Genomic DNA, 57,671 nt, shown 5'->3' with positions numbered 1-57,671 from the left:
GCGCTGGCAGCAGTGGCTGATGGCGCTGCCGATGCTGGGCGGGACGATGGCCATGGCGATGATGATGGGCCAGGGGCGCGGGGGCGCGTACTCGTACGTCATCGGTGGTCTTTTCGGGGTGTCCTCGCTCGCCATGATGATGACCTCGTTCGGCGCCTCCGGGGCACCGCGCAAGGCGGAGATGATGGCCGCCCGCCGGGAGTATCTGCGGCATCTCGCCTCGCTGCGCAAACGGGTCCGGGAGACCGCGCGGATGCAGCGGCTCGGGCTGCTCTACCGGCATCCCGATCCGGACCGGCTGTGGTCGACCGCCGACAGCCACCGGGTGTGGGAGCGGCGTCCCGGTGATCCGGATTTCGGCGTGGTGCGGGTGGGTCTGGGGCCGCAGACGCTGGCGACGCCGCTGGTGCCGCCGGTGACGCGTCCGCTGGACGAGCTGGAGCCGATGACCGCGGGGGCGCTGCGCCGGTTCCTCGACGCGTATTCGGTGGTGCCCGATCTGCCGGTGGCGATGTCGCTGCGCGGGTTCGCCCGGGTGTTCGTGCGGGGTGACGCGCCGGGCGCGGAGGGGCCGCGGGCGCTGGTCCGGGCGGTGCTGACGCAACTGGCCGTCTTCCACGCCCCGGAGGATCTGGTGATCGCGGTGTGTGCGGGGCGGGAGGCCCGGCCGTACTGGGAGTGGGTGAAGTGGCTGCCGCACGCCCAGCATCCGGCGCTGACCGACGCCCTGGGCCCGGTCCGGCTGGTGGCCGGTGACGAGCCACGGCTGGCCGAGCTGCTGGAGCAGGTGATCGGGTCGCGGCCGCGGTTCCATCCCGGAGGCAGTGCCGGGAGCACACCGCACGTGCTGGTCGTGGTGGACGGCGCGGAGCCGGCGACCACCCGGCTGGACGACGCGCTCGACGGCCTGACCGTGCTCGACCTGGACACCATGCCGCCGCGCCTGCTGGATCGTTCGGCGCTGGTGCTGGAGGTCCGTACCGACGGTGTCCTCGGCACGTGGACGATGGATCACGAGAGTGAGGCGGGCCGCGCCGACGGCCTGACCGTGGAGGAGGCCGAGGCGGTGGCCCGGCGGCTGGCGCCGCTGCGGCTGGCGACCGCGCCGGACCCGGGCGGCGGCACTCCGGCCGCGATCGAGACCGGCCTGCCGGAGCTGCTGGGCATTCCCGATCCGGAGAACTTCTCGGTGGCGCGGGGCTGGCCGGCCCGGCCGCATCGGGATCGGCTGCGGGTGCCGATCGGCGTGAGCGACGACGGCATGCCGGTCGAGCTGGACCTGAAGGAGTCGGCGCAGGACGGCATGGGCCCGCACGGCCTGCTCGTCGGCGCGACCGGCTCGGGTAAGTCGGAGCTGCTGCGTACGCTCGTGCTGGCGCTCGCCGCCACGCACTCGTCGGAGATCCTCAACTTCGTTCTGATCGACTTCAAGGGCGGCGCCGCGTTCGCCGCCTGTGACCGGCTGCCGCACACCGCCGCGCTGGTCACCAACCTGGAGGATGCTCTGCCCCTGGTCGACCGGATGGCCGACGCGCTGGAGGGCGAGCTGAGCCGGCGGCAGGAGCTGCTGCGCAAGGCCGGCAACTACGCGGGGCAGTTCGACTACGAGAAGGCGCGGCTCGGCGGCGCGCCGCTGGCTCCGCTGCCCACGCTCTTCGTGGTCTGTGACGAGTTCACCGAGATGCTGGAGAAACGGCCGCACTTCATCGACATCTTCCTGCAGATCGGGCGGCTCGGGCGGTCGCTCGGCGTGCACCTGCTGCTGGCCAGTCAGCGGCTGGAGGACGGGCGGCTGCGGGGTCTGGACACGCACCTGTCGTACCGGATCGGTCTGCGGACCTTCTCGGCTCTGGAGTCGCGGGCGGTCCTCGGTGTTCCGGACGCGTATGAGCTGCCCCGGTCCCCCGGCAACGGGTACATGAAGTTCGGCACCGAGCCGCTGATCCGGTTCAAGGCCGCCTATGTGGGCGGGCCGGTGCGCCGATCCGGCCGGTCCGGTGGGCGCGCCGACCACGGTGGTGTGCAGGTGCTGCCGTGGACCACCCAGCACGTGGCGGCGCCGGCGTCCGCGCCGAAACCGGTGCAGGCCGACGAGGACGGGCCGAAACTGGCGGACGTCCTGATCGAGCGGATCATCGGGCAGGGGCCGCCGGCGCATCAGGTGTGGTTGCCGCCGCTGGACGAGTCGGCACTGCTCGACGAGCTTCTCGGTCCGGTCGGCGTCACCCCGGGCCGCGGGCTGACCTTCACCAATCCGGCGCTGCACAACCGGCTCCAGGTGCCGATCGCGGTCATCGACAAGCCGCGGGAGCAGGTCCGCGACCTGATGTGGCTGCAGCTGGCCGGCGCGGCCGGGCACGTCGCCGTGGTCGGTGGCACGCAGAGCGGCAAGTCGACGGCGCTGCGGACCCTGGTGTGCGGGCTGGCGCTCACCCACACCCCGGCCGAGGTGCAGATCTACTGCATGGACTTCGGTGGCGGCGGTCTCGGGACGCTGCGTGACCTGCCGCATGTGGGCGGGGTGTTCGCGCGGCTCGACGCGGAGGGGGTACGCCGTACCGTCGGCGAGATGATCACCCTGCTCGCCGAGCGGGAGGCCCGGTTCGCCGAGCTGGGCGTCGAGTCGATGGCGGCCTACCGCAGCCGGCGTGCGGGCGGTGGCAACGACCCCTTCGGCGATGTGTTCATCGTGGTCGACGGCTGGAGCACGATCCGCAAGGAGTTCGAGGAGCTGGAGCCGGTCCTCACCGACCTGGCCACGCGTGGTCTGTCGTACGGCATCCACCTGGTGGCCGCGACCTCCCGCTGGATGGACTTCCGGCCGGCGGTGCGGGACCTCTTCGGCTCCCGGCTCGAGCTGCGGCTCGGTGACCCGTCGGACTCGATCATCGCCCGGCGCGCGGCCGAGTCGGTGCCGGACGAGGCGCCCGGCCGCGGCATGATCCCGCACCCGGCCGACCGGGCCAAAGGCCTGCACCTGCTCACGGTCCGGCCCGAGGTGAGCTCGATCGGCGACACCCCGGCGCTGGTCAAGTCGATCGCGTCGGCCTGGGAGGGGCCGCTCGCGCCGCGGGTGCGCCTGCTGCCGGCCTCGGTGCCGTACACGTCGCTGGACGCCGAGCGGGGCAGCGGCCTGCGGATCCCGATCGGCATCGCCGAGGCGGACCTGCGGCCGGTCGAGATCGACTTCGCGACCGATCCGCACTTCCTGCTGTTCGGTGACGCCGAGTCGGGCAAGACGTCGTTCCTGCGGTCGATCGCGACGACGCTGACCCACCGGTTCCGGCCGGAGGAGTGCCGGATCATCCTGGTCGACTACCGGCGCAGCCTGATCGACCTGCCCGAGTCCGAACACCGCATCGGGTACGGCATGCAGGCCCAGCAGACACACGACCTGATCCTGTCCGCCGCCGGATACATGCAGCGGCGGCTGCCCGGCCCCGAGGTCACCGCCCGCGAGCTGCAGGAGCGCTCATGGTGGACGGGTCCGGAGCTGTTCGTCCTGGTCGACGACTACGACCTGGTGGTGGCCGGGCCGACGAACCCGTTGACCCCGCTCGTGGAGTACCTGCCGCAGGCCCGCGACATCGGGCTGCACCTGGTGCTGACCCGGCGTTCCGGCGGGGCGGGGCGGGCGCTCTACGAGCCGGTGATCCAGCGGCTGCGGGAGCTGTCGGCGCCCGGCCTGGTGCTGTCGGGCTCGCCGGAGGAGGGCGCGCTCATCGGGAGCGTCAAGCCGTACCCTCTGCCACCGGGCCGGGGACGTCTCGTCACGCGACGTGAGGGGACCCGGTTGATCCAGGTCGCCCATGTGCCGCCGTTCCGTGATGCGGGTAGATGAACAGACACCCGGTGCGATTGAGCGGAACGGACCGCAGCGACACGCCGGTACGAGGGAGTAATCTCCCTCCATCGACCGACGATGCGGCCCTGTGACCCCGCAGCGATTGACCGAAGCCACGACCGACCCGTTCTGGAGAATGGCGACGCCGACCGTGACCAGTGAGCATCGAAACCCGGCTGGACCGGTGGCGTGGGGCGGCGCCCTTCGGCGGTTCACGACATCGAGGCGCGGCGGGCGGCGTCTCGGCGCGGCCGCGCTGGCCGGCCTCATCGCGTTCGGCGTCCCCGTCGGGGCGGGCGCGGCCCCGCCGGTGGCCGAGCCGGTCCTCACCGGTGACGCGGTCCGGGCCGATCAGTGGCAGCTGGACGCGCTCCACCTCACCGAGGCGTGGAACTACTCCGACGGCGCCGGGGTGACGGTCGCGGTCATCGACTCCGGTGTGGATGCTCATCACGTCGACCTGGAGGGGCAGGTGCTGCCCGGCCTCGATCTGGTCGACCGCAAGGGCGACGGGGAGAGCGACCCGGTCGGTCACGGGACCACGGTGTCGGCGATCATCGCGGGCCGCAACGACGACCAGGCCGGTGTCACCGGCATCGCGCCGAAGGCGAAGATCCTGCCGGTCCGGGTGCTCGATGAGGACAATCGGTATGACGATGCGCTGATCGTGGCAAAAGGGCTGCGCTGGGCCGTCGACAACGGCGCCAAGGTGGTCAATCTGTCGCTCGGCGGCAGCGGCTCCAGCGCGACCCTCGCCGCGGCCATCGACTACGCGTTCGCCAAAGATGTCGTGGTGGTCGCCTGCACCGGCAACGCCACCGGCACGAGCACGTCGAAATCGTCGAACTACGGGGTGTGGTATCCCGCTCGTGAACCGGGTGTCATCGCTGTCGGGGGCACCGAGCGTAACGGCGAGGGCCTGTGGAGCGGCTCCATCCGGGGCAAGGAGACAGTGGTGACGGCGCCGGCGACCGATCTGGTCGGGGCACGGCCGCGCGGCTACTGGCGGGTGCAGGGCACGAGTTTCGCCGCGCCGATGGTGGCCGCGACGGCGGCGCTGATCCGTTCCCGCTGGCCGGACATGTCGGCGCCCGAGGTGGTCAACCGGATCATCCGGACGGCCTCGGATCGGGGCGCGCCCGGCCGCGACCCGGAGTTCGGCTTCGGAGTGATCGATCCGGTCAAGGCCCTCACCGCTGACGTTCCGTTCGTCACCGGCAATCCGCTCGACAACACGCCGCCGCCGGGGGTGGCCCGGTTCGGCAGTGCTCCGGCTTCCGGGCAGGCGCAGTCGGCGCCGCAGCAGAGCACCGAGCCGGCAGGCGCCGTCACCCCCGTTCCGGGCGGTAACACCGGCGGGTGGGCGGCGCCGACGAAACCCGAGCCGGAGGACGACTCACCGATGGCTCGGTGGATCGCGCTCGGCCTCTTCCTGCTGTCGGCGATCGCCGCCGGGATCACCATCCGGCGCTTCGCCGCGACGACCGGCTGACCCCGGTCCGGTCCGCCGAGCGCGGCCCGGTCCCGGGATCCCGTGCGCGGCCCGGATCGGGAAGCCGTGCGCGACAGGTCCCGGGAAGCTGACGGCAAAGATACGGCTGCCGAAACCGCAGCATGACAGCACTGCGGGCCGGCCAGGGCGGTGACGGAAGGCATCAGCCCGGCGGGCGCGTCAGGGCCGTGCCGGGCCGCATCGGTCGCGCGGACCGGACGTGACGAATGGGTGCGGTTGGGGGGTCGGCGAGCGTACCCCGCACAGGAATTTTCAGGCGCACTCGCCGGTGCGGACCTCGCGGGTGTTGACGCGGCCGTTCTGAGCGACCGGCGCGGCCTCCTCCGCGGTGAGGGCGAAGCCGACGTTCTTGTCGTCCGCCGCCGCCGCGAAGATGACGCCGAGGACGTCGCCGTCGGGGTCGATCAGGGGGCCGCCCGAGTTGCCGCTGCGGACCAGCGACTTGATCGTGTAGATGTCCCGGGTGACGTCACCCGACCTGTAGATGTCCGGGCCGGTGATGTCGCCGACGTCGCGGATCCGGGCGGACTGCGCGTTGTACGGCCCGTCCTGCGGATAGCCGAGCACGATCGCGCTGGCGCCGGTCGCGGCCTCCTTGCCGACGAAGTTCATCACCGGGGCCTTGAGGCCGGGCACGTAGAGGACGGCCAGGTCACGTTTGGGGTCGTAGACGACGACCTTGCCCTCGATCTGGCGGCCGCCGCTCTCCACGACGACCTCACGAGTGCCGGCGACCACGTGCGCGTTGGTCATGACGCGCTCGGTGGCGTAGACGAACCCGGTGCCCTCGATGCGGCGCGAGCAGCTCGGCGCCGAGCCGAGGATCTTGAGCACCGAGTCCTTCGAGTCCTTGACGACCTTGGAGCCGGCCAGTGCCGGGTCGGGGGCGGCGACCTCGCGGGCCTGTGTACGGGTGAGACCACCGAAGACGTCGGGGAAGCCGTTGGTGTCGAGGGTGTCGCGCAGCCCGGAGGAGAGGGCCCGCACCTCGTCGGGAACCAGCTCGGTGACGCCGCCGAGGATGGCGCTGTCCCGGACCGCCGCGTTGATCGCCGGGAACGGCGTCGAGCCGAACGGGACGGCTACGAGCCAGGCCGCGAAGAGGACCGCGATCACCGAGACGAGGGCGCCGCCGGCGTCGTCGAGGTACTGGACCGGTTTGCTCTGGATGACCTGCCGCAGGTTGGTGCCGAGCCAGCCGGCCAGGGTCTGGCCGAGGACCGCGAGGATGAGGATGACGCCGAGCGCGACGACCAGCCGCACCGTGCCGTTCTCGAACTGGCGGGCGAGCAGCGGACCGAGCTGCAGACCGATGAGAACACCGCTGAAGAAGCCACCGAGCGACAGCGCGCCGATGACGAAGCCCTGGCGATATCCGCTGATCGCGAACAGCACCATGACCACGATCAGGAAAATATCGACCACGGGCACTCACTCAGCGTAGAAGTCGGGGGCCATCTCACGGCACCACCTCATCCGGCGCACCGCCACGGGCGGCCGGAACGGGAGCGGCGGCGTCCGGAAGTTCGATGATGCGGCCCGGTTCCCAGGGGCGCGCCCAACCGGCCATGTCCAGCAACGCAGCGATCACCCCAGCCGTGAAACCCCAGACGAGCAGCCCCCGGACCTGAAACGCGGGGCCGATCCAGCCGCTCGGATGTCGCACCCGGATACGGTTCGCGGGGTCGGCCAGTTCACTGATCGGCAACCTGTCGACGTGGGCGACCTCGGCCGGCTGCAACGGATGCACCGGGTGTGGCTTTCGCCACCAGGCGAGAACCGGGCTGACCACGAACCCGCTGACCGGGATCCACAGCTCGGGCAGAAGCGCCACCACCTCGGCCGAGGACGGGTCGAGACCGACCTCCTCGTTGGCCTCGCGCAGGGCGGTGGCGGCGGCGTCGGCATCGTCCGGATCGGTGGCGCCGCCGGGGAAGGCGGGCTGGCCGGCGTGGTTGCGCATGGTCGCGGCCCGCTGAAGAATCAGCAGGTCAGGATGGCCGGGACGCTCCTCGTCCTCGCCGAGCAGGACCAGGACCGCACTGGCCCGGCCACCGGCGCCGACCGGGCGGCGCAGCATGGTGAAGTCTTCGCTGCGGCACTCGGCGACCCTGGTGAGCAGGGGCTCGAACCAGTCGGGCAGACCGTCCGGCCGCCCCAGCACCTCACCCCGGCTCATCGGGCCACCGTAACGCCGAACTGTTTCCGCACCTGTTCGATCAACTGGTCGACGTCCATGGCGTTGCGATGCACGTACATCCCCCCGTCGGCCTTGATGAAGACGGTGGCGGGCAGCATGGTCACGCCCAGCCCTCCGATGAACCGCTGCTCCGGGTCGAAGAGAGTCGGAAAGGTGACACTCCGATCGGTGGCGAAGTCGGCGGCCCGGGACCGGTCGTCGCGGGTGTCGACGCCGATGACGGTGAACCGGCCGTCGGCCCGGTCGGCGAGGCCCTGCATGACCGGGAGCTCCTCGCGGCAGGGGCCGCACCAGGAACCCCAGACGTTGATCACCGTGGGTCCGCGCAGGTCACGCAGTCGCACATCGGCACCGCCGGTGAAACAGGGAAGCGAAATGTCGGGAATTTCGGTAGAAGTCCCGCCGGTCAGGCCGTCGCACGCCGCGAAGGGCGACGGTATCTCCGGCTCCCCCACCGTGGCCGCACAGCCGGAAAGCACCATCACGGCGGCCGAGGCGAGAAGAAGCCGTCTCACAGCCCCTCCGAGAGCCCCGACGCAAGACCCGAACCAGCGCCACCGGAAACGGGAGCGGAGACGCGGCCCGAAGCAGCGCCGCCAGAGACGGGCTCGGGGTCAAAACCCGAACCCGCGCCATCAGAAACGGGCTCGGGGTCAAAACCCGAACCAGCGCCACCGGAAACGGGCTCGGCGGCCAGGGCGGAGGCCGGCACCAGATCCGGATCGACGCCCGCCGCGATCGCCAGGTCGCGCGCCCGCGGCCCCTTCAGGAGCTTTGCCGCCGGCGCCGCCTCGGTCGGCCCGGTCCCGTACGAGGGGCACATGGCGGCCAACGTGCAGGCCCCGCAGGCCGGCGTCCGCGCATGGCAGACCCGCCGCCCGTGGAAGATCACCCGATGCGACAGCATGGTCCAGTCGCGTTTCTCGATCATCTCGGCGACCGCGAACTCGATCTTCACCTCGTCCTGCTCGTCGACCCAGCCGAACCGGTTGGTGAGCCGCTTGAAGTGGGTGTCGACGGTGATGCCCGGGACGTCGAACGCGTTGCCGAGCACCACGTTGGCCGTCTTGCGCCCGATGCCCGGCAGCTTGACCAGCTGATCGAGCTTGCGCGGGACCTCGCCCCGATGCCGGTCGAGCAGCGCCTGCCCGAGACCGATCAGCGAGTTGGTCTTGGCCCGGAAGAAGCCGGTCGGCCGGAGCAACGCCTCCATCTCGGCGCGGTCGGCGCCGGCGTAGTCGGCTGCCGACCGATACCGCCGGAACAGCTCGGGGGTGACCTGATTGACCCGGACGTCGGTGGTCTGCGCGGACAGGATCGTCGCGACGGCGAGCTCGAGCGGGTTGGTGAAGTCGAGCTCGCAGTGCGCGTCGGGATGGGTCTCGGCCAGCACCCGGGCCATCTTGCGGGCCCGCCGTTTGCGGCCCAGATCCGTCTCGCCCGCGAAGCGCTGGGGAGCGAGTTTCGCGGCGCGGGGTCGAGTCACCGGTAAAGAGTACGTCGGCCGCTCACGCGGACGGCTTGATGCTGCCGTCGGTCCCGATGACGGCGGCCGTGTCGCCGAAGTCGGCCTCGGACAGTTCGGCGACCATCTTGCGCCCGCGCTCGTTGGTCTTGTCCCGGGTGGGGACACCGGCGTCGTTGAGGTATGTGGAGACGAACTTCCCGTCCACGTACTCACCGGTGCCGGTCAGCGACACGTGCAGCACGCCGGCGTACTTGAGGTCGCCGTTGCGCGACAGGGTGCGGCCGCCACCGGCGAAGTTGCCGAGGCTGTACGCGATCAGCTTGCCCTTGTAGAACTCCATGCCCCGGAGCACGTGCGGCCCGTGCCCGACGACCAGGTCGGCCCCGGCGTCGATGACGGTGTGACTGAACTTGATCGGGTCGCCCCGGTTCTCCCCGAAGAACAGCTCGTTGCCGGGTTTCACGTGGGTCCTGTCGGAGCCCTCGGCGCCCATGTGCACCTGGACGACCACCAGGTCGGCCTTCTTCGCGGCCTCGGAGATCACCGAGGTGGCGGCGCCGAGATCGTTCAGGTTGTTGGCGCCGGCGTACGGCGAGAAGCCGACCACCGCGACCTTGACGCCCTTGACGTCGACGACGGTGATCTGGTCCTCGGCCCCGGTGTGCTCGAGCCCGGCCGCCTCCAGCGCCTCCACGGTGTTCCGGTATCCCTGGGCGCCGTAGTCCTTGGAGTGGTTGTTGGCCGTGTTGAGCAGCTGGAACCCGGCCTCCTTGAGGTGCTCGGCGTAGGCCGGCGGCGACCGGAAGGCGAAGCAGTTGGGACGTTTCGGCGAGCCGCACTTGGAGGTGCCGGTGTCGCCGGTGAGCGGCTGCTCCAGATTGCCCATGACGAGATCGGACTCGAGCGCCTCGGTGACCGAGTCGAAGAAGCCGGCGCCGTCGTTGGCCGGGAGCTTGCCGGGCGCGTCGCCCATGATGATGTCGCCGGTCGCGGAGAGCGAGATCGCGTCGACGGGCGCCGACTCCCGGACCGGTTTCCCGCTGACGCCGGCGGCCGGCGCGGAGGCCGCCGGTGGATTCCAGACCGGGTCGGAGCCACCACCGACCAGGCCACATCCCCCCAAAGCAGTTACAAGCAGGACGCTTGTGGCGATAATCCCGGCCGCCGGGGGCCGGTTTTTCTGTCGGGTTCGGGGGTGCGGATTCATCGACGCGGACGATACCGTCGTCCGGCAAGCGGGATCGACCGACGAAAGGCCTGTCCTGATATGCCCGGACCGCTGATTTATCACCAGCGTTCAGGGCATTTCTGGTTACCGTCCAGTATTTGGATCAAGGGGTGGCCGCCCGTTTCCCGCCCGCGTGCGCCTAGACTGATCGAGCGCAGACGTTGCGCGTTTTCGAAAGGTGCGGCGATGGATGAGGTACTGGCCCGGAGCGGAATCTTTCAGGGTGTAGACCCGGAAGCCGCTGAGGCGCTCGCCAAGGAGATGGACACGATCGAAGTCCGCAAGGGCGACGTGGTCTTCAACGAGGGCGAGGCCGGCGACAGCCTGTATATCGTTCTGTCCGGCAAGATCAAGCTCGGTCGCCGAGCCGCTGACGGCCGGCAGAGCCTCGTCTCCATCATGGGGCCCTCCGACATGCTCGGCGAGCTTTCCCTCTTCGACCCCGGCCCGCGGACGGCCACCGCCACCGCGGTGACCGACAGCCGGCTGGCCCGGTTGAAGAAGTCGTCGCTGCGCCCGTGGCTCAACAACCGGCCGGAGATCGCCGAGCAGCTGCTCCGTGTCCTGGCCCGGCGGCTGCGCCGTACCAACGACGCGCTCGCCGACCTGATCTTCACCGACGTGCCCGGCCGCGTCGCGAAGAACCTGCTGCAGATGGCGGGCCGCTTCGGCACCCGTGACGGCGGCGTCCTGCGGGTGACCCACGACCTCACCCAGGAGGAGCTGGCCCAGCTGGTCGGCGCCTCCCGCGAGACGGTCAACAAGGCGCTCGCCGACTTCGCCTCGCGCGCCTGGCTCCGCCTCGACGGCAAGAGCGTGATCATCCTGGACCCGGAGCGCCTCGCGCGCCGCGCCCGCGTCTGACCGTCGCCTTCCAAGGGGCTGTCCTCCGGGGACAGCCCCTTAGCCGTGCTGCTCCACCTGTCCGTGTCGCATCACCTCGGCCACTCGTTACGGAGGTGGCCGAGAGGCATCGGTACGGACAGGAGAGGGCGCGGCATTGAAGGCAGGCAGGGGTGTGGCGAGATGACCGTGCTCGACACCACGCTGGACCCGCGTGACCCCGCCTATCTGGAGGGGCGCGGGACCACCCTGGAACGCCTCGCCGCGCTGGAGTCCGCCCTCGACGAGGCCCGGGCCGGCGGCGGCGAGAAGTATGTGACCCGGCATCACGCGCGCGGCAAGCTGCTGCCCCGGGAACGCATCGAGATGCTGCTCGACCAGGACAGCCCGTTCCTGGAGCTGTGCCCGGTCGCGGCGTGGGGGTCGGAGTTCCCGGTCGGCGCGAGCGTGGTCACCGGCGTCGGGGTGATCGAGGGCGTCGAGTGCGTCGTGGTCGCGAACGATCCGACCGTGGAAGAGGGCGCGGTCAACCCGTACACCGCCGAGAAGATCCGGCGTGCCACCGCGATCGCCACGATGAACCGGCTGCCGCTGATCAACCTGGTCGAGTCGGCCGGGGACAGCGGCTCGGCGGGTGGGCTCTTCCCGCCGGATCTGGTGCCGTCGATCTGCGTGGTCTTCGGCGCCACCACCGGCGACGCCGCGTACCTGCCGGCCCTCTCCGACTACACGATCCGGGTTCGCGGGCATGCGAAGGTGCTGACCATCCACCCGCAGCCGATAAACGGTCACGCGGGTGTCGACGTGCGCGCCACCCCGGTGGTGCCGGCCGGGCCGACCGGGCCGGCCGACCAGCTCGCCGAGGACGAGCGGGACGGGCTGCGCCTGGCCCGGCAGTGCGTCCGGCGGCTCAACTGGCGCAAGCTCGGTCCGCCGCCGCGCAACCGCCGCCCGCTCCCGCCCCGGCACGACCCGGAGGGCCTGCTCACGCTCGCCGCCGCCGACCCCGCGTCGTTCGAGCCGCGCGAGGTGTTCGCCCGGATCCTCGACGACAGCGACTTCGACGAGTTCAAGCCGGGGCACGGCGCCGCGATGGTGGCCGGCTGGGGTGAGCTGCACGGTTATCCGCTGGGGGTGCTGGCCGGGCCGGTGCGGTCGTGTTCGGTGGCCGAGGCGCAGAAGGTCGTGCACTTCCTGCACCTGGCGAACACCACGGCCACGCCGGTGCTGTTCCTGCGGCATGTCGGCACACCGGCCGAGGACGAGCAGGACACCCGGCACGACGCTCCGATGGCGCACGCGATAGCGCGTTCGACAGTCCCCCATCTGGTCCTGAACGTGGGCGACGTCACCGGCGAACGCACCGACGAGCCGCGGTTCCGGTTCAGCTGGCCGTCCGCCGACCGGAGTGCCGACACGAGCAGAGCCGATGACGGCGTCATCGACCCACGCGACACCCGTACCGTCCTCGGCCTCTGTCTCTCCGCGGTGCACAGCGCGGCCGTGGTGGGCGCCGCGCACGTCGGCGTGTTCCGATCTTGAAAGGTAGACCAGTGATCCGACGACTTCTGGTGGCCGACCGTGGAGAGGTCGCCCGCCGGGTGTTCGCCACCTGCAGGCTGGTCGGCATCGAGACGGTGGCCGTCTACTCCGACGTCGACGCCGACGCGCCGCACGTCATCGAGGCGGACTACGCGGTTCATCTGCCGGGCAACACGCCGTCGGCGACATATCTGCAGCCCGAGGCCCTGATCGCGGCCGCCCAGCGGGCCGGCGCGAACGCCGTGCACCCGGGGATCGGCATGCTCGCCGAGGACCCGGCCTTCGCGGAGGCGGTGATCGACGCCGGGATGATCTGGGTCGGGCCGTCGCCGGCCACGCTGCGCACGCTGGCCGACAAGGTGGAGACGAAGAAGCTGGTCGCCGAGGCCCAGGTGCCGGTCCTGCCGAGCTTCACCGACCCGGAGCAGGTGCCCGCGTTCCCGGTGCTGATCAAACCGGCGGCCGGCACCGGCGGTCACGGCATCCGGGTGGTACGGGACGCGAACACCCTGGCCGAAGCTATCGCCTCCACTCGTCGCGAGGTCGGCGGCGAGGTGTTCTGCGAGCCGTACGTCGGCGGCGCCCGCCACATCGAGGTCCCGATCCTGGCCGACGCCCAGGGCGCCGTGGTGCCGTTCGGGGAGCGCGAGTGCTCGGTCCAGCGGCGCTACCAGAAGATCATCGAGGAGACCCCGTCCCCGGCCGTCGATCCGGCGATGCGCGAGGACCTGTGCCGGGCGGCGATCATCGCGGTCCGGGCGCTCGGCTACGTCGGGTCGGGCGCTGTCGAGTTCCTGCTGGACGCGCAGGGCGACTTCTGGTTCCTGGAGCTCACACCGACGCTGCAGGCCGACCACGCGGTCACCGAGTGCGTCTCCGGGTACGACCTGGTCCGCCTGCAACTGCTGGTGGCCGAGGGGGGCAGCGTGCCGATGCCGGGGCCGCCGCCGATCCGCGGTCACGCCATCGAGGTACGGATGTGCGCCGAGGATCCGGCCTACGCGTGGCTGCCGGCGGCCGGCACGCTGCACCGGTTCGCCGTGCCGGACATCGCCGGCTGGTTCCGGCCGCTGCCCCAGCCGGGCCTGCGCCTGGACGCCGGGGTGGCCGACGGGTCGGTGATCGGCATGCACCACGATCCGATGCTGGCGAAGCTGGTGGCGTGGGCGCCGAGCCGTCAGGAGGCCGCCCGGATGCTCGCGTCGGCTCTGGCTCGTACCCATCTGCATGGGGTCGTCTCCAACCGCGACCTGCTGGTGCGGGTGTTGCGGCACCACGCGTTCCGCGCCGGGGATCTGGACACCGGCTTCCTGGACCGCCATCCGGAGGTGTTCGCGCCGCTGCTCTCGTCGGTCGACGCCGTGCGTCTCTCCTGCCTGGCGGCCGCCCTCGCCGGCGCCGCGGCGCGGCGGGCGACGGCGCCGGTCCTCAACTCGCTGCCGTCCGGCTGGCGCAACGTTCCCTCGGGTTCACAGACGGCGGTGTACGACGGCCCGACCGGCCCGGTCGAGGTCGGCTACCGGATGAACCGCCGTGGTGACCTGGCCGGCTGGTGGGTGCGGGCGGTGGATCCGGAGGAGCTGGATCTGGCCGGGCTGGGGCAGGCCCCGGTGGCCGACGAGCACCCGGCGGTCGTGGTGGTGTCGGCCGACAGCGACCGGGTGGTCCTCAACGTGCAGGGCATCCGGATGGCCGTGCACGTTCACCGGGTCGGCGACGTCTCGTACGTGGACAGTCCCGAGGGTTCGGTCGCGCTCCGGGAGATCTCCCGTTTCCCGCTGCCCGCTCCGGAGGCCGCGGAGAGTTCGCTGATCGCGCCGCTGCCGGGTGCGGTCCGCCGGGTCCTGGTGGTGCCCGGGCAGCGGGTCCGGGCCGGTGAGCTGCTGCTCACGCTGGAGGCGATGAAGCTGGAGCATCCGGTGCACGCGCCGTCCGCCGGGGTGGTCTCGTCGCTGCCCGTCCAGCCGGGGGCCGAAGTGGACACCGGCGAGCTGCTGGCCGTCCTCGACCCGGAGTAGCGGCACGGGAAACTGAAGGTGCGCTGAAACCGGCATGCATCGATAGCGTCGCTCCGGTATCGTTCCACCGTCTTCGATGGTCGACGGGGGAGCTTTGAGGATGGTCGTGCGGCGTCGCCGTGCCGTGATCGCGTTCGCCGCCACGCTGGCTCTGACCGGCGGCTGCACGAGCGCCACGCGAGGTAACACCGTGGACCCGGTTGCCGCTCAGGCGCCGGCGCCCACATCGTCTGCGTCCGCGACGGCGTCCGCGCCCAAGCCACGGGTCACCCGCTCGGCGGCGGTCGACGCGGCCCGGAGCGGGCTCCGCCGCCACGAGACCGAGATCAAGTCGGCGCCGGGCGAGAAGTATCAGGCTGTCGGCGCCGTGGTCGACGACAGCGGTGAGCAGCACGTCCGCTTCCAGCGCAGCCACGACGGCCTGCCCGTGCTGGGCGGTGACTTCGTCGTGCACTCGGCGGCTGACGGCTCGTTCCGCGACGCGACGGTGGCCCAGGAGCAGCCGATCGACGTTCCCTCCTCGGCGCGGGTCAGCCGCGCCGACGCGATCGGCGCGGCCGGCCTCGAGGGCCGGGTCGAGGCGCGCAAGGTCGTCGACGCCCTCGCCGGCAAACCAGCGCTGGCCTGGGAGATCACGAGCCCGACCCGGGTCGTGCTGGTCGACGCCACCACGGGCCGGGTCCGGCTGGCCTACGACACCGTGGACGCCGCCGACAAGGGCACCGGCCACGGTCTCCAGGTCGGCGACGTCGAGATCGACACCACCCCGCTGCCCGGCGGCGGTTACACGCTCGTCGACCCGGAGCGCGGCGACACCACCGTCCGCGACGCGCTGAACACCTACTACTTCGGCTCGGACGTGAAGTTCGCCGAGTTCACCGACCCCGACAACGAGTGGGGTGACGGCGCCCGCGCCGACCGCGCGACCGGCGCCGTCGACGTGCATTACGGGCTGGCGAAATCCTGGGACTATCTGCGCGACACGTTCGGCCGGCGGGGCGTGGCCGACGACGGCAAGGGCCTGATCGCCTACGTCCACCACGACGTCGACGACAACAACGCGATGTATGTCCGGACCTGCAAGTGCCTGTATTTCGGGGACGGCTCGGCGGGCCGCGCGCCCTACACGTCGCTGGATGTCGTGGGGCACGAGATGGCCCACGGCCTCACCGCCGCCACCGCCGCGCTGGTCGGCACCGGCGAGTCCGCTGCGCTGAACGAGTCGACCAGCGACATCTTCGGCACGCTCGTCGAGTTCTCCGTTGACAACCCGGTCGACGCGCCGGATTACACGATCTCCGAGAAGACGCGTCTCGACGGCACGCCGTCACGCTGGATGGACGAGCCGAACCGGGACGGCAAATCGGTCTCCTGCTGGACGCCGGCCGCCAAGGATCTCGACGAGCACTACTCGTCCGGCATCGGCAACAAGTTCTTCTACAACCTGGCCGTGGGCAGCGCCGCGTCGCGGTGGGGCGAGAGCACCCCGTGCGGCGGGGCGGCCCCGGTGACCGGCATCGGCAACGAGAAGGCCGCGCAGATCTGGTATCGGGCGCTCACCGTCTACATGGTCTCCAACACCAACTTCGCCGGCGCGCGGGAGGCGACGCTGCGGGCCGCCGTCGATCTGTACGGGGCGGACAGCACCGAGCGCGGCACCGTCGACGCCGCGTGGCGGGCGGTCGGCGTGGACGCGGCGCAGGCGCCGAACGCCGCTCCGGTGATCGCCCCTCTGCCGTACTTCGTGACGGTGCCCAAGGCCGGCGACCCGGTGCGTCTCCAGGTGACCGCCCGTGAGCCGCAGGGCCAGCCGGTGACCTATCGTGCCACCGGCCTGCCGGAGGGCGTGTCGATCGACGCGGCCGGTCTGATCACCGGGGCACCGGCCACGCGCGGGCTCTTCAAGGCCGAGATCACCGCCACCGACCCGGACGGCAACAGCGACACCAAGTCGACAGAGTTCGTGGTCAAGGGCCCGGTGTTCGTCGAGTCGGCGTATCCGAGGGTGATCACCCGCCTGAGCCCGTACACCACTATCGACTTCAAGGCGACCTTCAACGACGGCAAGGACCAGTGGGTCGACAAGTACGACACGATGAAGGTGACGGCCACCGGCTTCCCCGAAACCATGCTCCTGTCGGTGCGCACCACGGACATCGGCGTCTGGCAGGCCACCATCACCGGGCGGCCGAAGTCCGTCGGCTCCGGGACGGCCCTGTTGACGGCCACCGACGCCGACGGCAACCAGGCGACGGCCTCGATCCCATGGGAGGTCCTCCCGGCGGACCGTCTGGCGGAGCCGAGCGGGGTGTCCGTGACCGGGGGCAACGGCACCGCGCAGGTCGGGTGGGACCAGCTGTACACCGATCCGTTCAAGTTCCCGGTCACCGGCTACGTGGTCCGGGTCTCGCCCGGCGCCGAGACGCGACTCGATGCCACGGCACGCTCGCTGACCCTGACCGGGCTGGACGTCCGCCGGGCGTACACCGTCGGCGTGCGCGCGGTCAGTGTGGCCGGCGACGGCGCCGAGAAGACCGTCACTCTCACGCCGACCGGCCTGCCGATGTCCGCGTCACCGGCGACGGTGGTCCACGGCAAGACCTCGGCGCTCAGCGGCCGGGTGCTGCGCAACAACAGCGCGACGGTCGCCGGCGCCACGGTGACGATCGAGCAGCGGCCCGCCGGGAAGACGTCGTGGAGCCGGTATGCCACGGTCAAGACCGACGGCAAGGGGGTGTGGCGCGCCACCGTCAAACCGGGCGTCACCACCGCCTACCGGGTCACCTACCCGGGCTCCTCCGGCATGTGGCCGGCGACCTCGGGTGCCACCGGGCTCTGGATCCGCTACGCGGTCACCGCCAAGGCGAGCACGGCCAAACCCAGGGCCAACAAGAAGATCAAGATTTCGGGTACGGCCAGACCGGCCCGTGCCGGAGCCAAGGTCACCCTGCAATACAAGAAGGGCTCCCGCTGGATCACCATCACCAGCACGAAGACCGGCAAGACCGGCGCGTACACCTTCTCCCGCGCCTTCAGACGCGGCGCCTGGACCCTGCGCGTCGTCGTCGCCCCCGACAGCTACAACGTCACCGGGACCAGCGGCACGGTCAAACTCAAGGTCACATGATCCGTCGGGTACGGGCCGGCGAGATAGCCGGCCCAAGGCCTTCTCAGCCGCCGAACCACTTCTGGAAGAAGCCCTTGCGGCCGGCGTCGTGCTGGACCGTCGGGGTCTCGTCGAGCGTCGGCGTGCTCGGTGGGATCGGTCGTGGTCGTGGTGGTGGCACGTGGTTGGTCGACGCCGAGCGGTAGACGGTCGGCGGCGGCTGCGGCGTGCTCGGGTCGAGGTGCAGGTTGTTGAGCAGGTCGCGCAGCTCCTCGGCGCTGGGCCGCGCGCCGGGGTCGTTGTTCATCCCATACCGCAGCACGTCGGTGAGCGCCCGCGGGGCCGTCGGCAGGTCGGGGATCGGCTGGTGGAAGAGGTCCATCAGGGTGAGCAGGCTGGGGCTGCGGTTGGTGGCCCAGCGCGGCGGGCGGCCGCTCATCACCGCGTAGAGGGTGGCGCAGAGCGCGTAGACGTCGGCGGCGCCGGACGGGGTGTCGTGGCGGAACATCTCCGGCGGCGCGTAGGCCGGGGTGAGCACCTCGAGGGTCACCGACGAGTCGCGCATCTCGCCGAGAACGGCCAGGCCGAAGTCGGCGAGGACGGCCGCGTTGAACTCGGAGTAGAGGATGTTCGCCGGCTTCACGTCACGGTGCAGCACCCCGTTGGCGTGGGAGTGCACCAGCGCATCGGCGATCTTGATGCCGACGTCGCGGGCCTCGACCGCGTTCAGCGGAGCGACCCGCATGCGATCCAGGTACGACCCGTCGCACAACTCCATGATCAGGTAGGGGTGCTGGTCGACCGTCACGCCGACGTCGAACAGGTCGACCACGTGCGGGTGCGACGACATGCGCCCGGCCGCGCGGGCCTCCCGGAGAAACCGGGCCTGATCGCGCGGGTTGTCGAGAGTCCGGTTTTCCATCTTGATGGCGACGTCACGCCCGACCGAATCCTGGGTCGCGCGATACACGGTGGCATAACCGCCCCGCGCCATGACCGACAAGCCGGACATGCCTGGCACGTACGGTACGGGCAGGGCACCAGGCGGAGTCTCCGTCACGGAATAGAAAATACGCCAGTCCCGCGGAAGATCATCCGGGCACGTCAGACGCGTAGGCGACAGTTTCCTCGACAACCGTCACCGCAAGGGTTTTCCGCAGCTCCTCGGCGGCCGCCCGCTCGCTGGCCTGCTCGGTCGAGTGGGCCAGTCGCACGGCTTCCTCGGCCGCGATCCTTGCCTCCTCGCAACGATCGGCGGCGGCCAGCACCCGAGCCCGGACCATGGCGGAGATCACACTGCTGCGCACGTCCTCGGCGGGGGCCACGGCGGCCCGCTCGATCCAGGTGAGCGCGGTGTCCACCCGGCCGTCGGCGAGCAGCGCGGAAGCGTACGACGCCAGCGCGTGCCGCCGGGAGAAGAGCAGCGACGGTGTCGAGTTATCGCTGGCGATCGGCGCGAGCAGCCCCGCCGCGGTCGCCGCGTCACCGGCCCTGATCCGCGCCTCGGCCAGCAGCACCCGCGGACCCACCTGGGCCGGCGCCAGCGGATTGTGCGGCTCGACCGCTGTCATCACCCGGCGCGCGTCGGCCTCGGCCGTCTCCAGGTCGCCCCGCTGCAGGGCGACGAACCCGCGCAGCGTCCCGGCCATGCCCAGCAGCAGCGGATGCCCGGTGCGGTCGGCGTAGCCCAGCGCGTCGGTGAGCAGGTCGGTGGCGTGATCCAGCTCGTTCAGCCCGCGGGCGATCGCCCCGCGCACCACGAGCGCCAGCCCGCAGCCCCAGTCGTCGGAGACCTCCAGGAACTCCCGGTACGCCCGGCGCGCCTGACCGTCGGCCGCCCCGAGGTCACCGAGCTCGGCCGCCGCATACGCCTCGACGACCCGCAGCGTGCCGACCGCCCAGCCCTCACCCACCCGGTCACCGAACGGCAGGAACAGCCGGGCCAGCCGGCGCGCCTCCTGCAACCGGCCGGCCAGCAGCCGGGCGAACGCCGTGGTGCCGCGCAGCCAGGCCCGCCCGACCGGGTCACCGAGCTCGGCGAAGAGGCGCGCGGCCCGGCCCAGCACCGCGTCGGTGCCGGCGAAGTCGCCACGGGTGGTGGTCACCCACGCCAGGCTCTGCAGCGCCCACGCCTGCCCGTGCCGGTCCCCGGCCGCGAGCGTCACCTGGTACGCCGCCGCGAACCGGCTGCTCGCCTGGCTGAGCCGCCCGTTCAGGAAGTCGGCCATGCCGAGCCGGCGCATCGCGTTCGCCCGCTCCGGCAGCAACTGGGCGCCGGTCGCCACGTCGAGGGCCTCCTGCCAGGAGACGATCGCCCGGCCGGTGTCGCCGAGCGCCTCGTAGGCCCGGCCCACCACGATCATCGCCTCGGCCTTGCAGACCGGCTCCTCGGCCGCGGCCACCGCGATCTTCTCGCCCAGCGCCAGGGCCAGCTCGGCACGGCCCAGCCGCAGCTGCGCGCGGGCCAGCACCAGCTGGTCGGGCAGCGGCAGGTCGCCCTTGGCCAGGGCGGTGGCACGATCCGCATACTCGATGGCGGCGGCCGGCTCGATGTCGGCCAGCGCCCGCCGGGCCAGCCGGCCCAGAGCCGCGACGCCGAGCGGGGCCACCTGGCGGGCCGGCGCGTCCGGCCGCAGCCGCACCGCGTCGGCCAGCTCGACAGCGTGCTCGGCGTGGGTGGCGATGAAGGCGTCCCGCTCGCCGCCGGTCAGGTTGAGCCGGACCGCCCCGTCGTTGCCGGGCTCCGTCACACTCTCCGGCGCCGCCCACGAGGCGAGGTAGGCGTGCCGCTCGGCCAGGTCGCCCTTGCCGATCCCGGCATACGCCGCCTCCCGCATCAGCGGGGTGCTGAACTGGTAGCCACCGGACCGGGACCGGTGCAGCATGCGGCGCTGCAGCAGCTCGTCGACGGCCCGCTCCAGCTCGACCGCGACGACCACGCCGGGCCGGGTGTCGGCGACCGCGCGCCGCTCCTGCAGCGCCTCCAGCACGCCGCTGGGCACCGTCGTACCGGCCACCGAGGCGTCCCGCAGCACCGACCGCGGCTCCGGGGAGAGCGCGTCGATCCGCGCGGCCAGCACGGCGGCCAGGTCGCGGGAGAGCAGGCGGCTGCCGAGCGAGCCGGCGGCCAGCTGCCACCGGCCGGCCGCGTTGGCGCCGACCGCCGGGGTCAGCGCGCCCCGCTCCATCAGCAGGGTGACCATCTCGGCCAGGTAGAACGGGTTGCCCTGGGCAGTGGCGAGCAGCCGGTCGCTGTCGGCCGGGGGCAGCTTGCCGCCGTGCAGATAGGACGTCAGCAGCCGGGACGCGTCGGCGCCGCGCAGCGGGGGCAGGCTGTGCACCTCGGCGTCGGCGAGCCGGGTCATCGCCCCGGCCGTCCGCACCAGCTCCGGGCGGCCCAGCAGGAGCGCCACGACCGGGCCGTCCAGCTGGTTGAGGGTGAGCCCGATCGCCTCCAGCGTGGTGTCGGTGGCGTCGTGCAGGTCGTCCACGATCACCACCAGCGGCTCCTCGGCGGCGAGAGCGTTGAGCAGCTCGGCGACGGCGATCGAGATGGCCTCGGCGTCGATACGGCGGGCGCTGGCCGGGCGGTCGGCGGGGGCGGTCGGCCCGACCGTACGGTCCGGGGCCTCGCCGTAACCGAGCAGCACCAGCAGCCGGTCGTTGTCGAGCGTGACGTTGAGCCGGCCGGCCAGTTTGCGCAGCCGCTCGTCGGCGACCGTGCGGGCGACCGTGGTGGCGACGTCCTTGGGCAGGCCGGCCGCCTTGCGGACCAGGTCGGCCAGCGGGGCGTACCGCCGGCGCTCGCCGTAGGCCCGGCACCGCACCCGCAGCACCCGCGCCGCATGCCCGGAGCCGGTGGCCAGGCGCTTGACCTCGCCGGCGAACCGGGACTTGCCGATCCCCGCCTCGGCGGTCATCACCAGGATCTTGGGGATGCCGGTGTCGATCGCCTCGGCCAGCCGGCCGGACAGCCGGCCCAGCTCCGCCTCACGGCCCACGAACGGCGCCTCGTCGCCGAGGCCGGAGCGGGTGCCCGGCGCGTCGTGCAGGCCGAGCAGCTCATACGTCGGGACCGGCTCCCGCTTGCCCTTGAGGCGCAGCGGCCGCAGCTGTCGCCAGGAGGCCACGTGCCGGGTGCCCGCGCTGGTCCGCTCACCGGCGTAGACCGTGCCCACCGCGGCGGCGTCGGCCAGCCGGGCCGCCGTGTTGACCGTGTCGCCGATGACCGTGTACTCGATGCCGGCCTGCACCCCGGCGACCACCTCACCGGTGTTGAGCCCGATGCGCAGGCCGAGCGGGGCGCCGCCGCCACGCTCGTCGTCGAGCACCCGGCGGACCGCGCGCTGCATGCTCAGGGCCGCCCGGACCGCGCGCTCGGCGTCGTCCTCATGGGCCACCGGGGCGCCGAAGACCGCCATGATCCCGTCGCCGGTCAGCTTGTCGACATGCCCGCCGAACGTCTTCACCGCGCCGGCCAGCGAGGCCAGCACCCGGTCGGTCACCGCGCCGACCCGCTCCGGATCGAGGTCCTCGGAGAACGACGTGAAATCGGAGAGATCGCCGAAGAGCACCGTGACGATGCGCCGCTCGGCCGCCGGGAGCAGGGCAGCGGCCGGCAGCCCGGCGCCGCAGTGATGGCAGAAACGCGCACCGGGAACCGGAACGGTCCCGCAGACCGGGCAGGTCACGACTGCTCCCGGCGCAGATGGTCGAGCTGCGCCGCGGCCGACCACTCGGCGGCGAACCGCAGGGCCGGATCAAGATCTGGATAGACCAGGTCGACGACGGCGCCGGGCGTCTCGGCGCCGGCCGCCATGGCGGCCGCCACCTGCGCCAGCCGCTCCCGGCGATGATCCAGATAGAAGCCGGCACGCTCGGCGGTGTCGCTGCGGGCCGGTCCGTGGCCGGGCAACATCAACACCTCGGGGTACGCCCGGAGCAGCTCCAAGCTGCCCAGATAGGCCCCCAGATCGCCGTCGGGCGGGGCCACCACCGTGGTCCCGCGGCCGAGCATGGTGTCACCGGTGAACATCGCGCGATCGTTTCCACACTCGACGAGGAAGGACACCGAGTCGCTGGTGTGACCCGGAGTCTCCAGCACCCGTATTTCCAGCCCGTTCCCGTCCAGGGACTCCTGCGGGTCGAACGGCTCACCGCCCAGGCAGTGGACCGGTGAGCCGGCCCGGACCGGAGCGCCGCCGAGCAGCTCGGAGAGCCGGGCGGCACCCTCGACATGGTCGTGATGACCGTGCGTGATCAGGATGTGGTCGACCGGGCCGTGCTCGGCGATGCGGCGCAGGTGGCCCTCGTCGAGCGGACCGGGGTCGACGACGGTGGCCCGCTCGGCGCCGGGCGCCCGCAGGATCCAGGTGTTGGTCCCGTCCAGGGTCATCGGCCCCGGGTTGGGAGCCAACAGCAGCGTCACCCAACCCGGTAGCCGGTCGACCTCGGCCGACTCGGGCTCAGCAGCCCCCATGACCCGAATCGTACGTCGGCCCGGCGACCATGACCGAGACACGATGTCCGATCTGGTCACCATCGGTGAGCAAATGGGCCCGAATCACCGCAAGATCACGCCACCTCGGCGATGACCTCGACCTCGACCGGGGCGCCGAGCGGCAGCTCGGCGACGCCGACCGCGCTGCGGGCGTGCCGTCCCTGCTCGCCGAGGACCGCCCCGAACAGGTCGGATGCGCCGTTGACCACGGCCGGCTGGCCGGTGAAGCCGGGCGCCGACGCGACGAAGCCGACCACCTTGACGATCTTCACGATCCGCCCGAGACCGACCAGCGCGTCGATCGCGGCGAGCGCGTTGATGGCGCACAGCCGGGCCAGGCCGGCCGCCTCCTCGACACTGACCTCGGCGCCGACCTTGCCGGTCTGCGGCAGCTTGCCGTCGACGAACGGCAGCTGGCCGGAGGTGTAGACGTAGTTGCCGGACTGGACGGCCGGCACGTAGGAGCCGACCGGCGCCACCACGGTCGGCAGGGTCAGGCCCAGCTCGGTGAGCTTGGCGTAGGCGTCCACGGCGCCGTCCCCCGCGATCGGAGCCGGCGTGGTCACGACTTGGGCCGCTTCAGGTAGGCGACGAGTTGCTCCGGGTTGGGCCCCGGGACGACCTGGACGAGCTCCCAGCCGTCCTCGCCCCAGTTGTCGAGGATCTGCTTGGTCGCGTGGACCAGCAGGGGCACGGTCACGTACTCCCACTTCTGCATGGCTTGCGCTCTCCTGTTCGTCGGATACCGGCACAGCTTAGGACCCGGGTGACCGGCTGGTTGGTTAGGCTGAGCGGAGTCATGTACGCAGAGCGCACATGCCATTACCGAGCGCAAGGTGCGGAGGGTGACTTGACGCAGAACGCACCGCCTGAGCCGGGCGGCCACCCGGAGCCGCCGCCGGGACCCGAGCCGGAGCCGCCCACGCCGATCCCGCCGGACGACCCGGTCCCGCCGGAGCCACCGCACACCACGGCGATGGAGCACACCGCCGAGATGCCGGTCGCGGGCTCGGCGCCCCCGGACGTCGACACCGCCGAGCACCCGGTGGTGCCGGACGAGGTGATCCCGCCCACGGTCTGGCACCAGCCGCCGCCGACCGGGCCGTGGCACGCCCAGCACGAGAAACCGGGCGAGTGGCGGTATCCACCGCCGGAGCACCTGGCATACCAGCACTCGCCACCGGCCGAGATCCAGCCGCAGCCGGAGCCGATCTGGGCCGGCCCGGCGATCGCCCGGACCGGCATCGACCCGCGGCGGCGCTCCACGATCTTCCTCTCCATGGCGTTCGTGGCCACGCTGGCGCTCTGCGGCGGCGGCGCGGTCTCCGCCTTCTACCTGCTCCGGGACGCCGACAACCCGGGATCGGCGGACCCGGCGACCGCGGTCAACCGGTTCCTCACCGCGGTCTACACCCAGCAGGACGCCGCCGTCGCCCGTGACCTGGTCTGCAGCAAGGCCCGGGACGAGGCCCGGCTGGCCACCCGGGTGGAGCAGATCAGCTCGTACGCGGACGGGTATCAGGGCCCGGTCTTCCGCTGGGACGAGCCGGTGGTGAGCAACCGGGACGAGGAGCGGGCCCGGGTCGACGTCCGCGTGCTGATGTCGACCGAGGACGAGAAGAGCGCCGCCCAGGATCTGCGTTTCACCGTCGTCCGCAAGACCGGCTGGCTGGTGTGCGAGGTCGCAGGCTGACGGATGCCCGTACGGCTGACACGTGCCCGTAACGTGGGATGTATGGGCGAACACCGCAACTGGCCGGAGCGGCTCCACGTGGTGACCGGCAAGGGCGGCACCGGCAAGAGCACCGTGGCAGCGGCCCTGGCGCTGGGCCTGGCGGCCGGCGGCCGGCGCACGCTGCTGGTCGAGGTGGAGGGCAGGCAGGGCATCGCCCAGCTGTTCGGGCTGGAGCCGCTGCCCTACGCGGAGCGGCGGGTCGCCCAGACGACCGGCGGCGGTGAGGTCCGGGCGCTGGCCGTGGACCCCGAGGAGGCTCTCCTCGAGTATCTGGACATGTTCTACAAGCTCGGCGCGGCCGGGCGGGCGCTGCGCAAGGTCGGCGCCATCGACTTCGCCACCACCATCGCCCCGGGCCTGCGTGACGTTCTTCTCACCGGAAAGGTGAAGGAGGCCACCACGCGGTCGCGGGACGGCAACCGGTTCTACGACGCGGTGGTGCTCGACGCCCCGCCGACCGGGCGGGTGGGCCGCTTCCTGAACGTGACCGAGGAGACGGCCCGGTTGGTCAAGGTCGGTCCGATCAAGACGCAGAGCGAGGGCGTTGCGTCGCTGCTGCGCTCGCCGATGACCGCCGTGCACGTGGTCACGCTGCTCGAGGAGATGCCGGTCCAGGAGACGCTGGACGCGATCGCCGAGCTGTCCGCGCTGCACATCCCGGTGGGCCGGGTGGTGGTGAACGGCGCTCGCCCCCCGCTGCTGGCCGACGGGCGGGTGACGAAGGCCGAGATCAAGCGGGGGCTGACCGCGGCCGGGCTGCCGGCGGCCACCGCCACGGTGAGCCGGCTGGCGACCGAGGCCCAGGCCCACCTCACCCGGCGGGAGCTGGAGGAGTCGCTGCGGCTGGAGCTGGCCGAGCTGGGCCGGCCGATGGTCGAGCTGCCACTGCTGCCCGCGGGCGTCGACCGTGCCGCTCTCGGTGAGCTGGCGGCGCTCCTCATGCGAGCCTGATCGAGCCGGACGTCCGATCAAGACGAACTACCCTGAAATGGTGGCTGAATTGACGGCTCCACGGCTCGACGTCGACGGTCTGCTGGCTGACCCGTCCATCCGCATCGTGGTCTGTTGCGGGGCCGGCGGGGTGGGCAAGACGACCACGGCCGCCGCCCTCGGCCTGCGGGCCGCCGAGGTGCACGGCCGCCGCACGGTGGTGCTCACCATCGACCCGGCCCGGCGGCTCGCCCAGTCGATGGGCCTGACCGAGCTGGACAACACGCCCCGCCAGGTCAAGGGCATCGACGTGGAGCGGGCCGGCGGCGAGCTGCACGCCATGATGCTCGACATGAAGCGCACCTTCGACGAGGTGGTCGAGCAGCACACCACGCCGAAACGCGCCGCGGAGATCTTCGCCAACCCGTTCTACCAGGCCATGAGCTCCACCTTCGCCGGCACTCAGGAGTACATGGCGATGGAGAAGCTGGGGCAGCTGCGCGCCGGCGAGGAGTGGGACCTGATCGTGGTGGACACACCGCCGTCCCGGTCGGCGCTGGACTTCCTGGACGCGCCGGCTCGGCTGTCCCGTTTCCTCGACGGGCGGATGCTGCGGCTGCTGCTGGCGCCCGCCCGGACCGGTGGCCGGAGCGTGTTCAGCCTGGTCACCGCGTCGTTCGGGCTGTTCTCCAAGACCGTGCAGAAAGTTCTCGGCGCGCAGCTGCTGACCGACCTGTCCGGTTTCGTCGCGGCGCTGGACTCGATGTTCGGCGGCTTCCGGCAGCGGGCCGATCAGACGTACCGGATCCTGCAGGACCCACAGACCGCGTTCCTGCTGGTCGCCGCCCCGGAACGGGACGCGATCCGGGAGGCGGCCTATTTCGCGGAGCGCCTGGTGGCCGAGCGGATGCCGCTGGCCGGCCTGGTGCTGAACCGGATGCACCACACCGAGCTGGCCGGGCTGAGCGCCGCGGAGAGCGAGGCGGCGGCCGCCCGGCTGGACGAGACCGGCGACAACCAGGTCACCGCGGACGTGCTGCGGATCCACGCCTCGCTGTTGCGCCAGGCCGAGCGGGAGGCCGGTGTCGCGGCCGGGTTCACCGGGGCGTTCCCGGCGGTGCCGACGACGTCGGTCACGGCACAGCCCGCCGACGTCCATGACGTCGACGGGCTGCGAACGATCGGAGCACTGCTCGCCTGACCGGCGGACCTCGCCGGCCGGACGGGCCGCGCCTGATCAGCGGGTGGAGACGAGCACCTTGTCGGCGCCCTTCTCCCGCAGTGCGGCCTCGAACATCTTCCGCCAGCTCGCCACATGTGGGTGACGGCGAAGCAGGGCCCGCCGCTCCCGTTCCGTCATGCCTCCCCAGACGCCGAACTCGATGCGGTTGTCCAGGGCGTCGGCGAGGCACTCGTAGCGGACCGGGCAGCTGCGGCAGATCCTCTTCGCCACGTTCTGCTCGGCGCCCTGCACGAACAGCGCGTCAGGGTCGCCACTCTGACACGCCGCCATGCTGGGCCAGTCGCTGATCATCCCCACGGTAAACGTCCCCCCTTGTTTCACCCCCTGACGCCGCGCGGCCCCTGTTCCCCCGTGCCGCATCGGCGTCCGTGTCTCGCCGCCCCATCATGCTCTGTAGTTGGGTGATTACGCAACGTTGTCCCTCAAATACGTATAGGCCGGTAGTTCCGGGCATACCGGCAAAGCGAGGGGGGCCGAACGGGGGTATCTTTGGTGCAGAAGCGGGAAAACGGTCCGCCGAGAAGGGTGACAGGTCACACTCGTATCGGGCGGAGTGGTGCTTCCGGACAGGCGGTCGCGTGCATGCTTCGCGTACCCTGCTCGGGTGACCTCCTGGTTTCGCAGACGCGATCACAACATCTTCACGAACGCGACCTCGCTACTGGTCTGTGGCCTGCTAGCCGGTGTCGTCGTGGCCGCCGCGGCCTTCCCCGCCGCCGCGATGACCGGCTTGGCGGCAAAAGCCGGTGGGCAGACGTTCGCGGGTCTGCCGAGTGAGCTCAAAGAATTCAGCTCCCCGCAGATCAGCCGGGTCTACGCCTCGGACAACAAGACCCAGATCGCGGTGTTCTACGACGAGTTCCGCAGCGACGTCCCGCTGAAGGACATCTCGAAGAACATGCAGGCCGCCATCCTGGCCGCGGAGGACCGCAAGTTCTACGAGCACAACGGCGTCGACCTCAAGGGCGTCGCGCGCGCGTTCGTGAGCAACAACCAGGGCGGCGCCCAGCAGGGCGCCTCGACGCTCACCATGCAGTATGTGCGGATGTCGCTGGCCTACTCGGCCACCAATCCGCAGGAGGTGATCGAGGCCACCGAGGACAGCGCGAAGCGCAAGATCACCGAAATGAAGTATGCGCTGCAGATCTCGAAGCAACTCTCCAAGGACCAGATCCTGGAGCGTTACCTCAACATCGCGCCGTTCGGCAACCAGACCTACGGCATCTTCGCCGCGAGCAACGTCTACTTCAACAAGAAGCCGAAGGACCTGACCGTCGGCGAGGCGGCCATGCTCGCCGGCATGGTGAAGGCGCCGAGCAGCTTCAACCCCACCACGCCGAGCGGTCACGAGCAGATCACCGACCGCCGCAACAAATACATCATCCCGGCCATGGTCGACATGGGCGCGGTCACTCCGGCGGACGCCGAGAAGGCGAAGAAGGAGGCGATCCCGACCAAGGTCAAGCAGGTCGGCCGGGGCTGCGCCTGGGTGGCGAAGAACAACTGGGGCTTCTTCTGCGACTTCTTCTACCGCTGGTGGCTGGAGCAGGAGTCGTTCGGCGCGACCACCTACGACCGGGAGCGGCGCCTCAAGAGCGGCGGCTACCGGGTGGTCACCACCCTCGACCTCAACGGCCAGGCCGGCGCTCGTCGGGAGATCACCGAGCGCCAGTCCGACAAGAGTCAGAACGCGCTGCTCCTGGCCGGTGTCGAGCCGGGCAGCGGCAAGGTCCGCCTGCTCGCGACGAACCGTAAGTTCAAGCTCGACGACCCGGATCACCCGGAGAACAAGATCTCTTCCGACCCGGCGAAGGCCAAGCTGAAGATCCGCGGCACCGCGCCGAACACGACCAACCCGCTGATGACCGGCGGTGGCGACATCGCGGGCTACCAGTCCGGCTCAGTGTTCAAGATCTTCCCGATCATCGCGGCGCTGGAGAACGGCTATCCGCTCAGCTACACCATCAAGGCCGAGAAGAAGTACGTCTCCGGCTATATCGTGGGCCCCGGCCCGGCGACCTGTAACGGGCACTTCTACTGCCCGACGAACGCCGGTGGCGGCAGTGCGGGCGTCTACACGATGTGGTCGGCCTTCGCGAAATCGATCAACACGTACTTCATCCCGCTCCAGGAACGGGTCGGCGCCGACAAGGTGGTCGCGGTCGCCAAGCGCTTCGGCGTCCAGTTCCGCGTCGCGTACCCGGACGCGACGTTCGCGAACGACCCCGCGTCGGCCAAGCAGTGGGGTGCCTTCTCGCTCGGCGTGTCGGCCTCCACTCCGCTCGACATGGCGAACGCGTACGCGACCCTCGCCGGCGACGGCAAGTACTGCTCCCCCACGCCGATCGAGCAGATCACCATGGCCGACGGCCAGAAGATCGACGTCGGCAAGCCGTTCTGCAACCAGGCCACCAGCAAGGACGTGGCCCGGGCCGCCCTGGACGCGGCACGTTGCCCGGTCGGTGACTCGGCCCAGCTCGGCTCCTGCAACGGCGCCACCGCCCCAGGCACGCGTGACATCGTGGGCCACCCGGTGTTCGGCAAGACCGGCACCACCGACGCCGAGAAGACCGCGTCGATGATCGTCGGTACCACGAAGATCGTCGTGGCCGGTTACATGGCCAACCCGGACTGGCCGGACCACAACGACCAGATGGACCACCACGTGATCAACCCGGCTGTGCAGTACACGGTCCGGGACTACATGAAGGACAAGGAGAAGCAGCAGTTCAAGAAGCCGAGCAGCTCCAAGATCGTGTTCGGGGAGCAGCGCTCGATCCCGAACGTGGAGTGCGACTCGGTCTCGTCGGCCACCAACCGCCTCGAGGACCTCGGCTTCGCCGTGTCCCGCGGTGGCGAGGTCGACTCCGACTGCCCCAAGGGCACCGTGGCGGGTACCGACCCGTCCGGCCGGACGATCAAGAACGGCGCGGTGGTCCTGCAGATCAGCAACGGCAAACCGACCACCCAGGCGCCCACACCGGGCAACAGCGGGGGCCCGGCAGGACCGGGCGGACCGGGTAGGCCGAACTAGCCACAGCACGCGAAACGGGCGGGAGATCGAATCTCCCGCCCGTTTTCCGTACCCCGAAAGGGTTTTGTCAGACGAGCTGGCGCCGCACCTCGGCGGCGACCCGGCCGCCCTCCGCACGCCCCGCGACGGCCGCCTGAGCGGCCTTCATGGCCGGGCCCATCTGGGCCTTGCCGCTGAATCCGCCCGAGGCCAGCGCCTGCGTCACGATCTCGGCGATCTCCGCGTCGGTGAGCTGTTTCGGCAGGTAGCGGTCGAGGACCTCGCCCTCGGCCGTCTCCTTGGCCGCCTGGTCGGCCCGCCCGGCCCCGGAGAAGGCGGCAGCCGCCTCCCGGCGCTTCTTCGCCTCCTTGGTCAGGACGGCCAGCACCTCGTCGTCGGAGAGCTCGCGCGCCTCGTCCCCGGCGACCTCGGCGGTCCGGACGGCGGACAGGGCCATCCGCAGCGTCGACGTGATCAGCTCGTCGCGGGCCTTCATGGCCGTGTGCAGGTCCTCGTTCAGGCGGTCTTTCAGCGTTCCCATGGCGGAGAAACTACCCTTGCGAGCATGCGTAAGCGCTCCCTTATTTCGGCCTTCGCCACCCTGTCCGCCGTCGGCGCCGCGACTTTGGCCTACGCCGCCCTCGTCGAGCGCAACATGTTCACCCTCCGGCGCTTCGACGTCCCGGTGCTCGAGCCGGACGCGGAGCCCCTGCGCATCCTGCACATCTCGGACCTGCACATGATGCCCGACCAGCGGCGCAAGCAGGAGTGGGTGGCCGGGCTGGCCGGCGCCGACCCGGATCTGGTGATCGTCACCGGCGACAACATGTCCGACCCGGGTTCGGTCCCCGGCGTGCTGCGCGCCCTCGACCCGATGCTCGGCACGCCCGGCGCGTTCGTCTTCGGCTCCAACGACTACCGCGGGCCGGTCTGGAAGAACCCCCTGCAGTACCTGATGCCCGACCGGGAGTATGTGCAGGGCGCCGACCTGCCCACCGACGAGCTGCGCGGCGCGCTCGTCGACGCAGGCTGGGCCGACCTGAACAACGCGCGGACCATCCTCAAGGCCGGCGGCCGCTCGATCGAGCTGGCCGGCGTCGACGACCCACACGTCGACCGCGACGACTACCCGGCGGTGGCCGGCCCGATCAGCTCCGGCGCCGACCTGCACCTGGGCGTCACGCACACCCCCGCCGCGCGGGTCCTCGACGCGATGGCGGCCGACGGTTTCGCCCTGCTGCTCGCCGGCCACACCCACGGCGGCCAGGTGTGCGTGCCCGGCGTCGGCGCCCTCACCACCAACTGCGACCTGCCCACCTCGATGGCGAAGGGCCTGCACCGCTGGCCCGGCTCGGACGCCTGGCTGCACGTCTCGGCCGGCCTGGGCACCCACCCCACCGCGCCGATCCGCTTCGCCTGCCGCCCGGAGGCCTCCCTGCTGACCCTGATTCCTCGCTGACCTGCTGTTTCGTCTTTCGGGGATACCGGTTGTGGAGGCCCCTGGGGCCTCCGCTAGTATTTATCTCGCAGCAGCGGGGTGTGGCGCAGCTTGGTAGCGCGCTTCGTTCGGGACGAAGAGGCCGTGGGTTCAAATCCCGCCACCCCGACCAGCAGTTGCACGTGAGGCCCGGCATCGATGATGCCGGGCCTTCGTCATTGCTCGGCCACGGTTATTGTTCCGGCCGTGACTTATCTGATCGACGAGAGCAGCCGCGAGGTTCGTGACTTCGTCTGCCAGTGCTGTGGCGGCGCCGCCGACCGCACCTGGGCTCATGTCAACGATGACAACGGGGCGGCCGCCGTCTACTTCGCCAGCTGCTATCACCACAACGGGGTGCACGAGGCGTGGATCGACGCGATCCTCGGGACGTGGGGCGACGATCGCCACGACGACCACGTCACGTTCGGCTGCCGGGTCGGGCCGGTGCAGGGCTCACCGGCTCCGGCGGCGACCCTCGTCGACGGTGGAGCGGTGGCGCCGGACGCCCCGATCTTCGGGCACAAGCTCAGCCGCGCCGAGGGATTGGCCCATCCACGGCTGGCCGACTTCTGGAGGCTCGTCGACACCGTCCTGGAGAAGGACGAGCTGGTGCGGCGCCACGTCTACGGGGCGGTCTAGAGGGCGAGCTGCGGGCCGACCGTGCGCGGTGCCATCTGCTGGGGCACCGCGTACGGCCCGATCATCGACTCGACGACCGGGGCGATCGAGGGGCGTTCGTTGAGCTGCATGAGCCGGGTCGCGCGGGCCAGGGAGCCGGTCTCGCCGTCGCGGAACCCCTCGCGGTAGCCGCGCTCGTAGCGTTCGCCACGGCCCAGCGCACGGCCGAGGGCGAAGCACGACGTTCCGGCGAGGGCGAGCAGGAAGAGGATCGCGAAGGGCGTCACAGAACTATCCTTCCGAGGCACAAGCCACTAATTAGGCGGAAATTACCCTAAAACCGCCTACTTTGCCCTAGGGTCGAGATCAAGTACGCCTACGGGTGACCGCCCCCGGGTAGAACCCCAGGGGTGCCGTCCAGCGGGTCCGGCCAACCTGACAAGCTGAGACCTTGTGACTGACTCCATCGACCTCGCCCGCCAGGTCCGCAGCGTGAGCCGCCTCACCGGCGAGTTCACGCTCCGCTCCGGCCGTACCGCCACCGAATACTTCGACAAGTACCAGTTCGAGGCCGACCCGGTCCTGCTCGACCAGCTCGCCGAACGCCTCGCCGTCCTCATCCCCGAAGGCACCGAGGTTCTCGCCGGGCTGGAGATGGGTGGCATCGCCGTGGTCACCGCGCTCGCCCGCCACGCGAAACTCCCCACCGCGTTCGTCCGCAAGCAGGCCAAGCAGTACGGCACCGCCCGCCTCGCCGAGGGCGCCGAAGTCGCCGGCCGCCGCGTCCTGATCGTCGAAGACGTCGTCACCTCCGGCGGCCAGGTCGTCCTCTCCACCAACGACCTGCGCAAACTCGGCGCCCACGTGGACCACGCGCTCTGCGTCATCGACCGTCAGGAAGGCGGCGCCCAGGCTCTCGCCGCCGAAGGCATCACCCTCCGCGCCCTCCTCACCCGCGCCGAGCTCGACGCCGCCGCCTGACGCCCCTCACGACACCGTCTACGGCCCGGTGGGCGATGCCTGCCGCTTTCCGACGCCGCATTCGGTACGGGTCGGTTCGCCCCGCCGAACCACCCCGTCCCCGAGCCGCCACGCGACGTCCGTGGCGGCCCGGACCGAAACGCGCCTGCCGGGCTGATGCGGTGGCAGCACCACCCCGCCCACCGGGCTCATGGGGTGCCAGTACCACCCCGTCCCACCGGGCTGACGCGGTGCCAGCACTACCCCGCCCACCAGACCGATGCGGCGCCAGTACCACCCCGTCCCACCGGGCTCATGCGGTGCCAGCACCACCCCGCCCAGCGGACTGACGCGGTGCCAGCACCACCCTGCCCCAGCACCACACGCGCTCACGCCCAGCCAACCCACCCGCCGCCGGTTAGGGCCGATGAGTGGGCTGGACGTGAGGGCTGTTTCGGGAATCACGCGGCAGCGCTGCCGGCCAGCCGGATGCAACGGTGACGGCCCTGGGGGGCGGGTGGTGACCAACGGCCTCAGCCCGGCGGGCGCGGTGCGGTCCGGGCCACCGCGGACGCCGCGTGGTAGCCCGGGGACGGGGTGGGTTTGCGGGGCGGGGTCTCTCGTACCACTCAAAGCGTCGCAAAGCGTGACGAAACGCCCACCCTGCCGTGAATGTCGGCGGCGAGGGCCGGGAAGACGCAGCGAAAAAGGGACGTCAGGCGGTTCGTTTGGCGAGTTCGGCGGCGATCAGTTCGGCGATCTGGACCGTGTTGAGGGCCGCGCCCTTGCGCATGTTGTCGCCGGTGATGAAGAGCGAGAGGGCTCGCGGATCGTCCATGGCTCGGCGGATGCGGCCCACCCAGGACGGGTCGGTGCCGACGGCGTCGATGGGCATCGGGAACTCGCCGGCTTCCGGATCGTCGACGAGGATGACGCCGGGGGCGTTGCGGAGGACCTGGCGGGCGCCGTCGGCGGTGACCTCGGAGGCGAAGACGGCGTGCACGGCGACCGAGTGGCCGGTGACGACCGGGACGCGGACGCAGGTGGCGGAGACCTTCAGGGCCGGCAGGCTGAGGATCTTGCGGGATTCGTTGCGGAGTTTCAGCTCTTCGGAGGACCAGCCGTTGTCGGCCGGGTCGCCGGACCAGGGGACGACGTTGAGCGCGAGCGGTGCCGGGAAGGGACCGAGGTCGTCGCCGACGGCTTGGCGCACGTTGCCGGGGCGGGAGCCGAGCAGGCGGTCGCCGGCGACCTTGGTGAGCTGGTCGTGCAGGGTGTCGACGCCGATCTGGCCGGCGCCGGAGGCGGACTGGTAGGAGGCCAGGACGAGTTCGCGGAGGCCGTACTCGAAGTGGAGCGGCGCCACCGCGATGATCATGGCGGCGACCGTGCAGTTGGCGCTCGACACGATGCCGGCCGGGCGGTGGGCGGCGTCCTCCCGGTTGACCTCGGGCACCACCAGGGGCACGTCGGGGCGCATGCGGAAGGCCGACGAGTTGTCGACGACGACGGCGCCGCGCGCGACGGCGGTCGGCGCCCACTGCTCGGACACCGCGTCGGGCACGTCGAACATCGCCACGTCGACGCCGTCGAAGGCTCCGGCGGTCAGCTCGCGAACCTCCAGACGCTCGCCGCGGCAGGTCAGCGACTTGCCGGCGGACCGTGCCGAGGCGAGCAGGCGGATCTCGCCCCAGACGTTGCGCCGGGACGAGAGCAATTCGAGCATGACGGAACCGACGGAGCCGGTGGCTCCGACGACGGCGAGCGTGGGCTGCGCCATCGCCCGGGTTACCGGCCTGTGCCGCCGTAGACGACGGCTTCCTCGTTGCTGCCGAGCTCGAACGCGGCGTGCACGGCACGCACCGCGGTGTCGAGGTCGGTGTCACGGCAGACGACCGACACCCGGATCTCCGAGGTGGAGATCATCTCGATGTTGACGCCGGCAGCGCCGATCGTGGCGAAGAACTCGGCGGCGACACCCGGGTGCGAGCGCATGCCCGCGCCGACCAGCGAGACCTTGCCGATGTGGTCGTCGAAGAGCAGGCTCTTGAACTTGACGTCGCCCTTGATCTTGTCGAGCGCGTTCATCGCGGTCTGGCCGTCGGCCTTCGGCAGGGTGAACGAGATGTCGGTCCGCCCGGTGCCCTCGGTCGACACGTTCTGCACGATCATGTCGATGTTGATCTCGGCCTTGGCGACCGTCTCGAAGATGCGGCCCGCGGCGCCGGGCTCGTCGGGCACGCCGACGATCGTGATCTTGGCATCGCTGCGCTCGTGCGCGACCCCGGTGATCAGTGCGTTTTCCACGTCAGGGTCCTCCATCGAGCCGGTGACTAGCGTGCCTTCTTTGTTCGAGTACGACGAGCGTACGTGGATCGGCACGTTGAACCGCCGTGCATACTCCACGCATCGCAACATCAGCACCTTCGCCCCGCCGGCGGCGAGGTCGAGCATCTCCTCGTAGGTGATCTTCTTGATGTGCTTGGCGTCCGGCACGATCCGCGGGTCCGCGGTGAAGACGCCGTCCACATCGGTGTAGATCTCGCACACGTCCGCGTGCAGGGCCGCGGCCAGGGCGACGGCCGTGGTGTCCGAGCCGCCGCGGCCGAGGGTCGTGATGTCCTTGGTGTCCTGCGACACGCCCTGGAAGCCTGCGACGATGGCGATGGCGCCCTCGTCCAGCGCGGTCCGCAGGCGGCCGGGGGTGACGTCGATGATCCGGGCCTTGCCGTGCACCGAGGTGGTGAGCACGCCGGCCTGCGACCCGGTGTAGGACCGCGCCTCGTACCCCAGGTTGTGGATCGCCATGGCGAGCAGCGCCATCGAGATCCGCTCTCCGGCGGTGAGCAGCATGTCCAGCTCGCGGCCGGGTGGCAGCGGGCTCACCTGGTTGGCCAGGTCGAGCAGCTCATCCGTGGTGTCGCCCATCGCCGAGACGACGACCACGACGTCGTCGCCGGCCTTGCGGGCGGCGACGATGCGCTCGGCCACCCGCTTGATGCGCTCAGCGTTCGCTACCGACGAACCACCGTACTTCTGCACCACTAGAGCCACGGCGAAACCATTCCTTCGGCGATACGGAACAACGACGCCGGTCAGGGCAGTCGCCACCACACTAGCCGCGCGACGGCACGCCCTCGACAGGCGATCCCAGATTCCGGGTGGCGCCACGCGCGACACGCCGGTGACTCACAGGCTGCCGTGTCGCCGGCGGCGCGCCGTGTCGGGCGAGAATGCTCCGATGCGCCCTTCCGCCGTGTTGCCCGTCGCGCTGCTGACAGCCGGACTGGCCGGCTGCGGTGTCAGCGATGCCGAGCCGGAGCCCGCCCCCGGATCGTCCTCCGTCGCGGCGTCCGCCGCCCCGGCGCCCGAGTCCCGCAACGAGTTCGCCGGCCTGGCCGCGCTCGCCCTGGACCGGCGCTATGCGGCGCTGTACACGCTGGAGTCCGGCGGCTCGAGCCGGGAGATCGTGGCCGCGGTCGCCGAGGACGGCACCTGGCGGGTGGACATTCCGGGCGGGGCGCTCGGCGGCACCGCGGGCGTGACCGTCATCCGGGTGCCGGCCGGCCTCTATCAGTGCACTCTCTCCACACCGGCGGCGCCGGTCAGTCCGACATGCGTGCGGGTCGCCGAGCGCGGCGACAAGCTTCCCCGGCGGTACGACCCCCGCGTCCAGCGCCTGTTCCGGCAGTGGTTGCCGGTCTTCACCGACCGCAAGGCCCCGCTGGCGGTCTCCGCGGTGCAGCCGCTCGCCGGGGTGAAGGGCTCGTGTTTCGCTGTCGACTCGGTGATGGCCACCACTGATCAGCCGGTCGACGTCGGCATCTACTGCTATTCGGCGGACGGCCTGCTGACCGGCGCACGGGTCGACTTCGGCCTGCTGAAGCTGGTCCGGCAGGTGGCCGGGCCGAAGACGCTGCAGCTGCCCGGCCCGGAGGTGGCCGGCGAGCCGATGGGGCTGACCGCACCGGATCCGGCGCCGAGCCTGGTCGCGCCGTCCTGACCGGTCCCGGCTTCCCACGATCCGGGCGTTCGGTTAGCCGATGCGATTTCGATGACGTAACGTGGCTGGCGACATGTGGCAGGTGACCCTTCTCCTTCGCTGCCGCGACGAGGCCCCATTCCAGGCCGGCACCTCGTCGCGGAGGTGACGCGCGCCGCCTGCTCGTCTTTTTTACTGACTGGAGCAGTCCCACATGTCCGTTTTCGATACTCAGCGTCCCAGCGCCATGCCGTTCCAGCGCTACGAGTCGTACCAGAAACAGTTCTCGGTGAGCCTGCCCGACCGGCAGTGGCCCTCCCGGGTGACCGAGAAGGCGCCGCGCTGGTGTGCGGTCGACCTGCGTGACGGCAACCAGGCCCTGATCGATCCGATGTCCCCGGAGCGCAAGCGGCGGATGTTCATGCTGCTGGTGAAGATGGGTTACAAGGAGATCGAGGTCGGCTTCCCGGCGGCCAGCCAGACCGACTTCGATTTCGTACGGCAGCTGATCGAGCAGGACCTGATCCCGGACGACGTCACCATCCAGGTGCTGGTGCAGTGCCGGGAGCACCTGATCGACCGTACGTTCGAGTCGATCCGTGGCGCCAAGCGCGCCATCGTGCACTTCTACAACTCGACCTCGACGCTGCAGCGGCGTGTGGTGTTCGGCCTGGACAAGGACGGCATCACCGACATCGCGACGACCGGGGCCCGGCTCTGCCAGAAGTATGCGGAAATCCACACGCCGGACACCGAGATCTTCTACGAGTACTCGCCCGAGTCGTACACCGGCACCGAGCTGGAGTATGCGCTGGAGATCTGCTCGGCCGTGATCGACGTGATCGACCCGACGCCGGACCGGCCGCTGATCATCAACCTGCCGGCGACGGTCGAGATGGCCACGCCGAACGTGTACGCCGACTCGATCGAGTGGATGCACCGCAACCTGCCCCGGCGGGAGAGCGTGATCCTGAGCCTGCATCCGCACAACGACCGGGGCAGCGCGGTCGCGGCCGCCGAGCTGGGCCTGCTGGCCGGCGCCGACCGGATCGAGGGCTGCCTGTTCGGCAACGGCGAGCGCACCGGCAATGTCGACCTGGTGACGCTGGGGTTGAACCTGTTCTCCCAGGGCATCGACCCGCAGGTGGACTTCTCGAACATCGACGAGATCAAGCGCACCGTGGAGTACTGCAACCAGCTGCCGGTGCACGAGCGCCACCCGTACGCGGGCGACCTGGTCTACACGGCGTTCTCCGGCTCGCACCAGGATGCGATCAAGAAGGGTTTCGTGGCGCTGCAGGCCGACGCCGACGCCGCGGGCACCGACATCGACGCGTTCACCTGGGGCGTGCCGTACCTGCCGATCGACCCGAAGGACGTGGGCCGCACCTACGAGGCCGTCATCCGGGTCAACTCGCAGTCTGGCAAGGGCGGCGTGGCGTACATCATGAAGGAGGAGCACAAGCTGGATCTGCCGCGGCGGCTGCAGATCGAGTTCTCCGGCGTGGTGCAGCAGCACACCGACTCCGACGGCGGCGAGGTCTCCCCGCAGCAGATGTGGGACTACTTCGCCGACGAGTACCTGATCGAGCGTCAGGCGGTCACCGCGTTCAAGCTGGAGAGCTACAGCACGGCCACGGTCGACGGCAAGGTGGAGATCGACGCGCAGGTGTTCCACCGCGGGGTGCGGCGGCCGCTGGTCGGTGTCGGCAACGGCCCGATCGACGCGTTCGTGCAGGCCATCGCCCCGCTGGGGATCACCGCCCGAGTGCTGGACTACAACGAGCACGCGCTGACCTCCGGTGGTGACGCGCAGGCCGCCGCGTACGTGGAGGTCGAGGTCGGCGACGTCACCGTGTGGGGTGTCGGCATCGACGCGAACATCGTGAGCGCGTCCATCAAAGCGGTGACGAGCGCGATCAACCGCGCCCGCTGATTGGCGGACTGCAAGATCCGGTACGAGACTGGGTTACGTGGCCCCACGTAGCTCAGTTCTCGCGCTTCTCATGACTCTCGTCGTCGCCTCCGGCTGTGAGGTGACCTCCGCCGGTGATCCCGGTGGTCCCGTCAATCCGCCCAGCGCCGGCGGGGGCGGCGGCGAGACCGCCCTGGACACCCTGACCGTGGCCGCGTCCGGTTCGATGAAGGGCTACAGCCGGGAGAAGTTCCCGCACTGGCGCAGCGCCGGCGACAACTGTGACGTCCGCGACACCGTGCTCAAACGTGACGGGGACAAGGTCAAGTTCTCCGGCTGCAACGTCGTCGCCGGCAGCTGGGACAGCTGGTATGACGGCAAGAAGATCGACTCGCCCACCCAGGTCGACATCGACCACATGGTGCCGCTCGCCGCCGCGTGGCGGTCGGGGGCCGACAAGTGGACGAACGACAAGCGCGGCGACTTCGCCAACGACCTGGACCGGCCGCAGCTGTTCGCCGTCTCCGCCGCGTCGAACCGGTCGAAGGGCGACCAGGACCCGTCCACCTGGAAGCCACCGGCGCGGGACGCCTGGTGCACCTATGCCAAGGATTGGATTGAGGTGAAGAGCTACTGGAAACTGACGGTCACGCAGAAGGAGAAGGAAGCTCTCACCGACATGCTGGGGACCTGCTGATGAGCAAGACCACCGATATCGTGCCGGGACCGGGCGGCGTGATGACCGACGAGGCCGGCGTCGTCACCGGCGACCTCACTCTGCGCACCGAGCTGTCCGAGGCGGGCGAGGCGGTGCTGTCCGTGCAGTACAAGGACGCCGAGGAGTGGTATGGGGTGACCGGCGGCCGGGCGAAACTGACCGACCCCGCCGATCTGGACGCCGTGCACGCGATCGCCGTCGGCCTCCTCCACCGGCCGGAAGGCTGACTGGCCCCCGGCGACTACGTTCGGGCGGGTGCGTCTCTCCCGTCTGGCCGCGGCTCTGGTCGCGGCCCTGCCGCTGGTCACCGCGACCGCCTCGGCCGCGTCCTCCCCGGCACCGTCGCCGATCGCTCTGACCAGCGTTCTCCCGGCGGTGGCCGAGGCGCAGCCGGATCCGGGCAACGACTTCCGGATCACCGCGGGCACGGTGATCGTCGGGTCGGGTGAGGTGGCCGGGCAGCTCGCCGCGGCGCTCCGGCCGGCGACCGGTTTCGCCCTTCCGATCGGCGCCATGCCGGCCGCGAACGCGATCACGCTGCGGCTGGAACCCGGGCACGGGGACGAGGGGTACCGTCTGACGATCCGGCGGGACGGTGTCGAGTTGCTGGCGACCGGACGGGCCGGGCTGTTCAACGGGGTGCAGACGCTGCGTCAGCTGTTGCCGCCGGCGATCGAGGCGGACACCCCGCAGCGGAGGAAGTGGATCATCCCGGGCGGGACGATCGACGACCGGCCGCGGTACGCCTACCGCGGCACGATGCTCGACCTGGCCCGGCACTTCCACACGCCGGACGAGATCCGTACCCACATCGACCGGATCAGCCGTTTCAAGATCAATCACCTGCACCTGCACCTGAGCGACGACCAGGGCTGGCGGATCCGGATCGACGCGTGGCCACGGCTGACCGAGATCGGCGGCGCGCCCGGGACCGGGGTGGGTGGTGACGGCGGAGGCTTCCTGACCAAGGACGACTACCGGGGCCTGGTCCGTTACGCCGCCGACCGGAACATCACGATCGTGCCGGAGATCGACATGCCCGGCCACGTGAACGCGGCACAGATCGCCTACCCCGAGCTGACCTGCGACGGAGTGGCGCCGCGACAGCGGACCGACATGCGGGTCGGCTACAGCACCCTCTGCGTGCGCGACGAGATCACCTACCGGTTCGTCGAGGACGTCATCCGGGAGCTCGCCGAGATGACACCCGGCCCGTACCTGCACATCGGCGGCGACGAGACGTTCGCCACTCCGCACGGCAGCTACCTGGCGTTCCAGCGGCGTGTCCTGCCGCTCGTCGAGAAGTACGGCAAGATCCCCTACGGCTGGCACGAGATCGGCCAGTCACCGGCGTCGGCGACATCGGTGCTGCAGTTCTGGGGCCGGGAGCGCAACCATCCGGCGGTCGCCACCGCGGTCGCCGCCGGGGCGAAAGTGATCATGTCTCCGGCCGATCACACCTACCTGGACATGGAGTATGACCTGCTCACCCCGGGTGGCCTCGACTGGGCCGGAGCGATCGAGGTGAGCACCGCCTACGGCTGGGACCCGGCGACGCTGCTCCCCGGCATCCCCGCGACGAGCATCCTCGGCGTCGAGGCGCCCCTGTGGTCGGAGACGCTGCGCACCGAGGACGACATCGAGTTCCTGGCCTTCCCGCGCCTGGTCGCGATCGCCGAACTCGGCTGGTCACCCCGCGTCACTCACGACTGGGCCTCGTTCCGCACCCGTCTGGGGGCCTACGGCCCTCGCTGGGTCCGCGACGGTGTCCGTTTCCACCGATCTCCCGAGATCCGCTGGTCCTGATCAAGACCCCTTCTCAGTACGCCGTGCACGGCCCCGGCAACCACTGCTCCCCCGGCCACCCCGCGACGCGGCGGCACCACCGGGCCGAGACGCGGCCGCCGGGCTGAATGCGGTGGAGACGACGAAGGCCGCCCCCGATCGGGAGCGGCCTGTCGTTCGTACCCCTAGATCACCGGACCGCCAGGCGACTCGATGGCGTTGTGGAGCGCGCCGTGAGCCTCCTTCGCTCCGGCGCCGTCCGCGACGACCTCGGCCTTCACCGCGTGCGGCCGGATCTCGCCGGACTCGATCTGCTCGGCCCAGTGGCAGGCCACCTTGTGCGTGCCGGTGCCGATGATGCGCAGACCGGGACGCTCGTCGCGGCACTTGGTCGGCTGCGCCCACGGGCAGCGGGTGTGGAAGCGGCAGCCGGACGGCGGGTTCGCCGGGGAGGGCAGGTCGCCGGCGAGCAGGATGCGTTCGCGCCGGTCCTCGACCTCGGGGTCGGGCACCGGGACCGCCGACATCAGCGCCCGCGTGTACGGGTGCAGCGGCTGCCGGTAGAGGTCGTCGCTCGGCGCCTCCTCGACCAGCGCGCCCAGGTACATGACGCCGACCGTGTCCGAGATGTGCCGGACCACCGCCAGGTCGTGGGCGATCACCAGGTAGGTGAGGCCGAGCTCCTCCTGCAGCTCCTCCAGCAGGTTGATCACCTGCGCCTGGATGGAGACGTCCAGCGCCGACACCGGCTCGTCGGCGACGATCAGGTCCGGGTTGAGCACCACGGCCCGGGCGATGCCGATGCGCTGCCGCTGGCCGCCGGAGAACTCGTGCGGGTAGCGGGACAGCGCCCACTGCGGCAGGCCGACCGCGTCCAGCGACTTCGAGATGATCTTCCGTCGCTCGGCCCGGCTGCCGCCCAGGCCGTGCGCCTGCAGGCCCTCGGTCAGGATCGACTCGACGTTCTGCCGCGGGTCCAGACTCGACATCGGGTCCTGGAAGATCATCTGCATGCGCCGGCGCATCGACCGCAGCTGCTTGGGCGGCAGCGTGGTCAACTCGGTGCCGTCGAAGTTCACCCGGCCCCCGGTCGGCGGTGTGAGCTGCAGCAACGCACGGCCCAGGGTCGACTTGCCGCAGCCGGACTCGCCGACCAGCCCGTACGTCTCGCCCTTGTTGATCCGTAGGTCGACACCGTCGACCGCCTTGACGTGCCCGACCACCCGGTCCAGGAAGACACCGCGCTTGATCGGGAAATGCACCTTGAGGTCGTCGACCTCGACCAGGGTTTCGGTCACGACGGCACCTCCACGGTCCGCGGTTCGGGGTTGACACAGCGGTACGCGTGCCGGTGCATGCCCTCGACCAGCGCCGGCGGCTCACCGACACAGGCGTCGACACGGCGGTCGCAGCGCGGGGCGAACGCGCACCCGTCCGGCCACGGCAGGACGTCCCGCACCGAACCGCGGATCGCGTGCAGCCGCGCCCTTGCCCGAGTCGAGGCGCGGCACCGAACCCAGCAGACCCGTGGTGTACGGGTGCCGCGGCTCGGCGAAGAGCGGCTTGCGCCGGGCCGACTCGACGACCCGGCCGGCGTAGAGCACGTTGACCGTGTCGCACATGCCGGCCACCACACCGAGATCGTGCGTGATCATGACGAGCGCGGTGCCGGAGTCACGGACCAGATCGCGCAGCAGCTCCAGGATCTGCGCCTGGATCGTCACGTCGAGCGCGGTGGTCGGCTCGTCGGCGATCAGCAGCTTCGGCGCGCAGGCGACCGCCATGGCGATCAGCGCCCGCTGCCGCATGCCACCGGAGAGCTGGTGCGGGTACTCCTTGAGGCGCCGGGTCGGGTCCGGGATGCCGACCCGGTTGAGCAGGTCGGCGGCCTCCGCGGTGGCCTTCGCGCCGGTGAGGCCGCGGTGCCGGGCGAGCACCTCGGTCACCTGAACGCCGATCGGGACGACCGGGTTCAGCGAGGACAGCGGGTCCTGGAAGATCATCGCGACGTCCCGGCCACGGATGTCGCGCATCGTCCGCTCGTCGGTCTTGAGCAGGTCGGTGTCGCCGAACATCGCGGATCCGCCGACGGTCACGCCCCGCTGCTTCGGCAGCAGCCCCATCAGGGCCAGCGAGGTGACGCTCTTGCCGCAGCCGGACTCGCCGACCAGGCCGACGACCTCACCGGCCTCGACCGAGAACGACACCCCGTCGACCGCCCGTACGGTGCGCTGACCGCGCCGCGCGAAGGTGACGGACAGGTCCTTTACATCGAGCAGTGGCATCGCGGCCTCACTTCCGCAGTTTCGGGTCGAGGGCCTCGCGCAGCGCCTCACCGAGCAGGGTGAAGCCGAGCGCGGTGATGATGATGCCCACCGCCGGGAAGATCGCCAGACCGGGCCGTCCATCCAGGTACGGCTGCGCGTCGGCGAGCATCAGACCCCACTCCGGGGTCGACGTGTCGGGGTTGCCCAGGCCGAGGAACGACAGGGCGGCCGCCTCGATGATTGCGGTGGCCAGCGTCAGCGTGGCCTGCACGATGACCGGGGCCAGCGAGTTCGGCAGGATGTGCGTGAGCGCGATCCGGCTCCGCTTCACACCCAGCGAGGTGGCTGCGAGCACGTAGTCGCCACCGGACTGGGCAACCATGGCGCCCCGCAGCAACCGGGCGAACACCGGCACCGAGACCACGCCGACCGCGATCATCACGGTGGTCAGGCTCGCGCCGAGCAGGGCCGCGATGCTGACCGCCAGCAGCAGGCTGGGCAGGGCCAGGAGCATGTCGACGATACGCATCAGCACCGAGTCGACGGCCCGGCCGACCCGGCCGCCCAGACCGGCCGCGGCGCCGGCGACGCCGCCGATCAGCGCACCGACGGTGAGGCCGATCAGCGTGGAGACGATGCCGACCAGCAGCGTCTGGCGTGCGCCGACCAGCAGCCGGCTGAATTGGTCACGGCCCTGATGGTCGTAGCCGAGCCAGTGCTCGGCCGACGGCCCCGGGATCGATCCGGGCCGGATCACACCCTCGCGGATGCCCATCGTGTCGGTCGGCGAGTAGGGCGCCAGCAACGGCCCGATGATCGCGACCAGGACGAAGAGCACCAGGATGGCCATGCCGACCAAGGCGCTCGGATTGCGGCGAACCCGCCGGAACGCTTCGGTCCACAGGCTGACGCCGTGCTCGTCCTGCTTGACGGCGGACAGCTCGCCCAGCGCGTCGATCTTGTCGGTCTTGGTGCTCATCGGACCCTCACCCTCGGGTCGATCAGGCTGTACGACACGTCGACCAGCAGGTTAACCAGGACGTAGAAGACCGCAATGATCATGATGAAGCCCATCAGCACCGGATAGTCACGGTTCGCGATGGCTTCGTACAGGAATGCTCCGATGCCGCTGAACGCGAACACCGTCTCGGTCAGCACCGCCCCGGAGAGCAGACCACCGGTGAGCAGGCCGATCACCGTGACGATCGGCAGCATCGCGTTGCGCAGGATGTGCCGGCCCCGGATCGTACGCTCGGTCAGGCCCTTCGACTGTGCGGTCCGCACGTAGTCCTCGCTCAGCACCTCGAGCACGCTCGCCCGGGTGATCCGGACGATGATCGCCAGCGGGATGCTGGCGAGCGCGATGCCGGGCAGCACGAGATGCCAGAGCGCGTCGAGCGCGGCATCCCACTCCCGGGTCATCAGCCCGTCCAGGACGAAGAAGTTCGTGATGCGGGTGGCCCCCAGCGTCGGATCCTGCCGTCCACTCGACGGGAACAGGTGCAGGTTCTCCGAGAAGATCGCCTTCAGCACGTACGCCAGGAAGAAGACCGGGACACAGATGCCGATCAGCGAGCCGCCGACCGAGGCGCTGTCCAGGAAGCTCCCACGGCGACGGGCGGCCAGATAACCCAGCGGGATGCCCACACCGATCGCGATGATCATCGCGGTGATGGTGAGCTCGACGGTGCCCGGGAAACGCTCCAGGAACTCCGTCATGACCTCGCGCTTCGTCGAGATCGAGGTGCCCAGGTCGAGCTGGAGCATGCGCTTCATGAACCGGCCGTACTGAATGAGCAGCGGCTCGTCCAGGCCCAGGTTCTTCCGGATCTGCGCACGCAGCTCCGGGGTGCCGCGTTCACCGAGGATCGCGGTCTCGGGGCCGCCGGGCAGGCGGCGCAACCAGATGAACAGAAGAATCGACAGACCGAACAGCGTCGGAATCAGCTGTAGCAGTCGTCGCACGATGAACCGAATCAAGGCCGCCTCGTAAGGTGGGAGGTCGACAGCGGGCGAGCGTCAGGGTATGACGCCCGCCCGCCGGTAGAGCAATAGGTGATGCCGGATTACGGCGACAACTTACGAGAAGGTGGCTCCCACGAAGCGCTCGTCGGTCAGCGGGCTCGGCGTGATGCCGGTGAGGCCCTTGCCGAAAACGATCGCCGGCGGCGAGTGCGAGATCGGCACACCCGGGGCGAACTCCGCGATCGCGGCGTTCAGAGCCTTGTACTTCTCCACCCGAGCCGCCTGGTCGGCGGTGGTGTCGGCGTCCTTGAACTGGGCGAAGAGAGTCGGGTTGTTGAAGCCCCACTCGTCCTTCTGCCGGTCGAACATGGTGCCGATGAAGTTGTAGGCGTCACCGTAGTCGCCGGTCCAGCCCAGCAGGTGCAGGTCGTGGTTGCTGCCCGAGGTGGTGGCGTTGAGGTAGTCCGGGCTCCACTTCAGCGGAATGCCCTCGACCTCGATACCGACCGCCTTCAGGTCGGCGGCGAGCAGCTCGTAGATGTCCTTCGGGCTCGGCATGTACGGCCGGGTGACCTCGGTCGGGTAGTGGAACTTCAGCTTCAGGTTGCTGGCGCCGGCCGCGGCCAGCAGCTTCTTGGCTTCCTCGACGTTGTAGTCGTACTTCTTGACGTCGGCGTTCCAGCCCTCGACCGTGTCCGGCATGAACTGGGTGGCGGCCTTCGCGCCCGGGGGCAGCTTCGAGTCGACCAGGGCCTGACGGTTGATGGCGTAGTTGATCGCCTGGCGAACCTCGGGCTTGGCCAGCGCCGGGTTGCCCTTCTGGTTGATCGCCATGTACAGGATGTTGAACGCCGGGCGGGTGAGGACGTTGAAGCCCTCGCTCTTCAGCGGCTCGACGTCCGCCGGGCCGACCAGGTCGTAACCCTGGATGTCGCCGGAGCGCAGCGCCTGCTTACGGGCGTTCTCGTCGGAGATGGTGCGGAAGACGACGGTCTTCAGCTTCGCCTTGTCGCCCCAGTAGGCGTCGTTGCGCTCGATGGTCAGCGACTTGTTCGGCTTGTCCCAGCTCTTGAACTTGAACGGGCCGGTGCCGGTCGGGTGCTCCATCGCGTACGACGGGTACTTGATGTCGTCGGCGGTGCCGGTGATGTTCGACGCCTCGTACTGCTTGAGGGCGGCCGGGCTGTGGATCGCGAACGACGGCAGCATCAGCGCCGACGGCACCTTGCTGGAAACCCGGGTGAACGCCAGGTCGACCGTCGTGGCGTCCTTCGCGGTGCACGACTTGAAGAGGCTCGGCGGCAGCTCGGCGCTCTCGTTCTTCGCGAAGCCACCCATCACGTCCTGCCAGTACGGCGTGACGTCCGGGCTCTGCATCAGACCGGTCGAGTTGTACCAGCGGTCGAAGTTGGCGCAGACGGCCTCGGCGTTGAAGTCGGTGCCGTCGTGGAACTTCACGCCGGACCGGAGCTTGAACGTCCAGGTCGTACCGGCCGCATCCGGGGTCCAGCTCTCCGCCAGACCGGGCGAGGCCTTGGTGCCGCCCTCCTCCGGGCGCACCAGCGTCTCGAAGATCTGCCGGGCGACGCGCAGCGACTCACCGTCGCTGGCGAGGCTCGGGTCGAGCACCTTCGGGTCACCGGCCACACCGAAGACAAGCGTGTCCTTGACGGCGCCGCCGCCACCCGAACTGTCACGCTCACTCTCGGCGCAGCCGGAAGCTGCCAGAACAGCGACTGCGGCAACCGCGATAGCGGCCCTCCGCCTCGATGGACGCATCGTGCTTCACCTCTGCCTTGTGGGGTGGTCAACGCGGTGGAGTGTGCCACCGATGCGACGGACATTAACGGCCCGGTAAGTTTCCGGGCAGTCGTTGGTATCCAATCGTGTTGTTACAGGGCTGCTTCGTAACGCAACCACCCCGGCACAGAGCGCTCAGACAGCGCGACGGCCCTCGAAAGCACGACCCAGAGTGATCTCGTCGGCATACTCCAAGTCACCGCCGACCGGCAGACCACTGGCCAGCCGGGTCACCGTGAGCCCCATCGGCTTGATCAGCAGCGCCAGGTAGGTGGCCGTGGCCTCACCCTCGGTGTTCGGGTCGGTCGCCAGGATCAGCTCCTTGACCTCACCGGTACCGACCCGGAACAGCAGCTCCCGGATCTTCAGGTTGTCCGGCCCGATGCCCTCCAGCGGGTTGATCGCCCCGCCGAGCACGTGATAGCGCCCCCGGAACTCGCCGGTGCGCTCGATCGCCACGACATCCTTCGGCTCCTCCACCACACACAACACCTCGTTGGTGCGGCGTGGATCGCGGCAGACCCGGCACTGCTCCGACTCGGCAACGTTGAAGCAGGTCGTACAGAATCGCACCAGGTCCTTGACCTTGCGCAGCGCGGTGGCCAGCCGGTTCACATCGGCCGGATCCGCGGAGAGGACATGAAAAGCGATGCGCTGCGCCGACTTCGGGCCCACGCCCGGCAGCCGGCCCAGCTCATCGATCAAATCCTGGATGGCGCCTTCATACACGGGATCAGAACCCCGGCAGGGAGAAGCCGCCGGTCGCCGGACCCATCTTCGTCTCGGCCAGCTCCCGCTGCGCCTCGGCCGCGCTGTGGATCGCCGCGAGCACCAGGTCCTCCAGCGTCTCCACGTCGTCCGCGTCGACCACCTTCGGGTCGATCTTGACCGACTTGAACTCACCCAGCCCGGTGATCACGACAGTCACCAGGCCGTTGCCGGCACTCGCGGTCAGCTCGGCCTCGGCCAGCTCGGCCTGCGCCTGAGCGACCTGCTGCTGCATCTTCTGCGCCTGCTTCATGAGCTGCTGCATGTTCGGCTGTGCACCGGGCCGCATGGCACCGCTCCTCATCTAATCGCTTCGTCGTCCACCGTCGATACGGCGCGGCGGTCGAAGTTACCGCCGCCAGCGTAGCCGCCGTCCCCTCCATGCCCGCCGAGACGCCACGACAACCCCCGGGCGCGGCGCGCGCCTGCTTCCCCGGCGCCCACCCCACAACCGGCCGCCGTGGAGCGTCGGATCGATCGCCAGCCCAGATCGACCCGCCGACCCAGATCGACCTCCCAGCCCGGATCGACCTCCCAGCCCGGATCGACCTCCCCTGCCTGGCTTGGGCAAGGAGGCGCCGGTCAGAGCTCGGCGATCTTCTCCGCTCCGAAGGCCTCCCGGAGCAGCTGGATCGCCTGTTCCTCGCTGCTCTGCCGCGCGGTCTTCTCGTCGATCACATCGTCGAGCGGTTCGTCCCCCGGGTCGAAACCCTCGTAGGCGGTAGCGGGACCGTCGTATTCCGGGTCATAGGGCGCCTCCTCGACCGGCGGGGCGTCCGACCACGTGCGCGCCGCCCCACCACCGGTTCCCGCTACCGGACGGCTCGGCGCCGCACGACCACCCGGGGGCGGGGCCGAGGCATTGCGAGCGTTGGCCAATGCGGCCCGCGCAGCCGCCGCGCCGCTCGCCCCCTCGACTCCGGTACGCGCAGCCGCCCGCGCCGCCTCCATCGCAGCCGACCGTGCCGGCGCCGCCGGGGCCGCCGCACTCCGGGCCGCAGCCGGGGCCGCCGCGCTCCGGGCCGCAGCCGGGGCCGCCGCGCTCCGTGCCGCAGCCGGGGCCGCCGCACTCCGGGCCGCAGCCGGGGCAGCAGCGCTCGCAGCCGCAGTGCTCGCAGCCGCGGGCGATGCCGCAGCGCTCGCAGCCGCCGGCGGAGCGGCAGCGTTCCGCGCCGACACCGCCGGTGCAGTCGCGCCCTGTGGACCGGCGTTCAGGGAACCAGCCGAGACCCCGGCCCCGCCGAACGCCGAACCACCACCGGAAACCGGTGCCGCAGTGGCTCCCGCCTGTGCCGTGGCCGAAGCCGCCGCACCCGGCCGAACCGGCTCAGGCCAAGCCTCCGCCGAACCATCTCTCGGCGTTCCGGCGTCCGTCTGTGTCCCGGTGTCCCTCGGCGTCCCGGTGTCCCTCGGCGTCCCGGTGTCCCTCGGCGTTCCGGTGTCCCTCGGCGTTCCGGTGTCCCTCGGCGTTCCGGTGTCCCTCGGCGTTCCGGTGTCCCTCGGTGTCCCGGCGTCCCTCGGTGTCCCGGTGAAGGCACCGGCCACCGCTGACCCTGGCCGAGCCGGTTCGGGCCATCCGGTGTCCGCATCGGCAGACACGGAAGCCCCGCCGGGCCGAGCCGGTTCAGGCCATCCGGTGTCCGCATCGGCAGACACGGAAGCCCCACCAGGCCGTGCAGGCTCAGGCCATCCCGAGTCGTCAGCCGACGCACCGGTGTTCCCGGCATTACCTGGCCGCGCCGTTGCAGGCCAGTCCGAGTCAGCACTCGCGGAACCTCTGTTGTCGCCGCCGGGCGGCACCGCCGCGTCGGCTGACGACGCGTCCTCCGCATTGCCAGGCCGCGCCGCCTCAGGCCGCCTTTGGCCGTCAGCGACGACCCGGGCATCCCCGGCACTACCCGGCCGCGCTGCCTCAGGCCAGCCGCCCTCTTCTCCGACGGGAGAACCGCCACCGGCCCGGACCGGCTCCGGCCGTCGGGAATCAGCGCCGCGAGGCGCGCTCTCGATGGACGGGGCCGGCACCGAACGGGCGGTGTCCACGGATGCGGCAGGACGAGCCGCCGCCGGTCCGTCCTCCTCAGCGTCCGCCGTCGGGGGCCGCTGAGGCCGTGACGGGCGCGACTCGGTGCGGCCCGAGTTCCGCTCCGGCGCCGACGCCGCAGCGCCCGCCGGAGGAGCCTGCCGTCCGGGACCACCGGACGAGCGACGCCCGGCAGCCTGGTCACGGCCGTCACCGGGGCGCGAGGCTCCCCGAGCCGGAGTGGCCTCGCCGACCTCGCAGCGGATCCGCCAATCCCCGCCCGGCGACTTCCGGAACTCCGTCGCGATCGCCTCGCGCCAGTTCAGGAATCGGTCGACCAGCGCCTGGGTCGGCGCGGCGAACACGACGGTGTCGCCGTCGACGTCCCGGATGCCGATGCCGTACTCCTGCATGGCCCGGACCTTCGGCTGCTGCCGGCCGAGCGTCTGCCAGGCAGCGCGGACCCGCTCCGCCCGCTCGTCTCCGGGCCGGCCTTCCGCTGACGGTTCGTGATCATCACGCCCGCCCACCGACGCCTGGCCGGCTGCGACAGCCTGACCAGCCGGGGCACCGGCCAGCGAGTGATCAGACCCAGCGGCATCAACCGGCGGACCGTCGGCCGGGGACGCCTCAGCAGAGCGCCCGGCAGGCGGAGCCGACTGGGGAGAACGGTCCGCGGCCGGGGACGACTCGGCAGGACCGTCGGACTGATCACCGCGGGCCGAACGACCGTTGGCCCCGGCCGCCGCCTGCGGACGATCAGCCGGGCGGGACGGCGCGGTCGGCGCCTCGTCATCCCACGGAGGTTCTTCGTCGTAGTAGCCGGTGTCGACCGGATCCGGGTGGCCGCCGTCGGCGACCTGGTTCCAATCGGGCTCGCCGCCTGACGCGGGCGCCACCACAGCACCGGAGGGCGGCGTAGGCGCAGCGGAAACCGGCGCAGCGGAAACCGGCGCAGCGGCAGGAGCAGCCGCGTCCGGAGCAGCAGCCACGGCCGGAGCGGGCGCGGCAGGCGAGACCGGAGCAGGCGCGGCAGGCGAGACCGGAGCAGGCGCGGCGGGCGAAACCGGACGGGCGGCCCCGCCACCGGGACGCCCCGCGGCACCACGGGCAGCGGCGGCAGCCGCCATCGCGGCCGCCTTACCCCCACCGCCGGCCCCACCGCCGACGAAACCACCGACACCACCACCAGCGGCACCGCCGCCAGCCGTACCGGCAACAGCGCCAGGACCGGCATCGTCACCGCCATCGTCGACGGCGCCCGAGGGCGCGCCTCCGGCACCGGCATCCACGGCCGGGCGTCCGTTTCGTACCTCTCCGCGCTCCAGCCTCTCCAATCGCTGGAGCAGTGCGGAAGCCGAAGCGTCCGCTCCCGGCAGCAGCATCCGGGCCGTGACCAGCTCGAGCAGCAGGCGCGGCGCGGTGGTGCCGCGCATCTCGACGAGGCCGTTGTGCAGGATGTCCGCGCAGCGGGACAGGGTGGCCGCGCCGAGCTGGGCGGCCTGCCCGGCCATCGTCTCCAACTGGTCGGCGGGGCCGTCGATCAGACCCTTGGCGACCGCGTCCGGCACCTGCTGGAGGACGATCAGGTCGCGGAAGCGTTCGAGCAGGTCGGAGGCGAAGCGGCGGGGCTCGTGGCCGGCTTCGGCGACGCGGTCGATCGTCGCGTACGCCGCGGCGCCGTCACCGGTGGCGATGGCATCGCACATCTCGTCGATGAGGGTGACGTCGGTGACGCCGAGCAGGCCGACGGCCCGGGCATAGGTGACGCCGTCCGGCCCGGAGCCGGCGATCAGCTGGTCGAGGATCGATAGGCTGTCCCGGGCGCTGCCGCCACCGGCCCGCACGACCAGCGGGAACACCGACGGCTCGACGGTGATGCCCTCGGCGTCGGTCAGCTGCTGCAGGTAGGGCCGCAGGACGGCGGGCGGGATGAGCCGGAACGGGTAGTGGTGGGTCCGCGAGCGGATCGTGCCGAGGACCTTGTCGGGCTCGGTGGTCGCGAAGATGAACTTCACATAGTCGGGCGGCTCCTCGACGAGCTTGAGCAGCGCGTTGAAGCCGGCCGACGAGACCATGTGCGCCTCGTCGATCACATAGATCTTGTAGCGGCTGTTGGCGGGCGCGAAGAACGCCTTCTCCCGCAGCTCGCGGGCGTCGTCGACACCACCGTGGCTGGCCGCGTCGATCTCGATGACGTCGATCGAGCCGGCGCCGTCGTTGGCCAGCGACTTGCACGACATGCAGACGCCGCACGGGTCGGGCGTCGGCCCCTGCTCGCAGTTGAGCGAGCGGGCCAGGATGCGCGCGCTGGACGTCTTGCCGCAGCCACGTGGACCGGAGAAGAGATAGGCGTGGTTGAGACGCCCGCTGCGCAGCGCCTGCGACAGCGGCTCGGTGACGTGCTCCTGGCCGATGACCTCGGCGAAGGTGCGCGGCCGATACTTCCGATAGAGGGCGAGTGCCACTCCTGCCACCTCCTGAACGACCGCGTCATTCTCCGTCGAGGGTCTGACAAGAACAAACGACGTGCCCCGGAAGTGACCGGAAACTAAAGGACCCCCCGTGCACCCGCCAGAGCCCGCTTATCCTTGCTGCCTTCCGGCCCTGGGGAGGTTCACAGGATGACGCCGCACGAGGGGCTACCCAAGAGCCTACCTGGCCGCCTCCGCCCGCGCGCAGACCCCCTCCCCGCGGGCGAGCCCACCGGAAGAGTCTGTATTCTGGCGCACGGAGGATTCGCCTAGAGGCCTAGGGCGCACGCTTGGAAAGCGTGTTGGGTTAACACCCTCACGAGTTCGAATCTCGTATCCTCCGCCAGCCCTCACCAGGGCAGACGTTGAAGGCCGGACCCGCGGGTCCGGCCTTCGCTGCATCCGCCGCCCGCGCACTCACCCGTTGTGCCCCGGTGTTCGACGGCCGGTGAGGCCGGTCTATTGTCGGACTCGAAAACAGTGCGGGCGTGGGCCGGCTCCCGATCGGAGCCGGCCCACGCCTATTTCACTTCTTGATCTTGACGGTGACGCTGGCAGCACGGCCGTCGGAGTGGCCGGTGCGTTTCGCGACCACGGTCAGGACCAGCTTCTTGCCGGCCCAGCTCTTCGCCAGCTTCAGCGAGGCCGTGGCGGCGACGAGCTTGCCGTTGACGCGCCACTCGTACCGATAAGAGGTTGCCTTGGGTGACCAGACGCCGACCGAGGCTCGCACGGTCTTCAGGGCCTTCACCGTCCCGGTGATCTTCGGCCGGGTGGTCGCCTTCGGCGCCGCGCCGTATCCGACGGTGACGGCCGCGGAGGTCGCGGTGTTGCTGCGGTGGCCGGCCCGGTTGCCGGTCAGGGTCACGGTGAGGCGTTTGCCGACCATCGAGGCGGGGACGGTGTACGACCCACCGATCGCCCCCGGGACAGCCGTGCCGTTGGCGTACCACTGGTAGCCGTACCAGTCCACGGCCGGGCTCCACGTGCCGGCGTTGACGGTCAGCTTGGCGCCGGTGACGGCCTTCCCGACGATCGCCGGCTTCGCGGTGACCGCCAGTTGCGGGGCGAGCACGACGACCTGGCCGGAGGCCGTGGAGGTGCGGCCCGGCGCGCCGAAGGAGGTGCCGGCGATGTCGTACTCGCCGGGGGTGATCGTGGTGAAGTCGATGTCGGCGGTGTAGAGGTTCCGGTTCGCGTTCACCGACTTGATCACGATCGGGACGAGCTTGGTGCCGTTCTTGCCGAGCCAGACGGTGTCCTGCTGGTGCAGGCCGGCGCCGGCGATCGTGAGGGTGGCCGTGCTGCCGGTGACCACGTGGTATCGCGCGTCGGTGGTGGGGCTGTCCGCGATCCAGTACTGGCCCTCGTTGCAGAGTGGCTTGGCGCAGTCGGCCTGGACCCGGTACGGCCCTGGGGCCTCCGCGACGAAGGCGAACAGCGTGCGCCGGCTCTCCACCCGCTGCGGGGTCGGCGAGCAGGTCCAGGCGGCCCCGCTCTGGGCGCACCGGACGACCGAGCCGTCGTCGTTGATCACCCAGGGGACGGCGTTCTGCGTGGTCACGGTGAAGTCGTCGTCGTAGCCGACCTGGACGGAGACACAGTGTGCGCGGTCCTCGGCGGTGAAGGTGCCGGTGAGCGGGCCGAAGCCGTACGCCGTGCTGTCGGTGATCTGCCCGCAGTCGGCCGGCGTCTCGTACTGGTAGCCGACCGCCCAGGTGTCCAGCGCGTACTCGGTGGGCTCCGCGCCCGTCACGAGGATCTCGCCGGACCGCACCAGGCACGGGAGGGTCGCGCAGCGGTGCAGCCCGCCCTGGTCGTCGAACCAGCGGACGACCGGGGTGGCGCCGCCGGCGGCGACGTCCACCCACGAGTTGATCGGCGCCCGGTAGCACCGCAGGTCTCCGGATCCGGCGATCGAGCCGGGGGTGGCCGCGCCGCCGAAGGCGAGAGAGGCCGGGGCGGCGCAGTTCGCGGTGATCCCGGTGACCTGGCTGACCCGGTACGTCGCGGAGCCGCCGGCCGACCGCACGACCACCATGTGCCCGGAGGCTCCCAGCGTGCAGCCGATCTGCTGGTAGGCGGCGGCCGCACTGTCCCGGCAGGTCAGTTTGCCGGAGCCGTTGTAGACGGACAGCGACGCCGTGCCGTCCCCGGCGATCCGGTCGAGGGTGAGGATCTCCTGGCTGCCGGAGGCCCCGCGGGGTACGTCGAAGCAGGTCACGAAGTCGGTGTCGGAGAGCGAGGTGGTCATGCTGCCGGGAGCGCCGGGCACGCCGGGCGCCAGGTCGGCGCACTGGGTCGCGTCGGCGGTGCGCTGGAGAGCGAACCGGTAGTCGCCGCTGTCCCGCGGATCCTGGGAGACCACGATCACCCGGGTCTCCTGCGGGATGACGATCTCGCAGCCGTGCTCGCCGGTGACCGGGCTGTTGCCGCACAGACGGGCGTCGGTCGGCTGGACGAGCTGCACGAGCGGCTGGTTCGCGGTGGGCGGCAGCGTTACCTGGTACGAGCCGGACGTCACGGGCAGCGTCTGACAGTGGACCTGCCCCTGGCCGCTGAAGGTCCCCTGGTGGATGGAGCTGAACCCCTGAGCCGCCGTGCTCTCGCAGCCGGCGCCGAAGAGGTCGACGACGGTGGCGCGGAACGGCGCGGTGTGCGGCTCGGGCTCGCCCGGGTCGGCGACCAGGTAGTAGGTACCGCTCCCGAGATTGCACCAGATGACCGCGCAGGCCAGGTTGCCACCGCTGTTGTAGACCGCGCTGGCGAGCGTCCGATTCTCGGCGTCGGCGGCGCGGGCCAGGTAGGCCTGTGGGGCGGTGACGGTGAACTTCCGGCAGCTGCCCTCTTCGAGAGTGCCCGCCGAGGGCGTGTCGAATCCGGTCAGCCCGAGGGTGGCGCAGGACGCGGCGTCGACCGGCATCTTCGCGGGCGCCGCGGTCGCGGCGTCCGCGGTCCGGGTCAGCAGGAGGCTCGGCACGGCGACGATCGCCGCCATCCCGGCAGCGATCAAGATTTTGGCTGTACGGCCACCCCGCCATCGATTCACGCGGGCGATCTTGCCATCCGCGCCGGTCAGCGCATACAGCAGTCCTACGGAACGGACGATCCCGTCCCGTCGTTCAGAGCTGCGCGGCCGCTATCGCGTCGTCCACCTCAGGAAAGATCGCGAAATAACGACCCAGACCGACCGTCTCCAGCAACTGGGCCAGGAACGGGTTGGCGCCGGCGAAGCTCAGCCACCCACCCCGTGAGGAGATCACCTGCTTGCTGACGATGAACGCGCTGAGCCCGATCGAGTCGCAGAACTTGAGGGCGGTCATATCGACCACGATGCGGGGCACCGGCCTCTCCAGGAGGCCGGCCAGGGTGGCATGCAACTGACCCGCGGTGTCGGCGTCGAGTTCGCCGCGGAGGTGGAGCACCGCGACTTCGGCCCGGTGGTCGGTGATTGTTGCGTGCATGATGATCGGCTTCCTACCCGTGCGATGGAGATTCAGCCTAGATCCCGACCATCTCCGCACATCGGACAGCACGTGTGTCAGTCAACGCGAACGGGCCGGACCCCAGTGGGGTCCGGCCCGTTCGACTCGTGTTTTGACCATCGGGGGGATTTGTGGTGGTCGAGGTCTAGTGAAACAGGGAGGACCCTGTCCATGATCTGAGTTCTCACACAAAGATCATCAATGAACAGGGTCCTCGATGAGCAGCGTAACGGGTGTCGGTGCCGGTCATGGTGAGCCGGGCCTGATCTTGTTGGATGCGTGGCGGCGGGAGTTGTACGAGGGTGTCCTCGGCTCGCGGTCACGGACGTTGTTCTCGCTGGTCGACGGGCTCGCCGTGGATCAGGGCCGGTGTGGTTGCCCGGCGCATCTGTCGCTGGGCACCGTCACCGGGCACGCCGCGGCCTATCGGGCGTTACGCGATGGTGAGATCGACACCGGCCGGGCGTTACGGGCGGCGTGCGAGATCGCCGCGCGGTCCGGTCTGCCCCGGGTCTATGCCGTGGACACCACCGCCTGGCCGCGGCCGAACGCGCCGACCAGCCCGGACCGGCAGCCGCAGTACACCCCGGGCGGCCCGCGAGGGTCGGCGCTGATCAAGACCGGGTGGCGGTATCAGCATGTCGTCCGGTTGACGCTGACCCCGGACTCGTGGGTCGTGCCGGTCCTGTCCGACCGGGTCGCCTCCGGCGACGACCTGGTGCAGGTCACCGTGGACCACATCGCCCGGGTCTGCGCGGCCGACGGCGCCCGCCCGGCCGACCGGTCACTGTTCCTGCTGGACTCCGGCTACCCCGCGGCCCGGATCACCCACCTGCTACGCGAACGCAAGATTCCCGCAGACGTCCTGGTCAGACTGGCGACGTCGCAGACCATGTGGACCAGACCCGAACGCCGGGCCGCCCATCCCCTCGGCGGCCGGCCCCGCCGGCACGGGTTCCGCCTCGCCCTGCGTGAACCCGGCCTACCCGCCGATGCCGGTGTCAGCGGCCCGCTCGACATCTACGGCACCGTCACCGTCCGGGCCTGGCACCAGGTCCACCCCAAACTCACCCGCTCCAGCCGCGGCTTCCACGACCAGCAGACTCTGCCGATCGTCGAAGGCACCGTCCTACTCGCCAGGGTCCAGCACCTACGCCCCAGCCGCCGCGCCGGCGACCTCGCACTCTGGTACTCCGGCACCCGCTACGACCTGCTCACCCTGGTCATGACCTACCTGGCCCGCTACGACAT

At 70.7% G+C, this 57,671-nt stretch carries 40 protein-coding genes, 2 tRNA genes, 1 other RNA gene and 4 pseudogenes (1 of these 47 running past the window's edge); 21 read left to right on the top strand and 26 right to left on the bottom strand.

Annotated elements, in window-relative coordinates; all coding sequences use genetic code 11:
* Both eccCa and mycP read left to right on the top strand, forming a co-directional pair.
* On the top strand, window positions 1-3,841 hold the 3' portion of the coding sequence (gene eccCa, locus BM290_RS30690) for a type VII secretion protein EccCa (RefSeq protein WP_093619411.1). 107 nt of this gene lie to the left of the window's left edge; only the last 3,841 of its 3,948 coding nucleotides appear in the window; its start codon lies off the left edge, out of view; its stop codon occupies window positions 3,839-3,841.
* Window positions 3,842-3,980: 139 nt separating this feature from the next.
* On the top strand, window positions 3,981-5,336 hold the full coding sequence (mycP, locus tag BM290_RS30685; RefSeq protein WP_093619668.1) for a type VII secretion-associated serine protease mycosin: 1,356 nt from the start codon (window positions 3,981-3,983) through the stop codon (window positions 5,334-5,336).
* 273 nt (window positions 5,337-5,609) lie between these two features.
* On the opposite strand, the gene BM290_RS30680 is transcribed toward mycP, so the two are convergent.
* From BM290_RS30680 to BM290_RS30660, 5 genes and pseudogenes are all read right to left on the bottom strand, one after another.
* On the bottom strand, window positions 5,610-6,788 hold the full coding sequence (locus BM290_RS30680) for a MarP family serine protease (RefSeq protein ID WP_093619410.1): 1,179 nt from the start codon (window positions 6,786-6,788) through the stop codon (window positions 5,610-5,612).
* A gap of 28 nt (window positions 6,789-6,816) precedes the next feature.
* Window positions 6,817-7,536, bottom strand: a complete 720-nt coding sequence (locus BM290_RS30675; protein ID WP_093619409.1) for an NUDIX hydrolase — start codon at window positions 7,534-7,536, stop codon at window positions 6,817-6,819.
* The gene (locus tag BM290_RS30670) at window positions 7,533-8,039 is read right to left on the bottom strand and encodes a TlpA family protein disulfide reductase (protein WP_093619667.1); all 507 of its coding nucleotides are present in this window, start codon (window positions 8,037-8,039) and stop codon (window positions 7,533-7,535) included. Before BM290_RS30670 ends, BM290_RS30675 begins: the two co-directional genes overlap by 4 nt.
* Window positions 8,040-8,242: 203 nt before the next feature.
* Window positions 8,243-9,043: pseudogene (gene nth / locus BM290_RS30665) on the bottom strand (endonuclease III); the annotation flags it as partial.
* A gap of 22 nt (window positions 9,044-9,065) precedes the next feature.
* Complete coding sequence (locus BM290_RS30660) at window positions 9,066-10,232, bottom strand: CapA family protein (protein ID WP_093619408.1); 1,167 nt, start codon at window positions 10,230-10,232, stop codon at window positions 9,066-9,068.
* A gap of 207 nt (window positions 10,233-10,439) precedes the next feature.
* On the opposite strand from BM290_RS30660, the gene BM290_RS30655 reads away from it, so the two are divergent.
* The 4 genes from BM290_RS30655 (at window position 10,440) to BM290_RS30640 (ending at window position 17,783) form a co-directional block, all read left to right on the top strand.
* A complete protein-coding gene (locus BM290_RS30655) occupies window positions 10,440-11,117 on the top strand; it encodes a Crp/Fnr family transcriptional regulator (protein ID WP_093619407.1) in 678 nt (225 codons plus the stop codon).
* A gap of 162 nt (window positions 11,118-11,279) precedes the next feature.
* Window positions 11,280-12,638 carry a carboxyl transferase domain-containing protein gene (locus BM290_RS30650; RefSeq protein ID WP_093619406.1) on the top strand — a complete coding sequence of 453 codons (1,359 nt, stop codon included), beginning with the start codon at window positions 11,280-11,282 and terminating at the stop codon, window positions 12,636-12,638.
* A gap of 11 nt (window positions 12,639-12,649) precedes the next feature.
* Window positions 12,650-14,656 carry an ATP-binding protein gene (locus BM290_RS30645; protein ID WP_093619405.1) on the top strand — a complete coding sequence of 669 codons (2,007 nt, stop codon included), beginning with the start codon at window positions 12,650-12,652 and terminating at the stop codon, window positions 14,654-14,656.
* A 100-nt stretch (window positions 14,657-14,756) separates the two neighbouring features.
* On the top strand, window positions 14,757-17,783 hold the full coding sequence (locus BM290_RS30640) for a M4 family metallopeptidase (protein WP_177319973.1): 3,027 nt from the start codon (window positions 14,757-14,759) through the stop codon (window positions 17,781-17,783).
* A 43-nt stretch (window positions 17,784-17,826) separates the two neighbouring features.
* On the opposite strand, the gene BM290_RS30635 is transcribed toward BM290_RS30640, so the two are convergent.
* From BM290_RS30635 to sp36, 5 genes are all read right to left on the bottom strand, one after another.
* On the bottom strand, window positions 17,827-18,822 hold the full coding sequence (locus BM290_RS30635; RefSeq protein ID WP_093619403.1) for a serine/threonine-protein kinase: 996 nt from the start codon (window positions 18,820-18,822) through the stop codon (window positions 17,827-17,829).
* A 31-nt stretch (window positions 18,823-18,853) separates the two neighbouring features.
* Entirely contained in the window at window positions 18,854-22,453 is a 3,600-nt protein-coding gene (locus BM290_RS30630; protein ID WP_093619402.1) for an adenylate/guanylate cyclase domain-containing protein, read from the bottom strand.
* Window positions 22,450-23,241, bottom strand: a complete 792-nt coding sequence (locus BM290_RS30625) for an MBL fold metallo-hydrolase (protein ID WP_093619401.1) — start codon at window positions 23,239-23,241, stop codon at window positions 22,450-22,452. Before BM290_RS30625 ends, BM290_RS30630 begins: the two co-directional genes overlap by 4 nt.
* Before the next feature lie 95 nt (window positions 23,242-23,336).
* Window positions 23,337-23,828, bottom strand: a complete 492-nt coding sequence (locus BM290_RS30620; protein ID WP_177319972.1) for a RidA family protein — start codon at window positions 23,826-23,828, stop codon at window positions 23,337-23,339.
* Window positions 23,825-23,980 carry a Sp36 family protein gene (sp36, locus tag BM290_RS30615; protein ID WP_093619400.1) on the bottom strand — a complete coding sequence of 52 codons (156 nt, stop codon included), beginning with the start codon at window positions 23,978-23,980 and terminating at the stop codon, window positions 23,825-23,827. The genes BM290_RS30620 and sp36 overlap by 4 nt, the downstream gene beginning before the upstream one ends.
* Before the next feature lie 132 nt (window positions 23,981-24,112).
* Between sp36 and BM290_RS30610 the strand changes: the two genes are divergently transcribed.
* Genes BM290_RS30610 through bagB form a run of 3 tightly spaced genes read left to right on the top strand, consistent with a single transcriptional unit; the run spans window position 24,113 to window position 27,128 of the window.
* Complete coding sequence (locus BM290_RS30610; RefSeq protein WP_093619399.1) at window positions 24,113-24,955, top strand: Rv0361 family membrane protein; 843 nt, start codon at window positions 24,113-24,115, stop codon at window positions 24,953-24,955.
* A gap of 42 nt (window positions 24,956-24,997) precedes the next feature.
* On the top strand, window positions 24,998-25,948 hold the full coding sequence (gene bagA / locus BM290_RS30605) for an ATPase BagA (RefSeq protein WP_093619398.1): 951 nt from the start codon (window positions 24,998-25,000) through the stop codon (window positions 25,946-25,948).
* A gap of 37 nt (window positions 25,949-25,985) precedes the next feature.
* The gene (gene bagB, locus BM290_RS30600; protein ID WP_093619397.1) at window positions 25,986-27,128 is read left to right on the top strand and encodes an ArsA family ATPase; all 1,143 of its coding nucleotides are present in this window, start codon (window positions 25,986-25,988) and stop codon (window positions 27,126-27,128) included.
* A gap of 36 nt (window positions 27,129-27,164) precedes the next feature.
* Here the strand turns inward: bagB and BM290_RS30595 are convergent, their stop codons facing one another.
* Window positions 27,165-27,467, bottom strand: a complete 303-nt coding sequence (locus BM290_RS30595) for a WhiB family transcriptional regulator (protein WP_041832981.1) — start codon at window positions 27,465-27,467, stop codon at window positions 27,165-27,167.
* Window positions 27,468-27,774: 307 nt separating this feature from the next.
* Between BM290_RS30595 and BM290_RS30590 the strand changes: the two genes are divergently transcribed.
* The gene (locus BM290_RS30590; protein WP_093619396.1) at window positions 27,775-30,204 is read left to right on the top strand and encodes a transglycosylase domain-containing protein; all 2,430 of its coding nucleotides are present in this window, start codon (window positions 27,775-27,777) and stop codon (window positions 30,202-30,204) included.
* Window positions 30,205-30,271: 67 nt separating this feature from the next.
* Here the strand turns inward: BM290_RS30590 and BM290_RS30585 are convergent, their stop codons facing one another.
* Window positions 30,272-30,724 carry a GatB/YqeY domain-containing protein gene (locus tag BM290_RS30585; RefSeq protein WP_093619395.1) on the bottom strand — a complete coding sequence of 151 codons (453 nt, stop codon included), beginning with the start codon at window positions 30,722-30,724 and terminating at the stop codon, window positions 30,272-30,274.
* A gap of 24 nt (window positions 30,725-30,748) precedes the next feature.
* Here BM290_RS30585 and BM290_RS30580 point away from each other — a divergent pair, with 24 nt between their 5' ends.
* From BM290_RS30580 to BM290_RS30570, 3 genes are all read left to right on the top strand, one after another.
* The gene (locus BM290_RS30580) at window positions 30,749-31,642 is read left to right on the top strand and encodes a metallophosphoesterase (protein ID WP_093619394.1); all 894 of its coding nucleotides are present in this window, start codon (window positions 30,749-30,751) and stop codon (window positions 31,640-31,642) included.
* A gap of 74 nt (window positions 31,643-31,716) precedes the next feature.
* A tRNA-Pro gene (locus BM290_RS30575) sits at window positions 31,717-31,793 on the top strand.
* Between the two features lie 74 nt (window positions 31,794-31,867).
* Window positions 31,868-32,302: a hypothetical protein gene (locus BM290_RS30570; RefSeq protein ID WP_093619393.1), complete on the top strand. Its 435-nt coding sequence runs from the start codon at window positions 31,868-31,870 to the stop codon at window positions 32,300-32,302.
* Here the strand turns inward: BM290_RS30570 and BM290_RS30565 are convergent.
* Complete coding sequence (locus BM290_RS30565) at window positions 32,299-32,568, bottom strand: hypothetical protein (protein ID WP_093619392.1); 270 nt, start codon at window positions 32,566-32,568, stop codon at window positions 32,299-32,301. The two genes, BM290_RS30570 and BM290_RS30565, sit on opposite strands and share 4 nt — an antisense overlap.
* A gap of 166 nt (window positions 32,569-32,734) precedes the next feature.
* Here BM290_RS30565 and pyrE point away from each other — a divergent pair, with 166 nt between their 5' ends.
* Window positions 32,735-33,262, top strand: a complete 528-nt coding sequence (gene pyrE, locus BM290_RS30560; protein WP_093619391.1) for an orotate phosphoribosyltransferase — start codon at window positions 32,735-32,737, stop codon at window positions 33,260-33,262.
* Window positions 33,263-33,956: 694 nt separating this feature from the next.
* Here pyrE and BM290_RS30555 read toward each other — a convergent pair.
* Together BM290_RS30555 and BM290_RS30550 are read right to left on the bottom strand one after the other, a co-directional pair.
* The gene (locus tag BM290_RS30555; protein WP_093619390.1) at window positions 33,957-35,021 is read right to left on the bottom strand and encodes an aspartate-semialdehyde dehydrogenase; all 1,065 of its coding nucleotides are present in this window, start codon (window positions 35,019-35,021) and stop codon (window positions 33,957-33,959) included.
* Window positions 35,022-35,029: 8 nt separating this feature from the next.
* Window positions 35,030-36,295 carry an aspartate kinase gene (locus tag BM290_RS30550; protein ID WP_093619389.1) on the bottom strand — a complete coding sequence of 422 codons (1,266 nt, stop codon included), beginning with the start codon at window positions 36,293-36,295 and terminating at the stop codon, window positions 35,030-35,032.
* Between the two features lie 187 nt (window positions 36,296-36,482).
* Here BM290_RS30550 and BM290_RS30545 point away from each other — a divergent pair, with 187 nt between their 5' ends.
* The 5 genes and pseudogenes from BM290_RS30545 (at window position 36,483) to BM290_RS30525 (ending at window position 41,662) form a co-directional block, all read left to right on the top strand.
* A complete protein-coding gene (locus BM290_RS30545; RefSeq protein WP_093619388.1) occupies window positions 36,483-37,244 on the top strand; it encodes a hypothetical protein in 762 nt (253 codons plus the stop codon).
* A gap of 193 nt (window positions 37,245-37,437) precedes the next feature.
* Window positions 37,438-39,159 (top strand): 2-isopropylmalate synthase, encoded by a 1,722-nt coding sequence (leuA, locus tag BM290_RS30540; RefSeq protein ID WP_093619387.1) that lies wholly within the window; start codon window positions 37,438-37,440, stop codon window positions 39,157-39,159.
* Between the two features lie 70 nt (window positions 39,160-39,229).
* Window positions 39,230-39,835 (top strand): HNH endonuclease family protein, encoded by a 606-nt coding sequence (locus tag BM290_RS30535; RefSeq protein WP_093619386.1) that lies wholly within the window; start codon window positions 39,230-39,232, stop codon window positions 39,833-39,835.
* Window positions 39,836-39,840: 5 nt separating this feature from the next.
* Window positions 39,841-40,083, top strand: a pseudogene (locus tag BM290_RS30530) (hypothetical protein); the annotation flags it as partial.
* A gap of 28 nt (window positions 40,084-40,111) precedes the next feature.
* Window positions 40,112-41,662, top strand: coding sequence for a beta-N-acetylhexosaminidase (locus BM290_RS30525; protein ID WP_093619384.1), 1,551 nt, complete (start codon window positions 40,112-40,114; stop codon window positions 41,660-41,662).
* A gap of 164 nt (window positions 41,663-41,826) precedes the next feature.
* On the opposite strand, the gene BM290_RS30520 is transcribed toward BM290_RS30525, so the two are convergent.
* The 9 genes and pseudogenes from BM290_RS30520 to ffs form a co-directional block, all read right to left on the bottom strand.
* A complete protein-coding gene (locus tag BM290_RS30520; RefSeq protein WP_093619383.1) occupies window positions 41,827-42,939 on the bottom strand; it encodes an ABC transporter ATP-binding protein in 1,113 nt (370 codons plus the stop codon).
* Window positions 42,936-43,926, bottom strand: a pseudogene (locus BM290_RS30515) (ABC transporter ATP-binding protein). Before BM290_RS30515 ends, BM290_RS30520 begins: the two are co-directional and overlap by 4 nt.
* Before the next feature lie 7 nt (window positions 43,927-43,933).
* The gene (locus BM290_RS30510) at window positions 43,934-44,887 is read right to left on the bottom strand and encodes an ABC transporter permease (RefSeq protein WP_093619382.1); all 954 of its coding nucleotides are present in this window, start codon (window positions 44,885-44,887) and stop codon (window positions 43,934-43,936) included.
* Window positions 44,884-45,888, bottom strand: coding sequence for an ABC transporter permease (locus BM290_RS30505; protein WP_093619381.1), 1,005 nt, complete (start codon window positions 45,886-45,888; stop codon window positions 44,884-44,886). Before BM290_RS30505 ends, BM290_RS30510 begins: the two co-directional genes overlap by 4 nt.
* Before the next feature lie 99 nt (window positions 45,889-45,987).
* Window positions 45,988-47,652 (bottom strand): ABC transporter substrate-binding protein, encoded by a 1,665-nt coding sequence (locus BM290_RS30500; RefSeq protein WP_093619380.1) that lies wholly within the window; start codon window positions 47,650-47,652, stop codon window positions 45,988-45,990.
* 156 nt (window positions 47,653-47,808) lie between these two features.
* A complete protein-coding gene (gene recR, locus BM290_RS30495; protein ID WP_093619379.1) occupies window positions 47,809-48,402 on the bottom strand; it encodes a recombination mediator RecR in 594 nt (197 codons plus the stop codon).
* A 4-nt stretch (window positions 48,403-48,406) separates the two neighbouring features.
* Entirely contained in the window at window positions 48,407-48,706 is a 300-nt protein-coding gene (locus BM290_RS30490) for a YbaB/EbfC family nucleoid-associated protein (protein ID WP_218163304.1), read from the bottom strand.
* A gap of 317 nt (window positions 48,707-49,023) precedes the next feature.
* Window positions 49,024-52,929 carry a DNA polymerase III subunit gamma and tau gene (locus BM290_RS48670; protein WP_177319970.1) on the bottom strand — a complete coding sequence of 1,302 codons (3,906 nt, stop codon included), beginning with the start codon at window positions 52,927-52,929 and terminating at the stop codon, window positions 49,024-49,026.
* Window positions 52,930-53,012: 83 nt separating this feature from the next.
* An RNA gene (ffs, locus tag BM290_RS30475) (signal recognition particle sRNA small type) lies at window positions 53,013-53,108 on the bottom strand.
* 85 nt (window positions 53,109-53,193) lie between these two features.
* Between ffs and BM290_RS30470 the strand changes: the two genes are divergently transcribed.
* Window positions 53,194-53,281, top strand: a tRNA-Ser gene (locus BM290_RS30470).
* Window positions 53,282-53,461: 180 nt separating this feature from the next.
* On the opposite strand, the gene BM290_RS30465 is transcribed toward BM290_RS30470, so the two are convergent.
* Together BM290_RS30465 and BM290_RS30460 are read right to left on the bottom strand one after the other, a co-directional pair.
* Entirely contained in the window at window positions 53,462-55,948 is a 2,487-nt protein-coding gene (locus BM290_RS30465; RefSeq protein ID WP_093619376.1) for a hypothetical protein, read from the bottom strand.
* Between the two features lie 109 nt (window positions 55,949-56,057).
* The gene (locus BM290_RS30460) at window positions 56,058-56,399 is read right to left on the bottom strand and encodes an STAS domain-containing protein (protein ID WP_093619375.1); all 342 of its coding nucleotides are present in this window, start codon (window positions 56,397-56,399) and stop codon (window positions 56,058-56,060) included.
* 238 nt (window positions 56,400-56,637) lie between these two features.
* Here BM290_RS30460 and BM290_RS50135 point away from each other — a divergent pair.
* A pseudogene (locus tag BM290_RS50135) lies at window positions 56,638-57,671 on the top strand (hypothetical protein); the annotation flags it as partial.

The sequence above is a fragment of the Actinoplanes philippinensis genome, assembly GCF_900113015.1.
In the GTDB taxonomy this organism is placed as follows: domain Bacteria; phylum Actinomycetota; class Actinomycetes; order Mycobacteriales; family Micromonosporaceae; genus Actinoplanes; species Actinoplanes philippinensis.
Note: the sequence above shows the minus strand (reverse complement) of the source record. Positions and strands in the feature narration are given on the sequence as shown.

Coding starts and splice junctions, on each gene's coding strand:
- bagA (WP_093619398.1), top strand. CDS start 24,998: ATGGGCGAACACCGCAACTGGCCGGAGCGGCTCCACGTGGTGACCGGC.
- BM290_RS30660 (WP_093619408.1), bottom strand. CDS start 10,232: ATGAATCCGCACCCCCGAACCCGACAGAAAAACCGGCCCCCGGCGGCC.
- BM290_RS30670 (WP_093619667.1), bottom strand. CDS start 8,039: ATGGTGCTTTCCGGCTGTGCGGCCACGGTGGGGGAGCCGGAGATACCG.
- BM290_RS30460 (WP_093619375.1), bottom strand. CDS start 56,399: ATGCACGCAACAATCACCGACCACCGGGCCGAAGTCGCGGTGCTCCAC.
- BM290_RS30510 (WP_093619382.1), bottom strand. CDS start 44,887: ATGAGCACCAAGACCGACAAGATCGACGCGCTGGGCGAGCTGTCCGCC.
- BM290_RS30490 (WP_218163304.1), bottom strand. CDS start 48,706: ATGCAGCAGCTCATGAAGCAGGCGCAGAAGATGCAGCAGCAGGTCGCT.
- BM290_RS30640 (WP_177319973.1), top strand. CDS start 14,757: ATGGTCGTGCGGCGTCGCCGTGCCGTGATCGCGTTCGCCGCCACGCTG.
- sp36 (WP_093619400.1), bottom strand. CDS start 23,980: ATGCAGAAGTGGGAGTACGTGACCGTGCCCCTGCTGGTCCACGCGACC.
- BM290_RS30580 (WP_093619394.1), top strand. CDS start 30,749: ATGCGTAAGCGCTCCCTTATTTCGGCCTTCGCCACCCTGTCCGCCGTC.
- BM290_RS30555 (WP_093619390.1), bottom strand. CDS start 35,021: ATGGCGCAGCCCACGCTCGCCGTCGTCGGAGCCACCGGCTCCGTCGGT.
- BM290_RS30545 (WP_093619388.1), top strand. CDS start 36,483: ATGCGCCCTTCCGCCGTGTTGCCCGTCGCGCTGCTGACAGCCGGACTG.
- bagB (WP_093619397.1), top strand. CDS start 25,986: ATGGTGGCTGAATTGACGGCTCCACGGCTCGACGTCGACGGTCTGCTG.
- BM290_RS30625 (WP_093619401.1), bottom strand. CDS start 23,241: ATGGGGGCTGCTGAGCCCGAGTCGGCCGAGGTCGACCGGCTACCGGGT.
- leuA (WP_093619387.1), top strand. CDS start 37,438: ATGTCCGTTTTCGATACTCAGCGTCCCAGCGCCATGCCGTTCCAGCGC.
- BM290_RS30675 (WP_093619409.1), bottom strand. CDS start 7,536: ATGAGCCGGGGTGAGGTGCTGGGGCGGCCGGACGGTCTGCCCGACTGG.
- BM290_RS30535 (WP_093619386.1), top strand. CDS start 39,230: ATGACTCTCGTCGTCGCCTCCGGCTGTGAGGTGACCTCCGCCGGTGAT.
- BM290_RS30650 (WP_093619406.1), top strand. CDS start 11,280: ATGACCGTGCTCGACACCACGCTGGACCCGCGTGACCCCGCCTATCTG.
- BM290_RS30585 (WP_093619395.1), bottom strand. CDS start 30,724: ATGGGAACGCTGAAAGACCGCCTGAACGAGGACCTGCACACGGCCATG.
- mycP (WP_093619668.1), top strand. CDS start 3,981: ATGGCGACGCCGACCGTGACCAGTGAGCATCGAAACCCGGCTGGACCG.
- BM290_RS30500 (WP_093619380.1), bottom strand. CDS start 47,652: ATGCGTCCATCGAGGCGGAGGGCCGCTATCGCGGTTGCCGCAGTCGCT.
- BM290_RS30655 (WP_093619407.1), top strand. CDS start 10,440: ATGGATGAGGTACTGGCCCGGAGCGGAATCTTTCAGGGTGTAGACCCG.